This window comes from Idiomarina ramblicola, from assembly GCF_003987255.1.
GTDB classification, from domain to species: Bacteria; Pseudomonadota; Gammaproteobacteria; order Enterobacterales; family Alteromonadaceae; genus Idiomarina; species Idiomarina ramblicola.
The window spans coordinates 1-55,144 of sequence record NZ_PIQC01000009.1; the positions used below are offsets into that span (position 1 = coordinate 1).

At 46.2% G+C, this 55,144-nt stretch carries 70 protein-coding genes and 1 tRNA gene (1 of these 71 cut by a window edge); 19 read left to right on the forward strand and 52 right to left on the reverse strand.

All coding sequences use genetic code 11. The annotated features are described in order from the left end of the window. The first annotated feature begins 195 nt into the window (after nt 1-195). Nucleotides 196-984, forward strand: a complete 789-nt coding sequence (locus CWI78_RS11420) for a hypothetical protein (protein WP_126782938.1) — start codon at nt 196-198, stop codon at nt 982-984. A gap of 75 nt (nt 985-1,059) precedes the next feature. On the opposite strand, the gene rplQ is transcribed toward CWI78_RS11420, so the two are convergent. The 17 genes from rplQ to rplN form a co-directional block, all read right to left on the reverse strand. Next, complete coding sequence (rplQ, locus tag CWI78_RS11425; RefSeq protein WP_126782939.1) at nt 1,060-1,461, reverse strand: 50S ribosomal protein L17; 402 nt, start codon at nt 1,459-1,461, stop codon at nt 1,060-1,062. A 39-nt stretch (nt 1,462-1,500) separates the two neighbouring features. Continuing rightward, the gene (locus CWI78_RS11430; RefSeq protein ID WP_011235123.1) at nt 1,501-2,490 is read right to left on the reverse strand and encodes a DNA-directed RNA polymerase subunit alpha; all 990 of its coding nucleotides are present in this window, start codon (nt 2,488-2,490) and stop codon (nt 1,501-1,503) included. Nucleotides 2,491-2,515: 25 nt separating this feature from the next. Then, nucleotides 2,516-3,136, reverse strand: coding sequence for a 30S ribosomal protein S4 (gene rpsD / locus CWI78_RS11435; protein ID WP_011235124.1), 621 nt, complete (start codon nt 3,134-3,136; stop codon nt 2,516-2,518). A gap of 28 nt (nt 3,137-3,164) precedes the next feature. Then, nucleotides 3,165-3,554, reverse strand: a complete 390-nt coding sequence (gene rpsK / locus CWI78_RS11440) for a 30S ribosomal protein S11 (RefSeq protein ID WP_011235125.1) — start codon at nt 3,552-3,554, stop codon at nt 3,165-3,167. 12 nt (nt 3,555-3,566) lie between these two features. Continuing rightward, complete coding sequence (gene rpsM, locus CWI78_RS11445; protein WP_011235126.1) at nt 3,567-3,923, reverse strand: 30S ribosomal protein S13; 357 nt, start codon at nt 3,921-3,923, stop codon at nt 3,567-3,569. Nucleotides 3,924-4,043: 120 nt separating this feature from the next. Beyond that, nucleotides 4,044-4,157, reverse strand: a complete 114-nt coding sequence (rpmJ, locus tag CWI78_RS11450; RefSeq protein ID WP_006956433.1) for a 50S ribosomal protein L36 — start codon at nt 4,155-4,157, stop codon at nt 4,044-4,046. Between the two features lie 24 nt (nt 4,158-4,181). Next, nucleotides 4,182-5,510 carry a preprotein translocase subunit SecY gene (gene secY / locus CWI78_RS11455; RefSeq protein ID WP_126782940.1) on the reverse strand — a complete coding sequence of 443 codons (1,329 nt, stop codon included), beginning with the start codon at nt 5,508-5,510 and terminating at the stop codon, nt 4,182-4,184. Between the two features lie 5 nt (nt 5,511-5,515). After that, nucleotides 5,516-5,950, reverse strand: coding sequence for a 50S ribosomal protein L15 (gene rplO / locus CWI78_RS11460; RefSeq protein ID WP_126782941.1), 435 nt, complete (start codon nt 5,948-5,950; stop codon nt 5,516-5,518). Between the two features lie 3 nt (nt 5,951-5,953). Beyond that, nucleotides 5,954-6,136, reverse strand: a complete 183-nt coding sequence (rpmD, locus tag CWI78_RS11465) for a 50S ribosomal protein L30 (protein WP_126782942.1) — start codon at nt 6,134-6,136, stop codon at nt 5,954-5,956. A gap of 6 nt (nt 6,137-6,142) precedes the next feature. Beyond that, a complete protein-coding gene (rpsE, locus tag CWI78_RS11470; RefSeq protein ID WP_126782943.1) occupies nt 6,143-6,643 on the reverse strand; it encodes a 30S ribosomal protein S5 in 501 nt (166 codons plus the stop codon). A gap of 9 nt (nt 6,644-6,652) precedes the next feature. After that, a complete protein-coding gene (rplR, locus tag CWI78_RS11475) occupies nt 6,653-7,006 on the reverse strand; it encodes a 50S ribosomal protein L18 (RefSeq protein WP_054489093.1) in 354 nt (117 codons plus the stop codon). Between the two features lie 9 nt (nt 7,007-7,015). Then, nucleotides 7,016-7,549, reverse strand: coding sequence for a 50S ribosomal protein L6 (gene rplF / locus CWI78_RS11480; protein ID WP_126782944.1), 534 nt, complete (start codon nt 7,547-7,549; stop codon nt 7,016-7,018). 14 nt (nt 7,550-7,563) lie between these two features. Next, entirely contained in the window at nt 7,564-7,956 is a 393-nt protein-coding gene (gene rpsH / locus CWI78_RS11485) for a 30S ribosomal protein S8 (protein WP_126782945.1), read from the reverse strand. A 26-nt stretch (nt 7,957-7,982) separates the two neighbouring features. Then, nucleotides 7,983-8,288 (reverse strand): 30S ribosomal protein S14, encoded by a 306-nt coding sequence (gene rpsN / locus CWI78_RS11490; protein ID WP_011235134.1) that lies wholly within the window; start codon nt 8,286-8,288, stop codon nt 7,983-7,985. A gap of 11 nt (nt 8,289-8,299) precedes the next feature. Beyond that, nucleotides 8,300-8,839, reverse strand: coding sequence for a 50S ribosomal protein L5 (rplE, locus tag CWI78_RS11495; RefSeq protein ID WP_126782946.1), 540 nt, complete (start codon nt 8,837-8,839; stop codon nt 8,300-8,302). A 20-nt stretch (nt 8,840-8,859) separates the two neighbouring features. Next, nucleotides 8,860-9,174: a 50S ribosomal protein L24 gene (gene rplX, locus CWI78_RS11500; RefSeq protein ID WP_034822544.1), complete on the reverse strand. Its 315-nt coding sequence runs from the start codon at nt 9,172-9,174 to the stop codon at nt 8,860-8,862. A 10-nt stretch (nt 9,175-9,184) separates the two neighbouring features. Continuing rightward, nucleotides 9,185-9,553 (reverse strand): 50S ribosomal protein L14, encoded by a 369-nt coding sequence (gene rplN, locus CWI78_RS11505; RefSeq protein ID WP_006956444.1) that lies wholly within the window; start codon nt 9,551-9,553, stop codon nt 9,185-9,187. Nucleotides 9,554-9,824: 271 nt separating this feature from the next. Here rplN and CWI78_RS11510 point away from each other — a divergent pair, with 271 nt between their 5' ends. The 6 genes from CWI78_RS11510 to CWI78_RS11535 are packed head-to-tail and all read left to right on the forward strand — an operon-like array spanning nt 9,825 to nt 15,632. Continuing rightward, nucleotides 9,825-12,614, forward strand: a complete 2,790-nt coding sequence (locus CWI78_RS11510) for a monovalent cation/H+ antiporter subunit A (protein ID WP_126782947.1) — start codon at nt 9,825-9,827, stop codon at nt 12,612-12,614. Beyond that, a complete protein-coding gene (locus tag CWI78_RS11515) occupies nt 12,614-12,955 on the forward strand; it encodes a Na+/H+ antiporter subunit C (protein ID WP_126782948.1) in 342 nt (113 codons plus the stop codon). Before CWI78_RS11510 ends, CWI78_RS11515 begins: the two co-directional genes overlap by 1 nt. Continuing rightward, entirely contained in the window at nt 12,955-14,469 is a 1,515-nt protein-coding gene (locus CWI78_RS11520; protein ID WP_126782949.1) for a monovalent cation/H+ antiporter subunit D, read from the forward strand. Before CWI78_RS11515 ends, CWI78_RS11520 begins: the two co-directional genes overlap by 1 nt. A 5-nt stretch (nt 14,470-14,474) precedes the next feature. Next, the gene (locus CWI78_RS11525; RefSeq protein ID WP_126782950.1) at nt 14,475-14,963 is read left to right on the forward strand and encodes a Na+/H+ antiporter subunit E; all 489 of its coding nucleotides are present in this window, start codon (nt 14,475-14,477) and stop codon (nt 14,961-14,963) included. Beyond that, nucleotides 14,957-15,226, forward strand: a complete 270-nt coding sequence (locus CWI78_RS11530; RefSeq protein WP_126782951.1) for a K+/H+ antiporter subunit F — start codon at nt 14,957-14,959, stop codon at nt 15,224-15,226. Before CWI78_RS11525 ends, CWI78_RS11530 begins: the two co-directional genes overlap by 7 nt. Nucleotides 15,227-15,239: 13 nt before the next feature. Then, the gene (locus CWI78_RS11535; RefSeq protein ID WP_126782952.1) at nt 15,240-15,632 is read left to right on the forward strand and encodes a Na+/H+ antiporter subunit G; all 393 of its coding nucleotides are present in this window, start codon (nt 15,240-15,242) and stop codon (nt 15,630-15,632) included. Nucleotides 15,633-15,670: 38 nt separating this feature from the next. Here CWI78_RS11535 and CWI78_RS11540 read toward each other — a convergent pair whose 3' ends face one another. The 15 genes from CWI78_RS11540 to dusA form a co-directional block, all read right to left on the reverse strand. Beyond that, nucleotides 15,671-17,074, reverse strand: a complete 1,404-nt coding sequence (locus tag CWI78_RS11540; protein ID WP_126782953.1) for a carbohydrate porin — start codon at nt 17,072-17,074, stop codon at nt 15,671-15,673. A gap of 168 nt (nt 17,075-17,242) precedes the next feature. Beyond that, nucleotides 17,243-17,506, reverse strand: coding sequence for a 30S ribosomal protein S17 (gene rpsQ / locus CWI78_RS11545; protein ID WP_126782954.1), 264 nt, complete (start codon nt 17,504-17,506; stop codon nt 17,243-17,245). Then, nucleotides 17,506-17,697, reverse strand: a complete 192-nt coding sequence (rpmC, locus tag CWI78_RS11550; protein ID WP_011235145.1) for a 50S ribosomal protein L29 — start codon at nt 17,695-17,697, stop codon at nt 17,506-17,508. The genes rpsQ and rpmC overlap by 1 nt, the downstream gene beginning before the upstream one ends. Continuing rightward, nucleotides 17,697-18,110 carry a 50S ribosomal protein L16 gene (rplP, locus tag CWI78_RS11555; RefSeq protein WP_011235146.1) on the reverse strand — a complete coding sequence of 138 codons (414 nt, stop codon included), beginning with the start codon at nt 18,108-18,110 and terminating at the stop codon, nt 17,697-17,699. The genes rpmC and rplP overlap by 1 nt, the downstream gene beginning before the upstream one ends. A gap of 11 nt (nt 18,111-18,121) precedes the next feature. After that, a complete protein-coding gene (gene rpsC, locus CWI78_RS11560; RefSeq protein ID WP_126782955.1) occupies nt 18,122-18,802 on the reverse strand; it encodes a 30S ribosomal protein S3 in 681 nt (226 codons plus the stop codon). A gap of 10 nt (nt 18,803-18,812) precedes the next feature. After that, entirely contained in the window at nt 18,813-19,145 is a 333-nt protein-coding gene (gene rplV / locus CWI78_RS11565; RefSeq protein ID WP_126783060.1) for a 50S ribosomal protein L22, read from the reverse strand. 13 nt (nt 19,146-19,158) lie between these two features. Next, the gene (rpsS, locus tag CWI78_RS11570) at nt 19,159-19,437 is read right to left on the reverse strand and encodes a 30S ribosomal protein S19 (protein WP_011235149.1); all 279 of its coding nucleotides are present in this window, start codon (nt 19,435-19,437) and stop codon (nt 19,159-19,161) included. Nucleotides 19,438-19,453: 16 nt separating this feature from the next. Then, on the reverse strand, nt 19,454-20,278 hold the full coding sequence (gene rplB, locus CWI78_RS11575; protein ID WP_011235150.1) for a 50S ribosomal protein L2: 825 nt from the start codon (nt 20,276-20,278) through the stop codon (nt 19,454-19,456). A gap of 14 nt (nt 20,279-20,292) precedes the next feature. Further along, nucleotides 20,293-20,595 carry a 50S ribosomal protein L23 gene (rplW, locus tag CWI78_RS11580; protein ID WP_126782956.1) on the reverse strand — a complete coding sequence of 101 codons (303 nt, stop codon included), beginning with the start codon at nt 20,593-20,595 and terminating at the stop codon, nt 20,293-20,295. After that, nucleotides 20,592-21,197, reverse strand: a complete 606-nt coding sequence (gene rplD / locus CWI78_RS11585) for a 50S ribosomal protein L4 (RefSeq protein WP_011235152.1) — start codon at nt 21,195-21,197, stop codon at nt 20,592-20,594. The genes rplW and rplD overlap by 4 nt, the downstream gene beginning before the upstream one ends. Before the next feature lie 18 nt (nt 21,198-21,215). Next, nucleotides 21,216-21,854, reverse strand: coding sequence for a 50S ribosomal protein L3 (gene rplC, locus CWI78_RS11590; protein WP_126782957.1), 639 nt, complete (start codon nt 21,852-21,854; stop codon nt 21,216-21,218). Between the two features lie 38 nt (nt 21,855-21,892). After that, a complete protein-coding gene (gene rpsJ, locus CWI78_RS11595; protein ID WP_053954198.1) occupies nt 21,893-22,204 on the reverse strand; it encodes a 30S ribosomal protein S10 in 312 nt (103 codons plus the stop codon). A gap of 209 nt (nt 22,205-22,413) precedes the next feature. Beyond that, entirely contained in the window at nt 22,414-23,637 is a 1,224-nt protein-coding gene (locus CWI78_RS11600) for a dipeptidase (protein ID WP_126782958.1), read from the reverse strand. A gap of 171 nt (nt 23,638-23,808) precedes the next feature. Further along, nucleotides 23,809-24,066 (reverse strand): hypothetical protein, encoded by a 258-nt coding sequence (locus CWI78_RS11605; protein WP_126782959.1) that lies wholly within the window; start codon nt 24,064-24,066, stop codon nt 23,809-23,811. Between the two features lie 172 nt (nt 24,067-24,238). Continuing rightward, entirely contained in the window at nt 24,239-25,237 is a 999-nt protein-coding gene (gene dusA / locus CWI78_RS11610) for a tRNA dihydrouridine(20/20a) synthase DusA (RefSeq protein ID WP_126782960.1), read from the reverse strand. A 152-nt stretch (nt 25,238-25,389) separates the two neighbouring features. Between dusA and zur the strand changes: the two genes are divergently transcribed. From zur to CWI78_RS11630, 4 genes are read left to right on the forward strand one after another with little or no spacing between them, the layout of a single operon-like run. Continuing rightward, nucleotides 25,390-25,833: a zinc uptake transcriptional repressor Zur gene (gene zur, locus CWI78_RS11615; RefSeq protein WP_126782961.1), complete on the forward strand. Its 444-nt coding sequence runs from the start codon at nt 25,390-25,392 to the stop codon at nt 25,831-25,833. A 33-nt stretch (nt 25,834-25,866) separates the two neighbouring features. Next, the gene (locus tag CWI78_RS11620; RefSeq protein ID WP_126782962.1) at nt 25,867-28,197 is read left to right on the forward strand and encodes a M1 family metallopeptidase; all 2,331 of its coding nucleotides are present in this window, start codon (nt 25,867-25,869) and stop codon (nt 28,195-28,197) included. Continuing rightward, nucleotides 28,190-28,696, forward strand: coding sequence for a DUF6702 family protein (locus CWI78_RS11625; protein WP_126782963.1), 507 nt, complete (start codon nt 28,190-28,192; stop codon nt 28,694-28,696). The genes CWI78_RS11620 and CWI78_RS11625 overlap by 8 nt, the downstream gene beginning before the upstream one ends. A 3-nt stretch (nt 28,697-28,699) precedes the next feature. Next, a complete protein-coding gene (locus tag CWI78_RS11630; protein ID WP_126782964.1) occupies nt 28,700-29,170 on the forward strand; it encodes a chemotaxis protein CheX in 471 nt (156 codons plus the stop codon). Between the two features lie 6 nt (nt 29,171-29,176). Here CWI78_RS11630 and dnaB read toward each other — a convergent pair whose 3' ends face one another. The 11 genes from dnaB to rnr form a co-directional block, all read right to left on the reverse strand. Beyond that, nucleotides 29,177-30,571, reverse strand: coding sequence for a replicative DNA helicase (dnaB, locus tag CWI78_RS11635; protein ID WP_126782965.1), 1,395 nt, complete (start codon nt 30,569-30,571; stop codon nt 29,177-29,179). 95 nt (nt 30,572-30,666) lie between these two features. Continuing rightward, a complete protein-coding gene (locus tag CWI78_RS11640) occupies nt 30,667-31,629 on the reverse strand; it encodes a DUF4097 family beta strand repeat-containing protein (protein ID WP_126782966.1) in 963 nt (320 codons plus the stop codon). A gap of 13 nt (nt 31,630-31,642) precedes the next feature. After that, a complete protein-coding gene (locus CWI78_RS11645) occupies nt 31,643-32,158 on the reverse strand; it encodes a hypothetical protein (protein WP_126782967.1) in 516 nt (171 codons plus the stop codon). Next, the gene (locus CWI78_RS11650; protein ID WP_126782968.1) at nt 32,151-32,675 is read right to left on the reverse strand and encodes an RNA polymerase sigma factor; all 525 of its coding nucleotides are present in this window, start codon (nt 32,673-32,675) and stop codon (nt 32,151-32,153) included. Before CWI78_RS11650 ends, CWI78_RS11645 begins: the two co-directional genes overlap by 8 nt. 136 nt (nt 32,676-32,811) lie before the next feature. Next, a complete protein-coding gene (gene rplI, locus CWI78_RS11655; RefSeq protein WP_126782969.1) occupies nt 32,812-33,264 on the reverse strand; it encodes a 50S ribosomal protein L9 in 453 nt (150 codons plus the stop codon). Between the two features lie 41 nt (nt 33,265-33,305). Beyond that, a complete protein-coding gene (gene rpsR / locus CWI78_RS11660; protein WP_011235166.1) occupies nt 33,306-33,533 on the reverse strand; it encodes a 30S ribosomal protein S18 in 228 nt (75 codons plus the stop codon). Between the two features lie 10 nt (nt 33,534-33,543). Beyond that, nucleotides 33,544-33,843, reverse strand: a complete 300-nt coding sequence (priB, locus tag CWI78_RS11665) for a primosomal replication protein N (protein WP_126782970.1) — start codon at nt 33,841-33,843, stop codon at nt 33,544-33,546. Between the two features lie 24 nt (nt 33,844-33,867). Continuing rightward, the gene (gene rpsF / locus CWI78_RS11670) at nt 33,868-34,218 is read right to left on the reverse strand and encodes a 30S ribosomal protein S6 (RefSeq protein WP_126782971.1); all 351 of its coding nucleotides are present in this window, start codon (nt 34,216-34,218) and stop codon (nt 33,868-33,870) included. Between the two features lie 137 nt (nt 34,219-34,355). Next, entirely contained in the window at nt 34,356-34,787 is a 432-nt protein-coding gene (locus tag CWI78_RS11675; protein ID WP_126782972.1) for a signaling protein, read from the reverse strand. After that, on the reverse strand, nt 34,777-35,523 hold the full coding sequence (gene rlmB / locus CWI78_RS11680; RefSeq protein WP_126782973.1) for a 23S rRNA (guanosine(2251)-2'-O)-methyltransferase RlmB: 747 nt from the start codon (nt 35,521-35,523) through the stop codon (nt 34,777-34,779). The genes CWI78_RS11675 and rlmB overlap by 11 nt, the downstream gene beginning before the upstream one ends. Next, nucleotides 35,520-37,826 (reverse strand): ribonuclease R, encoded by a 2,307-nt coding sequence (gene rnr / locus CWI78_RS11685; protein ID WP_126782974.1) that lies wholly within the window; start codon nt 37,824-37,826, stop codon nt 35,520-35,522. Before rnr ends, rlmB begins: the two co-directional genes overlap by 4 nt. A 196-nt stretch (nt 37,827-38,022) precedes the next feature. Between rnr and CWI78_RS11690 the strand changes: the two genes are divergently transcribed. Further along, nucleotides 38,023-38,379 carry a hypothetical protein gene (locus CWI78_RS11690; protein ID WP_126782975.1) on the forward strand — a complete coding sequence of 119 codons (357 nt, stop codon included), beginning with the start codon at nt 38,023-38,025 and terminating at the stop codon, nt 38,377-38,379. A 37-nt stretch (nt 38,380-38,416) separates the two neighbouring features. Next, nucleotides 38,417-39,004: a CBS domain-containing protein gene (locus tag CWI78_RS11695; RefSeq protein WP_126782976.1), complete on the forward strand. Its 588-nt coding sequence runs from the start codon at nt 38,417-38,419 to the stop codon at nt 39,002-39,004. Nucleotides 39,005-39,067: 63 nt separating this feature from the next. On the opposite strand, the gene CWI78_RS11700 is transcribed toward CWI78_RS11695, so the two are convergent. Then, nucleotides 39,068-39,153 (reverse strand) — tRNA-Leu (locus CWI78_RS11700). Between the two features lie 197 nt (nt 39,154-39,350). On the opposite strand from CWI78_RS11700, the gene CWI78_RS11705 reads away from it, so the two are divergent. Continuing rightward, the gene (locus tag CWI78_RS11705) at nt 39,351-39,860 is read left to right on the forward strand and encodes an RDD family protein (protein WP_126782977.1); all 510 of its coding nucleotides are present in this window, start codon (nt 39,351-39,353) and stop codon (nt 39,858-39,860) included. Nucleotides 39,861-39,879: 19 nt separating this feature from the next. Here the strand turns inward: CWI78_RS11705 and lptG are convergent, their stop codons facing one another. Together lptG and lptF are read right to left on the reverse strand one after the other, a co-directional pair. Further along, a complete protein-coding gene (lptG, locus tag CWI78_RS11710; protein ID WP_126782978.1) occupies nt 39,880-40,950 on the reverse strand; it encodes an LPS export ABC transporter permease LptG in 1,071 nt (356 codons plus the stop codon). After that, on the reverse strand, nt 40,950-42,059 hold the full coding sequence (gene lptF / locus CWI78_RS11715) for an LPS export ABC transporter permease LptF (protein WP_208642053.1): 1,110 nt from the start codon (nt 42,057-42,059) through the stop codon (nt 40,950-40,952). Before lptF ends, lptG begins: the two co-directional genes overlap by 1 nt. A 133-nt stretch (nt 42,060-42,192) precedes the next feature. Here lptF and pepA point away from each other — a divergent pair, with 133 nt between their 5' ends. The 4 genes from pepA to CWI78_RS11735 all read left to right on the forward strand — a co-directional run bounded on the left by pepA (nt 42,193) and on the right by CWI78_RS11735 (nt 47,580). After that, a complete protein-coding gene (gene pepA, locus CWI78_RS11720; protein ID WP_126782979.1) occupies nt 42,193-43,698 on the forward strand; it encodes a leucyl aminopeptidase in 1,506 nt (501 codons plus the stop codon). A 1-nt stretch (nt 43,699) separates the two neighbouring features. Next, nucleotides 43,700-44,149, forward strand: a complete 450-nt coding sequence (locus CWI78_RS11725; protein ID WP_126782980.1) for a DNA polymerase III subunit chi — start codon at nt 43,700-43,702, stop codon at nt 44,147-44,149. A gap of 7 nt (nt 44,150-44,156) precedes the next feature. After that, on the forward strand, nt 44,157-47,006 hold the full coding sequence (locus CWI78_RS11730) for a valine--tRNA ligase (RefSeq protein ID WP_126782981.1): 2,850 nt from the start codon (nt 44,157-44,159) through the stop codon (nt 47,004-47,006). Nucleotides 47,007-47,142: 136 nt separating this feature from the next. After that, a complete protein-coding gene (locus CWI78_RS11735) occupies nt 47,143-47,580 on the forward strand; it encodes a hemerythrin domain-containing protein (protein ID WP_126782982.1) in 438 nt (145 codons plus the stop codon). Nucleotides 47,581-47,599: 19 nt separating this feature from the next. On the opposite strand, the gene rraB is transcribed toward CWI78_RS11735, so the two are convergent. From rraB to CWI78_RS11765, 6 genes are all read right to left on the reverse strand, one after another. Continuing rightward, a complete protein-coding gene (rraB, locus tag CWI78_RS11740) occupies nt 47,600-47,986 on the reverse strand; it encodes a ribonuclease E inhibitor RraB (protein WP_126782983.1) in 387 nt (128 codons plus the stop codon). Then, nucleotides 47,983-48,714: a 1-acylglycerol-3-phosphate O-acyltransferase gene (locus tag CWI78_RS11745; RefSeq protein WP_126782984.1), complete on the reverse strand. Its 732-nt coding sequence runs from the start codon at nt 48,712-48,714 to the stop codon at nt 47,983-47,985. Before CWI78_RS11745 ends, rraB begins: the two co-directional genes overlap by 4 nt. Nucleotides 48,715-48,727: 13 nt before the next feature. Continuing rightward, the gene (gene parC / locus CWI78_RS11750) at nt 48,728-50,971 is read right to left on the reverse strand and encodes a DNA topoisomerase IV subunit A (protein ID WP_126782985.1); all 2,244 of its coding nucleotides are present in this window, start codon (nt 50,969-50,971) and stop codon (nt 48,728-48,730) included. Nucleotides 50,972-50,997: 26 nt separating this feature from the next. Next, entirely contained in the window at nt 50,998-52,890 is a 1,893-nt protein-coding gene (gene parE / locus CWI78_RS11755) for a DNA topoisomerase IV subunit B (protein ID WP_126782986.1), read from the reverse strand. A gap of 66 nt (nt 52,891-52,956) precedes the next feature. Then, nucleotides 52,957-53,418 (reverse strand): DUF1249 domain-containing protein, encoded by a 462-nt coding sequence (locus CWI78_RS11760; protein WP_126782987.1) that lies wholly within the window; start codon nt 53,416-53,418, stop codon nt 52,957-52,959. Between the two features lie 9 nt (nt 53,419-53,427). Then, on the reverse strand, nt 53,428-54,048 hold the full coding sequence (locus CWI78_RS11765) for an NUDIX domain-containing protein (protein WP_126782988.1): 621 nt from the start codon (nt 54,046-54,048) through the stop codon (nt 53,428-53,430). Nucleotides 54,049-54,233: 185 nt separating this feature from the next. Between CWI78_RS11765 and tolC the strand changes: the two genes are divergently transcribed. Beyond that, on the forward strand, nt 54,234-55,144 hold the 5' portion of the coding sequence (tolC, locus tag CWI78_RS11770) for an outer membrane channel protein TolC (RefSeq protein ID WP_126782989.1). 472 nt of this gene lie beyond the right edge of the window; 911 of the gene's 1,383 nt are visible here — the first part of the coding sequence; the start codon lies at nt 54,234-54,236; its stop codon lies beyond the right edge, outside the window.

Sequence of the window (55,144 nt, forward strand, 5' to 3'; positions counted from 1 at the left end):
GTGATCTCGGTGAGCCTTTCAAGATCTTTTTTCGATCAAACGTTTCAACCGATTAAAAAACAATCTAGAGGGGATGAAAAGGCAATTAAAAGAACGTTTTTAGAGCTATTTTGTTATTTTTTTGTGCTTTATTTGAACTGTTGTTATATTTGGACACTCTGATAGCAAGTGGACTCATTAAGGAGCTTCAACTTTATGCGCTGGAAATTAATAACGATTACTTGTTTGCTAGCTGCAACTTTAAACCCTGGCGCAATACGAACGATTAATGCTGCGACTTATGATAACAGCACACCAAGCCCAACCTCCGATTTAAAACAGACTTACCGTAATATTATCGACAATCACTTACATAAAAACTTTTCAATCATGCGAACTGTTCGCATTTTAATTAATCATTATCCCGAACATGCAACCTATATTGTCAACGCCGCGTTTGATGTTCGAGAAAGCCGAATTAAAGCTATTGTAGTAGCAGCTATGCAGGCAGAGCCCGCAGTGACCTATAACGTCATTGACGTTGCGTTAGCAAGATTCCCTCATCTAACCGAAACCCTAGTTGAAGCAGCTATTCAGACCGAACCAGCTTATATTGATGATATTATTACGGTGGCATTAAAGCATCAGCCTGATACAGCAAACGCAATTATTCGCCAAGCTGTCGTTTCGCACCCCGACTTTACGGAGTCAGTGCTCCGCACGACAGCTAAAGAAGCTCCTAATTTTATGCTCTCGTCTATAATCGAGTCCATCAAAGCTTTACCAGACGCCGCAACCTCTTTGGTTGCAGTGCTTAAAGATTTTTTTGTCGGCGCTGAAGACAAAAAAACGCCTTATAAAATAACCAAAGAAGATTGGAATTTACTAATACTAGAAGCTAAACAATCTGGCGTTAGCCGGGAAGAGCTCGAATGGTTAGTCAAAGAAGGCTACGTAGAGCAAGAGGCATTCGCTCAAGCATTTGATAATAAAGCAGTCTATTAAAGCTGCTCCAATTTAGATTACTTCCAACAAAAAAGCCGACTGCAAGCAGTCGGCTTTTTAACTTTTTGAAGCTGTTTATTCCGTAACTTCTTCAGCTACTTCTTCAACTTCTTCTACTTCTGGGCGACCAACTAATTCAATGTAAGCCATTGGAGCGTTATCACCTGTACGGAAGCCACACTTAATGATGCGAGTGTAACCACCTGGGCGTTCTTCATAACGCGGGCCTAATTCATTAAACAGCTTGCCAACAACCTCTTTATCACGTGTGCGTGAGAACGCCAGACGACGATTTGCGACGCTGTCTTGTTTTGCCATTGTGATCAACGGCTCAACAACGCGACGTAATTCTTTTGCCTTAGGCAAAGTCGTCTTGATGATCTCATGGCGCACCAAAGAGCTTGCCATGTTGCGGAACATTGCCTGACGATGGCTGCTGTTTCGATTTAGTTGACGACCACTCTTACGATGGCGCATACCTATACCCTTCTCAGTAAATCTATTACTAAGGTGACCTTAGTCGTTATCAATTAAGCTGGCTGGTGGCCAGTTCTCAAGGCGCATGCCAAGAGACAAACCACGTGAAGCCAACACGTCTTTGATTTCAGTCAACGACTTCTTACCCAAGTTCGGAGTTTTTAATAACTCGACCTCAGTGCGTTGAACTAAGTCACCAATGTACTGAATCGCTTCTGCTTTCAAGCAGTTCGCAGATCGAACAGTCAATTCCAAGTCGTCTACCGGACGCAGAAGGATCGGATCGAACTCCGGCTTCTCTTCTTTTTCCTCCGGTTCGCTGATATCTCGAAGTTCAACAAAGGCATCCAGTTGTTCAGCTAAAATTGTAGCCGCGCGACGGATGGCTTCTTCTGGATCCAATGTACCATTGGTTTCCATTTCGATAACCAGCTTATCTAAGTCAGTGCGTTGTTCAACACGTGCCGCATCTACAGAATATGCAATGCGTTCTACCGGACTGAACGACGCGTCAACAAGTAGACGACCGATTGGACGTTCATCATCATCAGCTGACTGACGTGATGCCGCAGGCACGTAACCACGACCACGCTCAACTTTTACTCGCATAACGAGTTCATAGTCGCCTGTCAGATGACAGATAACGTGCTCAGGATTAACGATTTCCACATCACCATCGTGAGTGAAATCGCCTGCTGTTACAGGACCTGCTCCGGATTTATTCAAAGTCAAAGTCGCTTCGTCTTTACCTTCAACGCTGACTGCCAGCCCTTTCAGGTTCAACAAAACTTCAATGACATCTTCCTGAACGCCCTCTTTGCTGCTGTATTCGTGCAGCACGCCATCGATTTCAACCTCAGTCACTGCACAGCCTGGCATTGACGACAGTAAAATGCGACGTAACGCATTACCTAGTGTATAACCAAAGCCGCGTTCCAGAGGCTCCAGTGTCACCTTGGCATGAGTCGGGCTGATTTGCTCGATGTCGACTAACCTCGGCTTTAGGAATTCGGTAACAGAACCCTGCATTGTGTCCTCTCTCTATGCTTAAGCTTTACTTAGAGTAAAGCTCTACGATCAACTGTTCGTTAATTTCAGCAGACAAATCACTACGTTCTGGAAGACGTTTAAATGCACCTTCCAATTTGTTGTTGTCTACTTCTATCCAGACTGGCTTCTCACGCTGTTCTGCAAGTTCCAGTGCTGCTCCGATACGTGCCTGTTTCTTCGCTTTTTCACGAACAGAAACGACATCTTCAGGACGAACCTTGAACGATGGAATGTTCACTACCTGACCATTCACAACAACTGCTTTGTGACTGACCAGCTGACGAGCTTCTGCGCGTGTTGACGCAAAACCCATGCGATACACTACGTTATCCAAGCGCTGTTCCAGCAACTGCAACAGGTTCTCACCGGTATTGCCTTTCAGTCGTGCAGCTTCTTTGTAGTAGTTACGAAATTGCTTTTCCAGTACGCCGTACATACGACGAACTTTCTGTTTCTCACGCAACTGAACACCGTAATCTGACAAACGACCGCGACGCGCGCCGTGTTGTCCTGGTGCAGTTTCGATCTTACATTTAGAATCGATTGCGCGAACGCCGCTTTTCAGGAACAAATCTGTTCCTTCGCGACGGCTCAGCTTGAGCTTTGGACCCAAATATCTAGCCATGATCTTTCTCCAACTATCGATTCACGCCTTAAACGCGACGTTTCTTAGGCGGACGACAACCGTTGTGAGGAATCGGTGTCACATCGGTAATATTTGTGATTTTGTAACCAACGGCGTTCAGGGCACGAATCGATGATTCACGACCTGGGCCTGGACCATTCACAAATACTTCCAGGTTTTTCAGTCCGTATTCCTTCGCCATTTCACCTGCTCGTTCTGCTGCAACCTGTGCTGCGAACGGCGTTGATTTCCGTGAACCACGGAACCCTGATCCACCTGCGGTAGCCCACGCTAGTGCGTTACCCTGGCGATCAGTAATGGTAATAATGGTGTTGTTGAAAGATGCATGCACGTGAGCCATGCCATCGGCGACTTGCTTTTTAACGCGCTTTCGAGAGCGAGTTGGTGTTTTAGCCATTACTCAATCCCCCTATTTCTTAATTGGTTTGCGCGGACCTTTACGAGTGCGCGCATTTGTTTTAGTGCGCTGCCCACGTAGAGGTAAGCTACGACGATGACGAAGTCCACGGAAACACCCGAGGTCCATCAAACGTTTAATGTTCATAGAAACTTCACGACGCAGATCACCTTCTACTGCGAATTTTGATACTGCGTCACGAAGCGCGTCCAGTTTGTCTTCTGACAATGAACCAATCTTAGTGTCTTCAGCGATACCCGTCGCAGCAAGAATCTGCTGTGAACGAGTACGGCCAACACCGTAGATTGCAGTCAAAGCTATGACTGCATGCTTATTGTCAGGAACGTTAATGCCAGCGATACGGGCCACTAACACGTCTCCTTAAGTTTGTAGGCTTCAGTTGAAAAGCCCGTTAGGATACTCAACCGATTGCCGAATTGCAAATACTTCAAAGGCTGCGGCCGTTAAGCCGCTAGCCTTTCCTTCGAATCAACCTTGTCGTTGTTTATGCTTAGCATCAGTGCAAATAACGCGAACTACACCGTTACGCTTGATGATCTTGCAGTTACGACAGATTTTCTTCACGGAAGCACGAACTTTCATTGCTACTCTCCGTTCTACCCAATCTTACCGGCCGTAGCCTTTCAGATTGGCTTTTTTCAGGACAGAGTCATATTGATGCGACATCATATGAGTCTGAACCTGTGCCATAAAGTCCATGATAACAACAACGATAATCAATAGTGATGTACCGCCAAAGTAGAATTGCACATTCCATGCAATCATCATGAACTCCGGAACCAAACAGACAAAGGTAATGTACAGTGCGCCTGCTAATGTTAAACGCGTCATTACTTTATCGATGTATCTTGAGGTTTGTTCACCTGGGCGAATCCCCGGAATAAACGCACCCGACTTCTTCAAGTTGTCAGCTGTTTCGCGAGGGTTAAATACCAACGCAGTATAGAAGAAACAGAAGAAGATTATCGCAGCCGCGTACAATAACACATATAACGGCTGACCGGGAGACAATGTCATCGATACCTGTTGCAAAAAGTCTGCAACCGCACCTTCACCAGAGCCAAACCAAGTGGCTATGGTACCCGGAAATAAAATAATGCTCGACGCAAAAATTGGTGGAATAACACCGGCCATATTAACTTTCAATGGCAAGTGCGTGCTTTGAGCAGCAAATACTTTACGACCTTGTTGACGTTTCGCATAGTTAACAACGATACGACGCTGACCACGCTCTACGAAAACAACGAAATAAGTTACCGCTAAAACGACAACACCAATTAATAACAACAATAACAAGTGCAAGTCACCCTGACGCGCTTGTTCGGCCGTTTGACCGATAGCGGAAGGTAACCCTGCAACAATACCCACAAAGATCAGGATAGAGATACCGTTGCCTATACCACGCTCTGTTATTTGTTCACCTAACCACATAAGGAACATGGTTCCTGTGACTAAGCTCACGATAGCAGTGAAATAGAAGCCGAAACCAGGGTCTATTACGAGCCCCGGCATTAAATTTGGTAAGCCTGTGGCTATACCAATCGACTGGAACGTTGCCAGTATTAAAGTACCCCACCGTGTATACTGGTTGATCTTGCGACGACCAGATTCACCTTCTTTCTTAAGCTCAGCCAAGCGCGGATGTACCACACTAGCCAACTGCATAATAATCGAAGCCGAAATATACGGCATAATACCTAACGCAAATACTGACGCACGTTCTAAGGCACCACCGCTGAACATGTTAAACATGGCAACGATGGTATCTTTCTGCTGCTCGAATAACTGAGCTAATACAGCGGCATCAATACCAGGAATAGGCACAAAGGAGCCCGCTCGGAAAACGATAATCGCTCCTAACACAAACAGCAGGCGACGCTTAAGTTCCGACAAGCCACCTTGCGCTCGATTTGATTCCAATCCTGGTTTAGCCATTTGCTCTATCCTTCGATTTTGCCGCCAGCAGCTTCAATAGCTTCGCGAGCGCCTTTGGTGACTTTAAGACCTTTTACAGTCACAGCACGACTTAATTCACCTGATTTGATGACTTTAGCGTGTAGTACGTTCTTGCGAACGAGACCTGCTGCTTTCAAAGTCGCCAGTTCAACGGTATCACCGCTAACTTTCGCGATTTCTGCCAAGTTTACTTCTGCAGTGACCATAGCCTTGCGAGAAGTAAAACCAAATTTTGGCAGACGACGCTGAATTGGCATTTGTCCACCTTCGAAACCTGGCTTAACGGTACCACCAGAGCGAGATTTCTGCCCTTTGTGACCACGTCCGCCAGTCTTTCCAAGACCAGAACCAATACCACGTCCAACGCGCTTTTTGCTGCTTTTTGCACCAGGTGCGGGAGCAAGTGTATTAAGATCCATGCGTTATCCCTCCACCTTTATCATGTAATTAACTCGGTTCACCATACCGCGGACTGCAGCAGTGTCTTCCAACTCTACTGTGTGACCAATGCGGCGGAGACCCAAGCCACGTAGTGTAGCTTTATGCTTCGGCAAACGACCGATAGAGCTACGCGTCTGTGTTACTTTGATTGTCTTATTCGCCATTGTTCACTACCCCAGTATTTCGTCAACGCGCAATCCACGCTTCGCCGCAACTTGCTCCGGCGATTTCATGCCGTTCAACGCTTTGATAGTCGCGCGAACAACGTTGATTGGGTTGGTTGAACCATATGCTTTTGACAGCACGTTATGAACACCTGAAACTTCCAGAACCGCACGCATTGCACCACCAGCGATGATACCCGTACCTTCTGAAGCAGGTTGCATGTATACCTGTGAACCTGAATGACGTCCTTTAACAGGATGCTGTAAAGTTTCGCCTTTCAGTTGAACGGTAACCATATTGCGACGTGCTTTTTCCATTGCTTTTTGAATAGCAGCGGGTACTTCACGCGCTTTACCATAACCAAAACCGACTTTACCTTTACCGTCGCCAACCACAGTCAGTGCAGTGAAGCTAAAGATACGACCACCTTTAACAACTTTTGCTACACGATTAACTGTGATCAACTTCTCTATCAGTTCACCGGTTTGAGCTTCTACATTTGCCATGTTCGTCTCCTAGAACTGAAGTCCGGCTTCACGAGCTGCGTCCGCTAATGCGGCTACGCGACCGTGGTATTTAAAACCACTACGATCGAAAGATACGCTTTTAACGCCTTTTTCAATCGCACGTTCAGCGATAGTTTTGCCCACGACTTTGGCTGCGTCTACATTACCTGTAGATTTAAGCCCTTCGCGAACACTTTTCTCTGCAGTCGATGCGGCTGCCAGCACTTCAGAACCGTTAGGTGCGATCAACTGTGCGTAAATATGCCGTGGTGTACGGTGAACGACCAGGCGATTTGCACCCAACTCTTTAATTTGTTTACGTGCGCGAGTAGCACGACGTAAGCGAGCTGCTTTATTGTCCATCGTATTACCCTACTTTTTCTTGGCTTCTTTACGGCGCACTTGCTCGTCAGCATAACGAACACCTTTGCCTTTATAAGGCTCAGGTTTACGATATGCACGAATGTTAGCGGCAACTTGACCGACTAACTGCTTATCTGCACCTTTAACGACGACTTCAGTCTGAGTCGGAGTATCGATTGTGATTCCTTCTGGAATCTCGAACTCCACAGGATGCGAGAAGCCTAGCGTCAGGTTCAGTTTTTTACCTTGTGCTTGCGCACGGTAACCAACACCCATCAACTGTAACTTACGTTCGAATCCTTTAGTGACTCCGACCACCATGTTTTGCAACAATGCGCGAGCCGTACCAGCTTGAGCAGTTGAGTTAGCAACACCTTCGCGGGCGTTAGTGCGTAACTCACTCTCTTCTTTTACCAGTTCAACTGCATTATTAACAACACGACTCAGCGAGCCTTGGGCACCTTTAATCGTGACTTCCTGGCCATTTAGCGTAACTTCAACGCCAGCAGGAATTTCAATGGGTGCTTTAGCAACACGTGACATTTCCTACCTCCTAATTACGCTACGTAACCGATGATTTCGCCACCAAGACCAGCTTGGCGAGCGGCACGATCAGTCATCAGGCCTTTAGACGTCGAAACTACTGCGATGCCAAGGCCACCCATTACGTTAGGCAACTCGTTGCGTTTCTTATAGATACGCAAACCAGGGCGACTAACGCGCTCGATTGATTCGATTACTGGCTTGCCTTCGAAATATTTCAATTCGACTTCAAGCTCAGGTTTAACAGTACTCTCGGCACTGTAACCAGTAATAAAACCCTCTTCTTTCAGAACTTGAGCAATCGCCACTTTCTGCTTAGAAGACGGCATTTTAACCGTTACTTTATTAGCACCTTGAGCGTTGCGAATGCGTGTGAACATATCCGCAATTGGATCTTGCATGCTCATATTTGCTTTCTCCCGTGATTCGTGGCTTACCAGCTAGCTTTTTTCAAGCCAGGAATTTCACCGCGCATCGCCATCTCACGGACCTTGATTCGGCTCATACCGAATTTACGAAGGAAACCATGAGGACGACCAGTTATACGACAACGGTTACGTTGACGCGTCGGACTGGCATCACGTGGGAGCTGTTGCAACTTAAGTACGGCTTCCCAACGCTCTTCGTCTGATGCTTTAGGGTCATTAATGACCGTTTTCAGTGCGTTGCGTTTTTCTGCGTATTTTGAAGCGATTTTAGCTCGCTTCACGTCACGCGCTTTCATTGACTGTTTTGCCATAACTCTACACCTTACTTTCTGAACGGGAAGTTAAAGGCAGCTAGCAAAGCACGAGCTTCGTCATCTGTGCCAGCATTTGTGGTAATGGTGATATCCAGACCACGTACCTTGTCGACTTTGTCATAGTCGACTTCCGGAAAGATGATCTGCTCACGAACACCCATGCTGTAATTACCACGGCCATCGAACGATTTAGCGTTCAAGCCACGGAAGTCACGGATACGTGGGATTGCAATCGAAATTAAGCGTTGCAAAAAGTCCCACATGCGCTCGCCGCGCAGAGTTACTTTACAGCCAATCGGGAAGCCTTCACGGACTTTGAAACCGGCGACAGACTTGCGTGCCACAGTACGAATAGGCTTTTGACCAGAGATAGCCTCTAGGTCAGCCACTGCGTTATCAAGTACTTTTTTGTCAGCCAGAGCTTCACCAACACCCATGTTAAGGGTGATCTTTTCAATCCGAGGGACTTGCATGACGCTGTTGTAGCTGAACTCTTTCATCAGTCCAGGAACTACCGATTCTCTATAAAAATCATGCAGTTTCGCCATCGTAAAACTCCAAGTTTGAATTAAATGATTGCGTTGTTCGATTTGAAGAAGCGAACTTTCTTGCCATCTTCAATACGAAATCCAACACGATCTGCTTTACCTGTCTCTGGGTTAAGGATCGCTACGTTCGAAATGTGGATTGCTGCTTCTTGTTCAACGATGCCACCAGATTCACCTAGAGCCGGATTTGGCTTTTGATGTTTCTTGACTACGTTGACGCCTTCCACGATCACGCGATCTTTATCGGTAAGAACTTTAAGGACTTTGCCTTGCTTGCCCTTGTCCTTACCTGCCAGGACGACTACTTCGTCATCACGTTTAATTTTTGCCGCCATAATTGACTCCTTATAGTACTTCTGGTGCCAGCGAGATAATCTTCATAAACTGCTCTGAACGCAGTTCACGAGTTACCGGCCCGAAAATACGTGTGCCAATGGGCTGTTGGTTGTTATTCAACAACACAGCCGCGTTGCGGTCAAAACGGATGACCGACCCGTCTTGTCGACGGACGCCTTTTCTGGTGCGAACGACCACCGCATTCACTACATCGCCTTTCTTCACCTTACCGCGCGGAATTGCTTCCTTGACAGTAACTTTGATGATATCGCCGATGTTTGCGTAGCGACGGTGCGAACCACCTAGAACCTTAATACATTGTACGCTGCGCGCGCCGGAGTTATCGGCAACGTCCAGGGTAGTTTGCATTTGGATCATTTCAGTGCCCCGCTTAGTTAAAAAAACAGACCCTCTCGGGTCGTGCTGCCTTTGGTTTTTCCCTTATAAAAAGGGCCGCGAATTGTAACAGATAAAATTTAGGAGTGGTAGGGTAATCTCAGAATTTTTCGTAGGCGTACGGTGAACACACTATGATAACGGTTTAGTTTAGTTGGATTGCGGCAGAACCAATGGTAAATTCAATACTTTACGTTGCTCTGCTAAGTATACCTAATTATAAGAGCACAGGCTGACTTGGGACTTCTATGGTATGAATTTGTTGTTCATTATTTTTGCCCCATTCTTTGGTGCGCTCTTACCGCTTCTGGTAAAACGAGCATCGCGACCAATAAAGACCGGGGTGACACTACTTATTCCGGTTTTGTGTTTAATCGTTTTATTTCAGTATGCACCCGCAACTTTAGCGGGTGATGTGCCCAAACAAATGGTTGAGTGGCTACCAGGCATCGGACTGGACTTCGCCGTGCGTCTCGACGGACTGTCATTACTGTTTGCCGGACTCATTCTGGGTATTGGTGTCTTAATCATCGGTTATGCCCACTATTATCTAAGCGATAACGACGATGAATCCCGTTTTTATGCGAGCTTACTTTTATTTATGTCATCAATGCTTGGCATTGTTATGGCAGACAATATTTTGCTGCTGTGGGTTTTCTGGGAACTGACCAGTATTTCTTCGTTTTTACTCATTGGTTACTGGTTCCACAGTAGTGACGCGAGACGTGGCGCACGTATGGCTCTTGCTACAACCGGCGCTGGTGGACTGGCGTTATTGGCCGGGCTTCTTATTATTGGCAATATTGCCGGCAGTTACCAACTGGACGATATATTTGCAGCAGCTGACCAAATAAAAGCACACGCCTATTATGTGCCCGCATTAATACTAGTCCTCTTGGGAGCTTTTACTAAATCAGCACAATTCCCCTTTCAATTTTGGTTGCCTCACGCGATGGCAGCCCCGACTCCGGTCAGTGCGTACTTACACTCCGCAACTATGGTAAAGGCCGGTATCTTTTTGTTGGCTCGGTTCCACCCGGTACTAGCCGACACTGAACTGTGGTTTACTCTGGTGACTTTGACCGGTTTAATCACCATGTTAGTAGGCGCTTACTTTGCTCTACTTAAGCATGATTTGAAAGGGTTATTGGCATTCTCCACAGTGAGTCATCTCGGACTCATCTGTATGCTTTTAGGGATTGGTACACAAGGTGCCGTTATAGCAGCGCTGTTTCACATTATTAATCATGCGTGTTTTAAAGCCGGTCTGTTTATGACCGCAGGAATCATTGACCATGAATCCGGAACCCGCGATATGAGGAAGCTGCAAGGCCTCATGAGCCTGATGCCAATTACTGCAACCCTGGCAATGATCGTGGCGGCCTCAATGGCGGGTATGCCGCCCTTTAATGGGTTTATGTCCAAGGAACTGTTCCTGGACCAGGCCCTGCAGCAGCATTTGTTTGGTGGGTTATCCTGGTTCATCCCAGTCTTAGCAACCGTGGGCGCTATGCTCTCTGTCGCATACTCTATCCGCTTTATTCATGATGTTTTCTTTAATGGCGAATATAAAGAGCTGCCGAAAAAACCTCATGATCCGCCACGCATGATGTCTGCGCCTGTGTTCATACTTGCATTCCTGTGTATTGCTATAGGGTTAGCACCTATGACAATGGTGTCAGGTATACTTGATCAGGCAGCCGCAGCCGTTACCGCCAGTCCCGTTGATGTTAAGCTATCGCTTTGGCATGGATTCAACTTACCTCTACTTATGAGTGCAGTCGCTGTGATTGGAGGTATAGTGATATACTTGGCTCGAGATCAACTGTTTACGTTCAATCGACAATTTGACGGTCAGGATGCTAAACATAATTTTGAGCGCATCGTTCAAAAAGCCTCGGATGCAGCCGCAAGTTTCTATGATCGCTTAGACACAGGTTCACTGCAACGCTACATTGCCTTTGTGCTTATCAGCGTTATCGTTGTATTGCTGCCTTCATTAAGTGATTTAAGCGCAGTCACCGGCGGCAAACCTCAATTGCCCGTCGATATGGTCAGCATGGTAGGAGCCTTAGTTCTTATCGGAGCTGCGTTTGCCACTGCAACCATGCATCGCAACCGCTTCGTTATGTTAACCATGCTGTCTGTCGTAGGCCTTGTTGTCTCGTTAGCCTTTGCTCATTTTTCGGCGCCTGACCTAGCTATGACGCAGCTTGTTGTCGAAGTGGTTAGCATCATTTTAATGATACTGGCTTTGTTCTTTATGCCACAAAAGACCAGCAGGGCATCTTCTGGGCACAGGGTCTTTCGAGACATTATTATCGCCAGCTTTATAGGCGGCATTGTCGCTACATTAAATTTCGCAATACTCACTTCGCCATTTGAAAGTATTTCAGACTTCTTCCTTGCTAATGCCAAGTCTGGCGGTGGCGGAACCAATGTTGTAAACGTCATTTTGGTCGACTTCCGTGGCTTTGATACCTTAGGAGAAATTACCGTGTTGGCAATCGCCGCTGCGGGAATTCATAAGCTACTAAACAAGCTTAAACCCTTTATGCCATCCAGCGACATTGACGGCCGTCCCTGGCATCGAATCAGGCATCCACTGATGTTAACAACAGTTGCAAACATCATTCTACCAATGGCAATGATCGTAGCAGCCTATATTTTCCTGCGAGGCCACAATTTGCCTGGTGGTGGCTTCATAGCCGGACTGATAGTCGCATCAGCAATGATCCTGCAATACATTGCGAATGGGGTTGACTGGGTGAAGGAGCGATTCAATGTCAACTACCAGTCATTAATGTCGTTTGGCGTTATGACTGCAGCACTGACAGGTATTGGTAGCTGGGTATTTAACAAACCCTTCCTGACATCCTGGTTCACTTATTTAGATTGGCCAGTAGTAGGAAAATTTGAGTTTGCCACGGCACTATTATTCGATCTTGGGGTTTTCCTGACCGTTGTCGGTGCGACCATGATGATTTTAAGTAATTTTGGCAAAATGACCACTCGTCATCGCCCAACGCATGAGGGACATTAATGGAAACTTTATACTCTGTGACCGTTGGAATTTTGACCGCATGCAGTGTTTTTCTCATCCTGCGTGGCCGCTCATTTCCCGTGGTCGTGGGCATCACTATGCTGTCTTACGCTGTTAATTTGTTTCTTTTTTCAACCGGACGCCTGACGATAGACGGTGCGCCAATTTATGGCACGCAGGAAACCTATGCTGACCCGCTACCTCAGGCTTTGGTTCTTACCGCAATTGTCATTGGTTTTGCAATGACCGCCTACTCAATCATTTTAGCGGTTCGTACCCGAGGCGAACTAGGAACAGATGAAGTCAACCAACAAGATAACAGCACGGAGGGCAACCGCTAATGTGGCAACAACATTTGGCGATACTTCCAATTTTAGTACCGCTGCTAGCGGCTTTACTGCAATTGATGCCCTGGGGCGACAGACCGCAACCAAAGCGAAGAGCAATAGGGTTGCTGGCCAGTCTGTTAACCTTGGTACTGAGTATTGCCCTAATGGTCCAAGTGAATCAGGATCAAATGCTCGTTTACGCTTTAGGTAATTGGTCGGCCCCATTTGGCATCGTGCTGATGGTGGATAAGCTAAGTGCACTGATGATGCTAGTGACGGCAGTTCTGGCTTTGCCTGTGCTTATCTATGGTTGCTACGCCGAAGACAATCTTGGCTCCCACTTCCAGGCGTTATTTCAGTTTCAAGTGATGGGAATAATGGGGGCATTTGCGACCGGCGACATTTTCAACCTATTTGTCTTTTTCGAAGTGCTCCTCATTTCCTCTTATGCATTACTAATGCATGGTGGAGGAAAATTCCGCCTACGCACGACATTGCACTACGTATTGCTTAACTTATTAGGCTCAGCGCTTTTTCTAATAGGGATAGGTACATTATATGGTGTTACCGGTACGCTGAATATGGCTGATCTTGCAACCCAAGTTCAGCAACTTAGCGGTGATCAGGCCGCCTTAGCTAAGGCCGGCGGCATGATGTTACTCATTGTTTTCGGTATAAAAGCCGCGATCTTACCGCTACATTTCTGGTTACCTCAGGCTTATTCAACAACAACGGGAGTTGTCGCAGCCCTCTTTGCCATAATGACCAAGGTTGGTGTTTACGCCATAGTTCGTGTGTATACATTGATTTTCGGCCCCGAGGCAAACGAGCTTGCACTCATTGCTCATGACTGGCTGTGGGTAATGGGACTCATCACTATGCTTGCTGGTGCTATCGGTATTCTCGCGGCACGCGACCTCCGCTTGCTTGTCGCATATTTAGTTGTGATATCAATTGGCACGCTCATAGCAACATACAGTTTAAACGGCACAGAAACCACTGGCGCCATGCTCTATTACTTAATTCATTCCACCTTTATTACTGGCGCTTTATTTCTACTGGCCGACCTTATCGCGTTTGAACGAGGTAAAACAGCGTCTCGCATAGTCTCGGGTAAAAAAATGGCGCATCACTCAACCTATTCAGTCATGTTTTTAATTGCAGCAATAGCCATTATTGGGTTACCGCCGTTGTCGGGCTTTGTTGGAAAACTCATGATAATGGAAGCCGCCACTCCCAATGGAGCAACTTTCTGGCTTTGGGGGGCTATGTTAGGTGCAACCCTTATTATGATTATTTCGGTTACTCGTGCCGGCAGTAAAATGCTATGGCATACCTTATCAGGAAAGGCAAACGAACAGTCAGCTCCATTAGGGAAACTATCAGCTGTCGCAATATTGCTCTCTCTGTCAGTCGCTATGACGATCTTCGCTAATCCCATACGCAATTACACAGATGGCGTCGCCGAACAGCTTTATGATATAGAGCAATACCCCTCACGTGTTCTGACAAAAGGAGTGGAATAACGACTATGAAAAGAATCTTTCCGACACCTTTATTGTCTTTATTCTTACTTGTTGTATGGGTGCTACTGTTTAGCTCCCTCGCCCCAGGCGTTGTCATACTGGGCGCGCTATTTGCATGGTTTATTCCATTTTTATTTCGTTCGGCATGGCCTAGTTTTGCGAAAATTAAACGCCCGGATCTTGCCGTTGTTTATTTTTTTATTCTGTTACACGACATCGTTGTAGCAAATTTTAAAATAGCTTTTATGATTATCGGAAAACCGCGCTCAATCAAGCCTGCTCTTTTTGTTTTCCCACTAGACATGAAAGAAGAACTCCCGGTGACCATTCTTGCAAGTACCATTACATTAACTCCGGGCACCGTTTCTTGTGAGATAACTCGGGGTCGTAAAGGTATTCTTATCCATGCGTTTTCTGAAGAGAATCCAGAAGACGTCATCAAGACTATAAGAAACCGTTATGAACGCCGCCTGAAGGAGATTTTCCAATGTTAACGACGGTACTCCAGATTGCTTTTTTATTATTTAGTTTATCCGTATTAATGAATTTTTGGCGGCTTGTTAAGGGTCCCGACTTACCAGACAGAATATTAGCGCTGGATACTATTTATATTAATTCACTGGCTTTATTGCTATTGCTGGGTATGTACCAAAACACCCAAACGTATTTTGAAGCAGCTTTACTCATTGCGATGTTTGGCTTTGTTGGCACGATTGCAGCGGGTAAATTTTTACTCCGTGGCGACTTAATAGAGTAGAGGGTATAAAGTTATGGACACATTAAATCAGTTACCAGAGTGGTCTCAATGGCTCGCTGCGTTCTTTATTTTATTAGGCGCAACTTTTGCGTTTATAGGCTCTTTGGGCTTAGCTATACTCCCCGATTTTTTCACTCGGTTACATGCTCCCACTAAGAATACGACGATTGGAATCGGCGGAATTGTCATTGCCACAATTATTATTACTTCGGTTCAGGGCGCAATTAATTTAAATGAGTTATTGATTGCCATTTTCCTATTCTTAACAGCTCCTATTAGCGCTCATATTATGGCTAAAGCAGCACTGCATACAGAACTGAAAATGTTTAATAGGACAAAAGACTTTCGGCAGGAAGGTGATTCGTACGAACATATACTACCTAATGAAAAAGACATGGAACCCTAACGGGAACCATGTCTTTGATACTCTAACGAACAAAAAAGTTAGAAGTAATAACCGAAGTTTATGTTGAAACGATCGTTAACTTCACCGCCATCTGTGGCCGTGTTACCACCAATAAACGGTTGGTTTTTAGCTCTAACGTAATCTACGTAAGTATAAAAACCACCGCCTGCTGCAACCGCTACCCCTAAAACGTTCATCCAGGTATCATCTTGATACCCCATCTTATCGGTCATCAGACTGTGGTCATTATAGAACGTAAAACTAGTAATTGGACCGATGTCTACAGGCATTGTATAAGCAACGTTAGCCGTATATAACTTAGCTTCTGTTGGAATAGCGTCATAATAGGCATAAGCCGCCATATAGACGCCCCTGTTCTCTAGCTTTAAATCATAGTCATAGTCTGAATATTGCAGCTGAACATTCCATGGGCCGTTATTATAAACACCATGAGCGGCCCAAGCTAAACGGTTACCAACATTTTGGTTCTCATAATTTTGTGCTTCAGTAAAACCTTCGGCAGCTGTTCCTGAGTACAAGTTACCGCCTTGAACAGAGACCCCAAGCTCCAGATTTTCGTCATCACTAAAGTTAAACTTGCGCGCGGTACGAACAGCATAACTGTTACTTTCTCCGACGGGTAATCCAGGGGCATCGTAAGCACCTTGACCAGGCAGCCTGATACCGACCGTATCGTAGTTATAGCGCGCTGTGCGATCCGAAGTTGATCCATCAATACCGCCTTGTTCATCAGACTTTAAATAAGCCAGATCGAAATCCCATTCGTCTCCACGATATTTGAAGCGCACCCCATTATCGTGCTCATCTTCTAAGCCAACGTAAAAAGTACTGTTAAAGAAGTAACTGTGGGAGTTATAAGGCATGTTACCAAAAGGTATCTTCACTACCCCTACTTGGCCCTGGAGTTTGTCAGTAAAGTCATAGCCAAACCATGCATGTTTTACGACGTCTTGGTAATTAAACCAACGATACTCGGCTGATAAGATAACTCCGCCCATTTCACCATCAAAGTTCAGGCGGAAGATGTCAAAGTCGAGATCCCCTGTGCGGTTTTCATTATCTGAGTCGTAGTTGTTGTATTCATATTGAAAACGAACGGCACCGTGGATTTTTATTGGCCAGTTTTCATTTTCTTGAGTTTTCTGTTCGAGTTCATCTAAACGCGCGTGTACACCTGAGTCATAGACAACTCTTTGCTTCTTCGCCTTTTCACCTGTCGATTTATCTTCTTCTATTTCTCGCTTTTCAACAACAACCACTTCTTCTTTACGTTCTTCTCTTTCCGCAAGGCGTTTTTCAAGTTCGGCCAAGCGTTCCTTTAATGCCTGGATTTCTTGTTCAACCGAGTTAGCGTCCTGAGGAGCAGCAACTACCGGACTTGCCGCAAGTACCGTAGCTGCAAAAAATAAGCTCTTTGACATAGGTTGACTCCCTCTGAGTATTACGCACTGACGTGCGCTTTTTATTATTAATTATTAAAGAAAATAAATTATTTAATTTCAGATATTTGTACTCAACCTATTAAGTTTTAGATCAAAAAAAAGGCCTCCGCAAGGGAGGCCTTCTAATTTCTTTATCGTTATCTGCGTTTAGACAACAGTAGCACGCTCTACGATTTCTTCCAGAGTCCAAGATTTATTCTTAGACAGCGGACGACATTCGCGAACAATCACGGTATCGCCTGCTTTACACTGGTTGTCTTCGTCATGCGCATGTACTTTAGTTGTACGCGTGATGTACTTCCCGTATACCGGGTGCTTTACACGACGTTCAACAGCTACAGTGATGGTTTTATCCATCTTATCGCTGACAACTTTGCCTTGCAGAGTACGAACACGTTTTTCATCAGTCATTACGCACCTGCCTTCTCATTTAAGATGGTTTTAACACGTGCGATATCACGACGCACTTGTTTCATCATGTGAGTCTGATTCAGCTGACCAGTTGCCGCTTGCATACGCAGATTGAACTGCTCACGACGCAAGCCTAGCAATTCTTCCTGCAGCTGCTCAACGGTTTTATCTTTCAGTTCACTTGCTTTCATCACATTACCGTCCGAGTCACAAAAGTGGTTTTGAAAGGCAGTTTACGTGCCGCTAGGCGGAACGCTTCACGTGCCAACTCTTCAGGAACACCGTCCATTTCATACAGAACGCGACCTGGTTGAATCTGAGCAACCCAGTATTCGACGTTACCTTTACCTTTACCCATACGAACTTCTAGAGGTTTTTTGGTAATAGGCTTATCAGGAAATACACGGATCCAGATTTTACCTTGACGCTTAACGTGACGAGTCATTGCACGACGGCCTGCTTCGATTTGACGCGCAGTCATACGACCACGGTCAGTAGCTTTTAAACCAAAAGTACCGAAGCTGACTTTGTTACCAGACTGCGCCAGACCACGGTTGCGGCCTGTGTGAACCTTACGGAATTTTGTACGCTTAGGTTGTAACATATCGTCTCTCCTTACTTACGGTTCTTGCCGCGCTTAGGAGCTGGCTTTTCTTCAGTTGGAAGTCCACCAAGAACTTCACCACGGAAAATCCAGACCTTAACACCGATGATACCGTAAGTGGTGTTCGCTTCTGAGGTCGAGTAGTCGATGTCTGCACGTAATGTGTGCAGCGGTACACGGCCTTCACGATACCACTCAGTACGTGCAATCTCTGCGCCGCCTAAACGACCACTCACTTCAACTTTGATACCTTTGGCACCTAAGCGAATGGCGTTCTGTACAGCACGCTTCATAGCACGACGGAACATGACACGACGTTCCAACTGACCAGCAATATTGTCAGCTACTAGCTGCGAATCCAACTCAGGCTTACGAACTTCTGAGATATTGATTTGCGCAGGAGAACCTGTCAATTTCGATACTTGTTTACGCAGTTTTTCTACGTCTTCGCCTTTTTTACCGATGACCACACCAGGGCGCGCTGTGTGAATAGTCACACGAACACTCTTAGCAGGACGATCGATAACGATACGAGAGACTGATGCGTTGCGCAGTTCTTTAGTCAGGAACTTACGTACCTGATGATCACTGTGCAGGTTATCAGCGAACTCATTTGTATTCGCATACCAGGTTGCATTCCATGGTCTGGAGATACCTAGGCGAATACCATTAGGATGTACTTTCTGACCCATAATTTATCTCCTAGCTATCTGACACGACCACAGTAATGTGGCTGGTGCGCTTAAAGATACGATCGGCACGGCCTTTCGCCCGTGGTTTGATGCGTTTCATAGTAGGACCCTCGTCTAAAAAGACTCGAGTTACTTTCAACTCATCAATATCCGCACCTTCGTTATGTTCCGCGTTCGCGATTGCTGACTCAAGAACTTTCTTGATTAAGCCAGCAGCTGCTTTAGGGCTGTATGCCAGGATATCCAGTGCTTTTTCTACTGGAAGTCCACGGATTTGGTCTGCGACCAAACGGCCCTTCTGCGCTGAAACGCGGGCAAATTGGTGTTTAGCAATTGCTTCCATCACTCTCTACCTCTTACCGTTTCTTCGCTTTCTTATCAGCAGCATGGCCGCGATAAGTACGGGTTGGCGCGAATTCGCCTAATTTATGACCGATCATTTCATCTGTCACGTAGACAGGAACGTGCTGACGACCGTTGTGAACAGCGATTGTCAGGCCGATCATATCTGGGATGATCATTGAACGACGGGACCAAGTTTTAATTGGCTTCTTTTCCCCGGCTTCCAACGCTTTCTCCACCTTATTTAGCAGGTGAAGGTCAATAAATGGACCTTTTTTAAGAGAACGTGGCATGTTTTATCCTCAACTCTTATTTGTTGCGACGGCGTACGATGAACTTATCAGTACGCTTGTTTTTACGGGTTTTGTAGCCCTTGGTCGGCGTGCCCCATGGCGTCACAGGATGACGTCCACCAGAGGTACGGCCTTCACCACCACCGTGAGGGTGATCAACTGGGTTCATCGCCACACCACGAACGGTCGGACGAATACCACGCCAGCGGTTTGCACCGGCTTTACCCAATTGACGCAGCATGTGTTCTGCGTTGCCTACTTCACCGATAGTTGCACGACCTTCAGACTGAACGCGACGCATCTCACCTGAACGTAAGCGAACAGTAACATAAGCACCGTCACGCGCAAGAATCTGGCAATAAGCACCCGCTGAACGAGCCATTTGTGCGCCTTTACCTGGCTGTAACTCTACCGCGTGAACAACACTACCCACAGGGATGTTGCGCATTGGCAGACTGTTACCAGGCTTGATTGGTGCATCAACACCAGACTGGATACGATCGCCTACTGATAGGTTCTTCGGAGCCAGAATGTAACGGCGTTCACCGTCAGCATACAAAACTAAAGCGATATTCGCTGAACGGTTAGGATCGTATTCAATACGCTCAACCTTTGCAGGGATACCATCTTTATTACGTTTAAAGTCGATTACACGGTAGTGGTGTTTATGACCACCGCCAATGTGACGAACCGTGATACGACCGTTATTGTTACGACCACCAGACTTGCTGTTTTTTTCCAGCAACGGTGCGTAAGGCTTGCCTTTGTACAGGTCCTGACCGACGACTTTAACGACGTGGCGTTGACCCGGAGACGTAGGCTTACTCTTAACTACAGCCATGTTTATTCCTCCTGTTACTCAGCGCCGCCAGAGAAGTCAATGTCAGCACCTTCTTGCAAGGCAACATACGCTTTTTTCCAGTCACTGCGTTTCCCGAAACGAGAACCAGTGCGCTTGGTTTTACCCTTCACGTTAACTGTACGTACGTTTTTGACTTCAACTTCAAATAATTTTTCGACAGCCGCTTTGATTTCGGTTTTAGTCGCATCAACGGCTACTTTAAAAACAACCGTGTTGTTATTTTCAGCAGTGTTGGTCGATTTTTCCGAAACGTGAGGTGCTAAAATCACTTTAAGCAAACGTTCTTCGCGCATCATGATAACACCTCCTCAAGCTGCTTGACGGCGTCAGCAGTCATCAGCACTTTCTCGAAAGCAATCAGACTGACAGGGTCAATACCCTGAACATCACGCACGTCGACTTTATGCAAGTTGCGAGAAGCTAAGAACAGGTTCTCATCAACTTCTTTTGTTACGATCAAAACGTCGTTCAGATCCATTTCTTTCAGTTTCGCTGCCAGTTGCTTTGTTTTTGGCTCATCAACACCAAACTTCTCAACAACAATCAAACGTTCCTGACGAATCAGTTCCGACAAAATGCTTTTAATCGCACCGCGATACATTTTCTTGTTGACTTTCTGGCTGTGATTTTGCGGTTTTGCTGCAAAAGTCGCACCACCAGAACGCCAGATAGGACTACGGATTGTACCTGCACGGGCACGACCTGTACCTTTTTGACGCCAAGGCTTCTTACCACCACCGGCTACTTCAGAACGAGTTTTCTGAGCTTTAGTGCCCTGACGAGCACCTGCAGCGTAAGCTACAACTACTTGATGGACAAGGGCTTCATTAAACTCACGTCCAAAGGTAGCTTCGGAAACCTCAAGAGCGCCTTTTGCGTCTTTCAATGTTAATTCCATCACTATTCTCCTCAGACGTTATGCCTTGACCGCTGGTTTAACGATCACATCACTACCGGTTGCACCGGGGACCGCACCTTTGATCAACAACAAGTTGCGTTCTGCATCAACTCGAACTAATTCAAGTGATTGCGTAGTGACTTGCTCATTACCCATCTGACCAGCCATTTTCTTGCCTTTGAATACTTTACCAGGCGACTGGTTTTGACCGATTGAACCCGGTGCGCGGTGAGACAATGAGTTACCATGAGTAGCGTCCTGCATGCTGAAGTTCCAGCGTTTCACAGTACCGGCAAAGCCTTTACCTTTTGAAATACCAGTAACGTCTACTTTGTTAACTTCTGCAAAAATATCAACAGTCAGTTCAGAACCTACTGCATAATCTTCGCCTTCGCCGTTTTTCAGGCGGAATTCCCAAAGACCACGACCTGCCTCTGTACCAGCTTTAGCAAAATGACCTGCTAAAGGCTTGGTTACACGGCTCGCTTTCTTCTCGCCTGTGGTCACTTGAAGGGCACGGTAACCGTCAGTGTCATCAGATTTAACCTGAGTCACACGGTTCGCCAGCACTTCGATCACAGTAACAGGAACAGAAGCGCCGTCTTCCTGGAAGACACGCGTCATTCCTACTTTACGACCGACTAGACCTATAGCCATTGTTAAAACCTCTCGTGTGTAATCCTATTACTGCCCACTTAACCCAAGCTGATCTGTACATCAACACCAGCTGCCAAATCTAAACGCATAAGCGCGTCAACGGTTTTGTCAGTAGGGTCCATGATATCAATCAGACGCTTGTGGGTGCGGATTTCGTACTGGTCACGCGCGTCTTTATTTACGTGTGGTGAAGTCAGCACGGTGAAACGTTCTTTCCGTGTTGGCAGTGGGATAGGACCACGTACCTGAGCACCAGTGCGTTTTGCAGTTTCAACAATCTCTGCAGTCGACTGGTCGATCAGACGGTGATCGAACGCTTTCAAACGAATCCGAATTCTTTGATTAGCCATAAATAAATCAAAGCCTCAATAAAAGAGCATTTAAAAAAGAGCACAGAAAATCACAACCTCCCTGGCACATACCGGGGGTGTGATGTTCTACGTCAAGCATTCAGTCCCCAATCGGGACTGTTGTCGAACGCCTTTTACACGGCAACTTGCCGATAAACTCAAAAGACGTGGCCGCGAATTATACCGATTCACGGCCTGCTGTCAAGACCTTAATGTATTTTAGCGTAGTCTTCGACCTGCTGCCAAACTCGCATTAAGTTACCGCCCAGAATCATTTCAACTTCTTTGTCTGAGTAGCCTCTATCCATAAGTCCCTGAACCAGGTTTGGATAAGTGGATACGTCTTTTAACCCGACGGGTAATGAATCACCGACGCCATCATAGTCGGAGCCAACACCTATATGTTCAACCCCAATCAAATCGCGCACATGGTCAATATGGTCTAAAACGGTATCTAAAGTCGCAAAGGGATACGGATTATTGGCTTCAATATCCTTAATGCGACGTTTTGCTTCGTCGCTATCTTCGCCATACTGCTCTTTTACTGCACTAATCCGCTTTTTCATCATATCGCGATAACGATTCGCCTGTTCCGCCAAAAATGATGAACCGAAGTTAATTTGGATAACCCCTTCATTTTCCGCCAAGGCTTTTAGCATGTCATCGCTCATATTACGCTCGAATCCCGGAGTATACGAACGCAGCGATGAATGCGACGCTATTACTGGCGCTTCACTAATATCAACGGCTTGGTAAAACGCATCATCAGAAATATGAGAAACATCGACCATAACGCCAACTTTGTTCATTTCTTTGACCAGTTCTTTACCGAAGGGGCTTAACCCATCCCACTGTCGGCGAATGTCATAAGAAGAATCTGAAATGTGATTAGATAACGAATGTGCCAGAGTAATGTAACGGATACCGCGCTCATAAAACATGTGTAAGTTATCAAGATCGCCTTCAATTGGGGTACCGTTTTCCATACCCAGAGCAATAGACATTAAACCTTGTTCCTTATTACGACGGATATCGTCAGTGCTATAAGCCATCGCGAACTTATCTGGCGCACGTCCGACAAGCGCTTCCATACCATCGATAAGTTCATGAGCCAGTTGAATACTGCCACCGCTTTCTTCATAAGAAGCAGGGATATAAATTGACATGAACGGAGCATCAAGGCCGCCTTCTACAGCACGGGGATAATCGAAATCCCCTTCTTCGGTGGCTTCAGTTACATTTTCCCACTTATCGTGGATTCGGTATGGCACGTCAATGTGCGTATCGATAAGAAGATACTGCTTGGCTAACCTTTCAGCTTTATCACTAGCGGTATACTTTGCCTGTTCCGGGCTACCTTCTGCAGGCTGGGCAGCTGTTGCACAACCAGTTATTACAGCCAGCACTGAAGCGGCTATCAGAGACTTAAACATACGTATTCCTCTTTTATTGTTATAACGGGATATACGCAGAGTACCAAAAGTCTAGCTATGCCGCATCAGTGATGCGCTGAAACTTATGACAGCGCCGACGACTAACGTTCCTAAAACCGGCGCGGTCAACCAAATGAGCCACCATTGATCCAATAAAATCATGGGGACTCCTTATTGAGCTTTCTTACTTTCTTGTTCTGATGCTTTATTTTGAACTTCAACTAATTGTAAGCTCGAAAATAACTCCAAAGCCCATTCCTGAATCGAGTCAGCAGCCGACTGCTTAATACTTTGCATACTTTCTTCAGACATTTCAGCAATCTGAGCTTGTAGCTCAGCAGCGATAGAATCTCTATTTTCATCGGCAGCTGATACCGAAGCACTGAACAACATAACACCACTGATGACACTTACGATTAACGCTTTCATGATTTTCTCCTTTGAATAAATGACAGTGCGTTAGTTAAGTCGCACTAAGTAATTCAAAGGTTGTGCCATCTTTTTAATTTTTATTAACCATTTGTTTTTATTGGTATTATTCTTAAAACAAGAAAAGCTATCGATTTCTAGAGTTAGTGTTTTTCACCAGTTTTTAGTGTATTTATGACGTTAATGATGAAACATGCTGGCTATGGTCATCACGAAACGCCAGTGCACCATAAAGGAGTTGTTCCGCACTCGAGGCTCGAGGACCTTTGACACTGAGGTACTGACGCCACCGTTTGCCTCCCGTCATTCCCTGAAACAACCCCAGCATATGCCGGGCAACGTGCCATGCACGGCCTCCCTGGCGGATGTGATTATCAATGTAAGGTATCATGGCAGTAACAACCGCTTCCCTGGTTAGGGTTGATTGCTCTAAGCTATTCAACTGATCCAACTGAGTTAACAACCAGGGGTTTTGATACGCCGCCCGTCCTATCATCACACCATGAACTTCAGCCAGGTGCCCTTTGACGTCATCAATAGTTAAAACTCCACCATTAATCGAGACTGGAACATCGGGGTATCTTTTTTGTGCCCGGTAAACGCGTTCATATTGCAGTTCCGGGATATCTCTGTTTTCTTTAGGACTCAGTCCTTGCAACCAGGCTTTACGTGCGTGCAAGGTCAATTGATCGGTACCGGCAGCGACAACCGCATCGGTTAATTCATACAGAAAATCATCGGAATCTTGGTGGTCAATCCCAAGCCGGGTTTTTACCGTTATTGGAATGTCGGTAACCGCTTTCATCGCTTTGACACAATCAGCCACTTTTACGGGTTCGGCCATTAAGCAGGCGCCAAAACTTCCATTCTGAACTCTATCTGATGGACAGCCAACATTGATATTAACTTCGTCATAACCACGCTCTTGTGCCAAAGCAGCGCAGCGGGCCATCGCGTCCGGTTCGGAGCCACCTAACTGGAGGGCAACGGGATGTTCTTCCGGGTTAAATGCGAGAAAGTCCTGCTGACCATAAGTAATGGCTCCTGTCGTCACCATTTCGGTATAAAGCAGGGCAGTCTGCGTTAGCAAACGATGAAAATATCGACAGTGACGATCAGTCCAGTCCAGCATAGGAGCCACAGAGAGCTTGTAAGAATATGGTAAAGCCAAAACATCCACCCAAAAGTTAATCAGTAAAGCCTGCAAACGCGTTACTTATTTTAACTCAGAATACAACGCTAAGCAGCCTCTTCCGTAAAACCCTTTTCCTTGCCTCTAAAACTCTCTACAATGGCAAAACTGATCTTAAACTGTAGTAACTAATGACAGCTCAAGAAGCGCAAAGACTCATACGTAAAGCAGAAACACTCTGCCAGCAACGCGGAGCCCGGCTAACCAATGCTCGCCGCGAAGTATTCGCTATACTCGCAGAACATTCAGGTGCTGTTGGGGCATACGATTTGCTGGATGAATTGCGTGAAGTTATGCCAAATGCAAAGCCACCAACCATTTACCGCGCTTTAGACTTTTTACAAGAGCAGGGCTTTGTCCATAAGATTACCTCATCAAACAGTTTTGTGCTCTGTTCACACTTTGATCATCAACACCCAGTACAAATGCTTATCTGTGACTCCTGTGGCGATGTTCAGGAGATCCAGTCCGAGGGGGTCTACGACGAGCTAAAGCACCAAGCAGAAGATCAAGGCTTTAAAGTTCAAAACCAAACTATAGAGGCTCATGGTTTGTGTACCAAGTGCCATTCATAGTAGCGCCATTAAATAATAACAATAGGTAAAAGAATGAAACTCAGTCATCTTATTGCTACAGCAGCGGTTTCCTTTGCCGTTAGCCAGGCAGCAACAGCTCAAGCGTTTGAAGATAAATTCCGTCAACTTAACGACGATAAGTTTCGCAGCCCAAATATCTACCGAACAGCTTCTGGAGCCCCCGGCCATGCCTACTGGCAACAAGAAGCGGACTACAAAATTCAGGTTGCGCTAGATGACGAGAATCAAAGCATTACCGCAGAAAGTACTATTACCTATACTAATAACTCACCTGATACCTTGCGCTATTTATGGGTACAGCTTGATCAAAACCGTTTTAAGAAAGACTCGATAGGGCCAAAAAGTAATGCTTCCGGGGATTTAGAGCGCGTTAGTTTTTCCCGCATGGAAAGTATGCTGACTCAGGAAAGCTTTCCAGCCGGTTATGAGCTTACCGAAATCAGTAAAGAAAATGGTGAACCGCTTGATCATTACGTTAATGACACGATGCTAAGACTTGATCTTAGCGAACCGTTGAAAAGTGGTGAAAGCGTTACCTTTAATATTAATTGGCAATTCAACATTATCGAAGCTGAAGTGCTTGGCGGCCGTGGCGGCTACGAATACTTTGAAGACGACGGTAATTATCTTTACGAAATGGCACAATGGTTCCCTCGTATGGCAGCATACTATGATGCTGAGGGCTGGCAGAATAAGCAATTCATCGGCAATGGTGAGTTCGCTCTTGAGTTTGGCGACTACCGTGTTGAGATAACGGTTCCGGCCGATCACATTGTTGCTTCTACCGGTGTTTTGCAAAATCCCAACCAGGTGCTCACGTCGACTCAACGTCAACGTCTGGAAGTTGCACGTAACGCGGACGAACCAATAAAAATTGTTACCGAAGAGGAAGCACTGGAGAACCAAAAGGAAGGAACCAGCGAAACCAAAACCTGGATTTTTGAAGCTGAGAAAGTTCGTGACTTTGCCTGGGCTTCATCGCGTAAATTTATCTGGGATGCTCAGGGCTACAAGAAAAACGACACCGATGTATTGGCTATGTCGTTCTACCCTGAGGAAGGCAATCCTTTATGGGAACGATACTCAACTGCTTCTATTATCCACACCATTGAGCATTACAACGACTACAGCTTTGACTACCCTTACCCGGTAGCAATTTCAGTCAATGGGCCTGTCGGTGGCATGGAATATCCGATGATCACCTTTAATGGTCCTCGCCCATACGTTGACGAAGACTCGGGTGAGAAGTACTACTCCAAACGTACGAAATACGGTCTAATTTCAGTTATTATTCACGAAATTGGCCATATTTACTTCCCTATGATAGTCAATACGGATGAGCGCCAGTGGACCTGGATGGATGAGGGAATAAACACCTATTTGCAATTTCTGGCTGAACAGAAATGGGAAAAAGACTACCCTTCCTGGCGCGGTGAGCCGCGTAACATTACCCGTTACATGGCCAGCAGTAACCAAATGCCCATTATGACCAACTCAGAATCTATCCTGCAGTTTGGTAATAACGCTTACGGGAAGCCGGCGACCGCTCTCAATATATTGCGTGAAACCATCGTCGGTCGTGACTTATTCGATTTCGCATTCCGCGAATACGCACAGCGCTGGAAGTTTAAACGTCCGACGCCGGAAGATCTCTTCAGAACGTTAGAGGATGCTTCAGGCGTTGATTTAGATTGGTTCTGGCGCGGCTGGTTCTACTCGACTGACCATGTCGACATATCGTTAGAACAAGTTCACCAATTAACTATTAACACGCAGGATCCGGAAGTTGAAAAAGCCTGGGCTGAAAAACAACATGATGCAGAGCCTGAATCTTTAACCACCAAGCGCAACGCCGATGTTAATTACAAAATTCATCAGCAACCGCACCTTGCTGACTTCTATAATGAAAACGACGAGTTTACGGTGACTAATGCAGACCGTAACGAATACAGAAAACTCATTGAAGGACTCAATGACGAGCAGAAAAAAATGCTGGAAAATGGCAGTAACTTCTACGTGCTCGACTTTGCTAACAAAGGCGGTTTAGTTATGCCTATTTTACTCGACCTTCATTACCAAGATGGTAGTAAGGAGCATGTCCGTATTCCTGCGGAAGTTTGGCGACGTTCGCCAGAGAGCGTCAGCAAATTGCTCATTCGAGATAAAACCCTGACTCAAGTCGTTGTTGACCCAAACTGGGAAACAGCTGACGTTGATACGGATAATAATTATTGGCCAGCTCGGGCTGTTCCATCAAGGATTGAGCTTTTTAAACGGAAAGACCGTAATAAAAGCATGATGGAAGACTACAATCAGGAGCTGGAGTCCGGAAACGATGACTAAAGTTGTTGCCGCTCTTGCTCTGTTATTAGCGCTGATACCCTCTGTGTCAGCGCACCGTTACTTTTTTGGGTTGACCGAAATCAGCTTTAACAAAAACACGCATGCTATGGAAATTGTCCATCAGTATACGTTGCATGACGTTCAGCAAGCACTGAAAAAGCGTTTGGGAAAAGAATTCAGGCTTGAGCAAAATGATGCGGAGAAGCAAATTCGTAACTGGGTAAATGAAAAGTTTCAACTCACTAATTCCCAGGGGGAAGCCGTTACACCAAGTTGGGTTGGTTTCGAAGCTGACTATCAAAAAATTTGGATTTATCAGGAAGTCCCTAAGCGTGATAACCTGTGCCAATGGAAGCTAGCCAACACACTTTTAATGAACAGCTTTTCAGCACAAGTAAATACTATCAATGTTGTTGATGACTATGGTAACCGTAGTCTAATTTTAACCATTGAAAACACATCTGACACAATTAAGTGCCAGCAAGCTATAAAGGAATAAACAATGAATGCCGAGTTCGTAAACCCATTTCTTCAAGCACTGCAAAATGTCTTGTCGATGATGGCACAAATGGAATTGAAACCCGGTAAGGCGCAGCTTAAAAAAGATGAATACGCTCGTGGAGATGTATCGGGCATCATCGGAATGGTCGGCCCACAAATTAAAGGGTCATTTTCCATATCTTTTGAAGAAAACCTGGCCTGCGAAATAATGAATAAAATGCTGGGTGAGCTGCCGGATTCAATCAACGAAGACGTATGTGACATGGTCGGTGAAATTACTAATATGGTCACCGGTGGAGCTAAAAAGAGCCTGGGTGAAAAAGGCTACGACTTCGATATGGCGACACCGATAGTCGTATCTGGAAAAGATCATACCATTTCGCACAAATCTGAAGGCTCAAAATTGATTATGCCGTTTAATCATGTCGCTGGGAAAGCCTATATCGAAATTTGTTTCGATAAGATCAAATAGCGACGATTAGTAACGGTCGTCGCTAATATTACGGGCATAGTTATCAAACCTTGATAGTTGCCCGTGGAACTTAAGTTCCACTTTACCAATAGGCCCGTTACGCTGCTTACCGATAATAATTTCCGCTAAACCTTGTTCCGCAGAGTCGGGATGATAAACCTCATCTCGATAGATAAACATAATGACATCGGCGTCCTGCTCAATTGAACCGGATTCACGTAAGTCTGAGTTAACCGGACGTTTGTCCGAGCGCTGCTCAAGTGAACGGTTAAGCTGTGAAAGTGCGACAACCGGTACTTCCAGTTCCTTCGCCAAAGATTTTAACGAACGCGAGATTTCAGCAATTTCCAGAGTTCGGTTTTCCGACATACCCGGCACTGTCATCAATTGAAGGTAATCCACCATAATCATAGAGATACCTTTGTGTTCTCTATGGATACGACGAGCACGAGAGCGAACTTCTGTAGGCGTTAAGCCTGAGGAGTCGTCGATATAAATGTTGTTCTTGTCATTTAGCATATTCATGACCGAGGCAATGCGCGCCCAATCATCATCTTCAAGTTTACCCGTACGTACTTTGTTCTGGTCAACTCGGCTCAGTGATGCCAGCATACGCATCATTAACTGTTCTGCTGGCATCTCTAAGCTAAATACTAACACCGGCCGATCATCGTTCAGTGCAATATTCTCCGCAAGGTTCATCGCGAATGTAGTTTTACCCATTGAAGGTCGGGCAGCTACTATGACTAAATCTGAAGGCTGAAGACCTGCAGTCATCTGGTCTAGATCAGTAAAGCCTGTAGAAACGCCTGTTACACCATTATTGTTTTTCAGTTTACTCAACTGCTCAATACGGCTTACCGTGCGTTGCAGAATAAGATTTATTCCTTGCGGGCCTTCACTTGAGCTGACTCGTTTTTCCGCTATTTGAAAGACTTTTGATTCCGCTAAATCTAGCAATTCTGCGCTACTTCGGCCTTGGGTATCATAACCGGATTCAGCAATGTCATTTGCTGCCCCAATCATTTCTCTTAATACCGCCCGCTCTCTGACGATGTTGGCATAAGCCAATATATTCGCCGCGCTGGGCGTATTTTTAGCTATTTCTCCAAGGTAAGCAAACCCACCAATTTGATCGAGCTCTCCGGATGTCTCCAGGTTTTCAGATACCGTGACCAAATCCATCGGCTGGCTGCGTTGAGCAAGCTCATGCATCGCTTTGAAAATAAGTCTATGGGAGCGATGGTAAAAGTCTTCTGCGATGACGCTGCCAGCCACATTATCCCACGCATCATTGTCCAGCATTAAACCGCCAAGGACGGACTGTTCTGCTTCAATTGAGTGTGGAGCTGAGCGCAGGGCTTCTATTGAAGCGTCGCGTTTTTTTGACTTTTCTGCCATGAGGAAAGTTGTCTCGCCAAGGGAAATAATAAGAGGGGATTACTATACAAAATCCCCTCTTATTTAGAAAGCGAAGCAAGACCTAACTGCAGTATTTAATTATTATCGAGCGTAATTTCACCGCTAACCGTTGTTGCGGAAACATCGGCACTGCCCTCACCGACTGAGAATTCAAGTCTTGACGATGGCCCCCATTCAGCTTCATTGGCTTTATCATCGGTTAACCGGTTGGTAATTTCACCGCCAGCATTAGACTTGATATCGAAACTCGAGTGGATATCGCCCATCCATTTAAACGTTAAATCACCACTCACTGAGCTGGATTCTAATCGAGCACTACCGTGTAAGCCAGCAGTCAATATGGCATCGCCACTGACGGTAGTCACTTTGCCTTTGCGTAACACTCCCGCTTTTACATCAATATCGCCAGATACCGACTGAACTGTCAATTCAGCAATAGAGTCGGACTGACTTGTAATATCACCGCTTACCGACTGATAGGTCGCTGACTCTGAACCATTATTCACATCCATTATGTCACCACTGACCGTCTCAAAGCGGACAGAACCAGAGAGATCTTCTGCATCAATATCGCCACTGACCGTCTTAAGCAGCACTCGATTTTTAATACTTTTAACCTCTATGTCCCCGCTAACCAGGCGAACTTCCAAACCGCCCTCAAATTCTTTAGCAGTGACGTCCATGGACACACCATTTACGCTAATATCCATAGATGACGGCAGGTAAATTTTTAGATCTGAGCCTTCAGAGTCGTCCGAAGACAAGTTGAAACCTCGTTGCTCAGGAACTTTTACGTTAATATGAACCCCTGTACCCCGCTGTTCAAAAACGAACGCCTCGGCTTTCTCATCAAGCTTTCCGACCACCCTAATTTCATCTTTATCGTTTACGATGAGTTCAACCTTTCCTCTCATATTATCAATGGACACCCTGGCTGCGGGGGAGACCGCTAGTGTTTCATCGACCTTTTCCTGGGCTGCAATAGCAGAACCGAACATAAGTAGTGATAAACCGACTATGGCTAATATCTTTTTCATTTTTAACTCCTGATTAGATTTCCTGTACGGACTGAGTCAACGTATAAGACTGATTCAGTAACTTTAATTCCTGCTCATTTACCCAACGCAGTAACTCTAATAAATTTGGATCGCCTGATGTTTCGCGCAAGGACTCAGTAATTTCTTGTCTGGCAAGTGCCAACTGAGTTAATTGCTCTTCTGTATTACCATTAATTTGACTGTAACCTGCTGTTTCATAGCCTACTCGCATACCATGCAATTGCACTTGTTGTTCTGCGTTCATTCTTTCGGCCAGTAAATAATAGCCCGTTACAGGGTTCTCCGGAGCCTGCAACACACTCAACTGCCACCCTGCCATAAAAGTGGTAATAGCAATACTTGCAGCTATAGCGCCATACCAAAAAGATTTTCCGGTTCTCTGATATCGCTTTGACCGATTAACGCGACTTTCTATCGCTGACCAAAACTCCCTTTTAGGGTCAATGCCTTGTTGCTTAATCAGTTCGAGTTGGCGGTCTAACTTTTGAGCTTTTTCGTTATCACTCATCTTGTAGCCACTCCTCTAAACGTTTACGAGCCCGATGAAACTGCGCTTTACTGGTACCGATAGCTATTCCCAGCCAATCAGCAATTTGTTGGTGAGATTCGCCTTGCAAGGCATGTAAAACAAAAACCTGACGTGTTTGTTCAGGTAACTTTAAAATCAGTTTATCCAATTGGCTCATATCAAGCCCGCCCTCACTCACCTGTTCTGAAACGTCATGACTGTCGGATGTTAACTTGGCAAACCATCGTTTCTGTTTACGCATTTCAGTTAAGCAGATATTCGTGGTTACGCGGTAAAGCCAAGTACTAAACTTAGAATCCCCACGAAAAGAGCCTAATTTTTGCCAGAGTTGCACAAAGACTTCCTGAACGAGATCATCAGCTAATGACTTATCAGCACACAGGCGCAACACTAATCCATACACTTGCTTTATATGTAAATAATACAGGCGCTGAAAAGCATCCACGTCACCTCGCGTCGCTAATAGCACATCCTCACTGGCTGGTTCACTTTGCAACGCTCTCTCTCCCTGGGTACGTTTTATTATTGGTATATTAGTTTAGACGACACGGATATAAGAAAGGTTTACGTGGGGAGAAACTTTCCCAAAAAAAAAGCTGCCAAAAGGCAGCTTTTTCAGAAAATAGAGAGGCTTATTCAGCCGCTACAACTTTCAATTTGATGTTAGCAAATACATCAGCGTGCAGGTGTAATTCGATATCAAACTCACCAACTTCACGTAATGTACCGTGAGGCATTAACACTTCGCTCTTCTTCACTTCAACGCCAGCAGCTGTTACTGCATCAGCGATATCGCGAGTACCGATAGAGCCAAATAGTTTACCTTCATCACCTGCTTTAGAAGCAATAGTTACTGTCTCTAAAGCATTAACTTTCTCAGCACGAGCTTCAGCAGCAGCTAATTGATCAGACAATTTAGCTTCATACTCAGCGCGACGTTGTTCAAACAAATCAACGTTGCTTTTCGTTGCTGGTACTGCTTTTCCTTGTGGGAAAAGAAAGTTACGTGCGTAACCTGACTTTACACTGACTTGATCGCCAAGGCTTCCCAAGTTAGCAATTTTATCTAACAAAATGACATTCATTTCTCGCTACCTCTACTTTTGGTAATCGAACCGGTGCTAGCTTACTGATGTGAATCAGTATAAGGCAGCAGTGACAAATAACGAGCACGCTTGATAGCGCGCGCTAACTGACGCTGATACTTAGCGGAGGTTCCAGTAATACGGCTAGGAACGATTTTACCAGTTTCAGTAATGTAGTTCTTAAGCGTAGCGATATCTTTATAATCAATTTCTTTTACGCCATCTGCTTTAAAGCGGCAGAATTTGCGGCGACGAAAAAAACGAGCCATGATGGTCTCCTTAAATCAATTCGAGATGCTGAGCATGAAGTACCAAACGAGGTGAGCCATTGCTATCCTCGTGACGGTGCAGAAAACCTTCTGCCAGAACTTCACAACCCACCGTCAATTTTTCTAACCAGTGTTGTAAACCTTCACCACTTAAAACGACTTGAATGCGCACATAAGATTGGCGACTCATACCGGCTTCCGGTTGCATAGACCGATGTTCAAGCACTAATTGTAAATGCTCAATACCTGAAGGACTGGTTTCCAGCTTAGGTACTTTGCCAAGTGTTCCGGTTAAATGCAGTCGATTCATAAGGGTTATAGAAAGTCAGCCAGCTTACGCGGCTTCACTGTCACCTTTACGATCTTCCTTCGGCTTAGTCAGCGGCGAAGGCTCTGTAATAGCTTCTTTCTTACGCATGATCATGTTGCGTAAGACTGCATCGTTAAAACGGAATGCAGTTTCCAGCTCTTCCACAACTTCTGCAGTCGCTTCAATGTTCAACAACACATAGTGCGCTTTATGCAGTTTGTTGATTGGGTAAGCCAATTGACGACGGCCCCAGTCTTCTAAACGATGGATTTCACCACCACCTTGCTTGATCGTTTCGCTGTAGCGCTCGATCATGCCAGGTACTTGCTCGCTTTGGTCCGGGTGGACCATAAATACGATTTCGTAATGACGCATTACAGTTTCCTTTTGGTTCGTATAGCCTCAGTTTAGCTCAGCCGCACTAACATAGAAGCAAGGAACACATTCAGTAAAATGAGAATATGGCTGATTTAAGCCGCGCGATACTAACGAAAATGAACGCCAATTGCAAATTAATCGGCGTTTTTGTGGGCCTTTTCAATGCGGGAACTGAGTAACGCGACGACTCGGTCGGCTAATTCGTTAGCTACAGCCTTTTCTCCGCGCACAACGATGTGGTCTACAACCTGTTTCTGGCGTTTCACGGTGGTGTCAATTTGCACCGCATCCTGCTGTTCCCGAAACACCAAAGTAACCTGCCATTCAGCGGCACCATCGTCGACCCGGTGCCATTCGTGCCTCACATCCAATCGGTTACTGATATCAAACGCCAAATTTTCTACCGACTTTGTAGCATCACCTTCCAATTCAAATTGAAAAGCGACATAAGGCTTTTCAGAACGAAGCCAAGTTGGTGACTCCCAGTTCGGCGTCCAACTAACAAATAAAACAGCGACCATTGCCAAAGCAATAGCAATGGGTAAAAGCCGACGTTTAAGATCCATTTCGTTGTCTGACAACCTCGAATAAACAGACGCCACTGGCTACAGACACATTCAAACTGCTGACACTGCCGGCTAAAGGGATGGATACTAAATCATCACAAGTTTCGCGAGTAAGACGTCTCATGCCTTTACCTTCCGCTCCCATAACCAGAGCTATAGGCCCTCTGTAATCAACATCATAAACGGACTGAGTTGCCTCTCCCGCCGTACCGTACACCCAAACCCCTAACTCCTGTAAATCCCTCAGAGCCCGGGCTAAGTTAGTAACAACTATCAAAGGCACATTTTCAGCTGCGCCCGATGCGACCTTCCGCACTGTCGGCGTGATCTGTGCAGACTTATCTTTCGGAACGATAACGCCTGTAACGCCAGCCGCATCTGCAGTACGCAGGCAGGCTCCTAAATTATGCGGATCGGTCACGCCGTCAAGTATTAAAAACAACCCGGCTTGTTGACTTTGCTCCAGCAGCTTAGGTAAATCATGCTCAGTTAAGGTAGGTGGTGAATGCACTGTCGCTACCACACCTTGGTGATTACCACCCTCAGCTCGTTTTTCTAACGCTTGCTTTGGTACCCACTGAGGCCTGACTCCCGCTGAATGACATTGATTGACAATATCTCGAACCGAGTCATCCTGACGCTCTTTAGAAACATACAACTCAACCAAGCGATCTGGGTGATTTTTTAGTATTGCCCGCACTGCGTGCAGGCCGAACACCGTCACTTTCTGGCTCATGACTTACTACGTCCTTTACCACCGCGGTTGGCATTTTTTCTTTGACCGCCTTTACCCCGAGGCTGTCCTTTCCTTTTCCCTTTACCTGAGCCTTTGGCTGGCATATTACGTTTCTTGCCACCTGGACTTGTCGCCTCAAGTAAAGTTAAATCAATTTTTCGATCATCAAGGTTGACGTCTTTCACTTTGACTTTGACATTGTCGCCCAGACGGAAAACGCTGTTGCTGTTTTCGCCTACCAACATCCCCTTTTGTTGATCGAAGTGGTAATAATCGTTATCGAGGTTACTGATGTGAACCAGTCCGTCGATTTGATAGTCACTCAAGCGCACAAACAGACCAAAGTTAGTGACTGAGGAAATAATACCCTCAAACTCCATGCCGACATGATCAAGCATAAACTCACACTTCAGCCACTCGTCAACCTGACGGGTCGCATCGTCGGCACGGCGTTCAGTCATTGAGGTATGAACGCCCAGTTCATCTAACTGCTTCTCTGAGTACGCCCATGCGCCAACTAGCCCTTTTTCTTCACCTTTTTTCTTACGTAAAATTGCTTTTATCGCACGATGTAGAATCAGATCAGGGTAACGTCGGATAGGTGAAGTGAAATGTGCATAAGATTTTAATGCTAACCCAAAGTGGCCTTTATTCTCCGGCTGATAAACCGCTTGCTGCATAGAACGCAGAAGCATCGTTTCAATTAATTCATGATCCTGGCGATCTTTAACTTGCTCAAGCAGCGCGGCATAGTCCTTTGGAGATGGCTCATCACCGCCTTCGAGGTTCAGGCCTAGTTCACCGAGGAAGCTGCGGAAGTTGTTCAGTCGTTCATCCGCCGGCGTCTCATGCACACGGAATAACGCGCCAATTTCTTTGTCGGATTCGATAAGCTGAGCAGAGGCCACGTTCGCCATAATCATGCACTCTTCGATGATTTTATGAGCAACATGGCGTTTAACCGGCTCGATACTTTCAATTTTACGCTCGGCGTTAAAAATAAAGCGGGTTTCCTGAGTATCAAACTCAATAGCAGAGCGACGCTTACGCGCTGCGCTTAACGCGTTATAAAGTCGCTCCAGCTCTTGTACATTATCCATGACATGCTGATATTGCTGTTGCAATTCTTCATCACCATCAAGCAGTTTCTTAACTTTATTGTAAGTCAGTCGCGCGTGGCTTTTCATCACTGCCGGATAAAACCGCGTCGATTTCAGCTTACCCCGAGGTCCTAACTCCATTTCTGCAACCATACAAAGACGGTCAACATCAGGATTCAATGAACATAAGCCATTAGAAAGCTTTTCCGGCAGCATCGGAATGACATTGCTAGGGAAATAAACCGAATTACCACGCTCAGTTGCTGCTTTATCCAGAACCGTTTCGGGTCGCACGTAATAAGACACATCAGCAATAGCCACCCACAGGCGCCAGCCTTTCTCTTCCTGCACACAACAAACGGCGTCGTCAAAGTCGCGGGAATCTTCACCATCGATAGTGATAAGAGGCAGATCACGCAAGTCTTTACGGCCTTCATAGGCTTCTGCCGGTACTTCTTCGCTATACTTTTTCAGCTCTTCATCAACTTCAGTTGGCCATTCGGTGGGGATATCGTGTTCACGTATCGCTACCTGAATTTCCATACCCGGAGCCATGTGCTCACCCAGCACCTCGCTTACTCGGCCAATTGGGCTGGTACGGCGACTTGGTCTACGGGTAATTTCAACAACCACGAGCTGGCCATGACGCGCACCATTCTTATCGGCATCCGGAATCAAAATATCCTGGCTAATTCGACCATCATCGGGAACCACAATACCTAAACCGTGTTCTACAAAGTAACGCCCGACAATATTGCTGTCTCGAGGTTCGGTTACTCGTACGATACGCCCTTCAGTGCGCCCACGGCTATCTTTGCCGCTTGTCTTAACCAGCACTTTATCGCCATGTAACACTGAGTACATTTGATGATGTGGAATAAAAAGATCTTTACCGCCGTCTTCCGTCTGACAAAAACCAAAACCGTCTTTATGACCAATAACACGACCTTTAATCAAGTCCATACGCTCAGGCAAACCATAAGCATTCGCTTTACTGTATATTAGCTGCCCGTCTCGCTCCATCGCACGCAAGCGTCTTTTTAAGCCAACAGCCTGGCGTTCATCGTCTAAGCCAAAGTGACGAATAAACTCATCAAAGTGAACGGGCTTATTATTTGACGTAACAAGCTCCAGCAATTGCTCACGGCCAGGAATTTCAACTTCATATTCTGGCGTATTGTTGTTCTGTTGATTATCTGACATAGAATCCTATTGTAGTTGCACGGTTAAGAAAGACCGATGGGGGACAGTATACGTGTTGAAGTTAATAATGTCAGTGCTTTGCTTGTATTTTGAGCAAAAGGTACCCATATCTTATTTAATTGATAAAAAATGAGTTGTCCGACTCTTTCATATACACTAATTTACAGACTTAAGTGGGTACAAACTAAGAGCTAAAATGCAGACACAAACAAATAACCTCAGTCAACGTCAATGGCACCCAAGCTGGTGGCATCAGGCGTTGCTGTGCTTATTATTTGTTACTTTTAGCGCATCAGCATACCCAGCCTCAACCGGCAATAATGATAAACAGCTATCGGCTCAGCAAAAGCCCGAGGCCGTCTTCGTTGTCACTCTTTCATCATCCGTTTCTGAATCTCAGGCTGATGAACCAGAACTCGATAAAACGATTGATATTTCATCGTACTCTGTTCAGAGAGCTCTAGCTTTATCCCTACGATTTTTAAGCAAAACCAATCCGTTCACTGCTAAATGGAACTGGCATCTCGTTCGCGGCCCCCCGACGCACCTTTAAAAATTTTCTATTTCTTATATTTTTAAAGGAGTTTGTCATGAGTGAGTTTAAAGAAATTCAATGGTCTTCTGCAGCCGATAAAGTAGCCATTCATCACGCAAGTCAGTCCAGCGACACATTAAGTTGGCACGATAATGCCCTTCATGTGATGGATGACTTCAAAACATTGTCTGCCGTTGAACTGCCGGAAAGTACGTTAGTCAGCGATGCCGAATCGGCCATGTCGAAAACGGCCAGACGGTATGCCTGCGTGAAAGATAGTAGCGATAAAATGATAGGGTTAGTTGCTCTTAGAGAACTTCACGGTAGAAAAGCAACTCAAGTCGCTACACGCACTCAAACCAACTGGAAAGAGCTGACAGTTAAAGAACTTATGATGCCGTTGTCAGCTTTGCCTCAAGTTGAATTGAGCAACCTCCGGAAATCCCGAATCGGAGACGTTGCGGCAACACTTAAAGCTAGCGGACGAGACTTCCTTATTGTTATCAATCAGGAAGAAGTGTTTGGCGTCATATCATCGCTAAGGATTGCCCAGCTTACCGGTGAATCGGTCAATGTGTTTCATTTACCGTCATCGTTTGCCGAAATCCTCTCAGCGGTCAACCATAAAGAGGTTATTGACTAAAAAAGACTCTGTCAGAAGTACATTTGTGCTTCTGGCATTTCAATGTTGAAGGGGGGCATTACTTGGTGGCGCTGGACGGACTTGAACCGTCACTCCCAGAAGGAACCTGATTTTGAATCAGGCGTGTCTACCAATTCCACCACAGCGCCATGCCAGATAAGGTGAATGCGTTACGCAATAAGGTAACGGAACGGGATTATACCCGTGAACTTTCGCTAATCAAGCGATAATTCAAGAAAATTGAATCGAAACGGCCTAACTGCTGATTCCTTGTACAACTGAGATTGCTGCCAGACTGGTTAGCCCATGGTATGATCACATTACGATTGATTGAAATGAGTTTCGCATGAGTTCTGAAGCACAAAAACTTCACGCCAGCTTCCCCAGCGCAAGTTTCCCAAGACGTTTTGTTTCCTGGGTTTACGACTTTCTGGTTGCCGTTGCTATTATTATGTTGGCTTCTGCGTTGGCGTTACTTTTCGCCGCACTGCTAACAACTTTCAGCTGGCTTGTCTTACCGGAAGGGATGGATCACGCGGCTTGGCTAGCTCAAGGCCCTTGGTACAGCCTCTATCTTATAACCGTTGTTGCGGCATTTTTTGGTTGGTTCTGGAAACGGTCAGGACAAACGTTGGGCATGCGTGCGTGGCGCTTAAAACTTCAGAACTATGACGGCTCTCGCTTAACCAGCCGTCAAGTTTTTATCAGGTTACTCACCTGTTGTGCAGGTTTAGGAAACCTTTGGGTTTTGGTGGACGTCAAAAACAGGCGCGCCTGGCAGGATTACGCTGCACAAACCGAAGTCGTTACTTTATCAAAAGAAGCGAACCAGCTATTTTACTGGAATGAGCTGTAACTTTATTGACGGCCTGATATCAGGCCGTACGCCCCCGCATAAAATAAACCGCGATACCGGCAAAAAGAATGCTCGGTAACAAGGCACCTAAAATTGCTGGAATTTGATAAACCTGCGCCAGCGGTCCGAAGATTTCATTACTGACATGGAAACCAAAGCCGGTAATGACCCCCAGTAACACTCTTGCACCCATCGTGGTGGAACGCAGCGGTCCAAAAATAAATGACAACGCCACTAACAGCATGACGGCGACGGTTATTGGCGCGAACAACTTGCGCCATAAAGCCAGCTCATAGCGCTCTGCTGATTGCTGATTACTCTCCAGATAGGTCAGGTAATCTAACAGTCCAGTAATAGAAAGGGACTCTGGTTTTATCGTTACAACACCCAGTTTATCGGGCGTCAGACTCGACTGCCAAACCATCCCCTGCTTTTCGTCACGCAGCATACGGTTATCGGTCAGCTTAGTTACCGTAACCTGTTGCATGCGCCATTTATCACCACTAAAGCTCGCCGTACGAGCATAAGTTACCTGCTGCAATTCACGATTGTCGTTAAAATCATAAATCAGCACATCATTCAGACGTCCCGTGTCTTCAACCTCACCAATATTAATAAAGTCAGAGCCATCTTTTGCCCAAACACCTTGTTGAGCGGAAATTAAACTACCGCCTGAAATTGCCTGGGAGCGAATAGCCCGGCCCTGGGTTTCCATTGGCGGAGCAATCCACTCACCAATGGCCATAACCGCTATCATCATAATTATCGCCGATTTCATTACAGCACCAATGATATTCAGCCGAGATCGCCCGGCTGCCATCATAACCACCAACTCGGAGTTACTGGCCAACATACCGACACCAATCAACCCTCCAAGTAAAGCCGCCATAGGGAAAAAAGTTTCCACATCTCGTGGCAGGCTGTAAAACACGAATAACGCCGCATCCATGACGTCGTAATCACCCCGGCCGACAGATTTTAATTGTTCCACAAAACGAATTAACGACGACAGACCGGTCAGCACAGCCAAACTTAAGAGCGATGTTCGTAAAACGGCCAGACCAATGTATTTATCTAATATACTAAACATTAATGCCCCCGGGCCGACCCAAAGCGTAAATTCGCCAGTAGCCTCAAGCCAACCGGACGTCCTTTACCTATTAATACCAATCCGAAAACCAGCAAAATAAAATGTATCCACCATAAGCCAATAATTGGCGGGATTACGCCGTCACGTATGGCCGATTTAGCAGCCATTAACAGCAGAAAGTATCCCAGATAAATCAGCAAGGCCGGTGCCATTCGACCAAACTTTCCCTGTCGAGGGTTAACTCGGCTTAACGGCACGGCAATGAGAGTCAAAAGAGGCATTGCCAGAGGAATCGCTATACGCCACTGTAATTCAGCAACGGCAGCTGGCTCGCTTTGCGACATTAATTCAATCGTAGGGTAGGCTTCTAACTTCCGTAATTGCTCGCTGGCCTGTTGCTCCTTAATTTGCAGTTGATAACTGTCAAACGACATCATCTGATAACTGTCGTCATCGCCCGCGTAACGTTTTCCCTGCCCTAGTTCCAACCGTTGGGAACCGGTCGTTTCACTAATCACTTGGCCGGTTTTTGCCATGACCACGCTACCAGATTGTAATTCCCCCTGATTATGAGTGTGCTGTGCAACGAAAACTTCTTCCAGATCACCATCATCGCCGACACTCTGCACAAAGATAACCGCTTTCTGGTTACTGGCTTGTTGGAATCGGCCTGGCATAAGCGCGGTTAATCCGCTTTCTGAACGCGCCTTATCTTCAAGTTTTTGCTCTTGGTCGAGCGACCAGGGTACCAACCATAAAGTAAAAGATGCGGTTACCAATGCCAGAACCAGTGACAATACCAACGTCACTCGAGTCACATACCACTCACTGACCCCACAGGCATGCAATACCGTCATCTCGTTATCAGCGTAAATACGCCCATGTGCCAGCAAAATCCCCAAAAACAGGCTAAGCGGTAAGATCAAAGACAGGAGTGCGGGAAGATTCAACGATAGCAGCTGAAAAATGATAGCACCGGGAATGTCACCTTCTGACGCATCCGACAACACACGGACAAATTTCTGACTGACAAAAATGGTCATCAGAATAAAAAGCACAGCAAGCTGCGACTTCAAGGTTTCACTGATCAAATATCGGAATATGCGCACTGGTGTTCACTCATAACTTAGGTTTTTACTGGAATAGCTGTGATTTTTAAGTAAACTTGTTATTTTAACAACAAAGTGTCTTTATAGCGAAACTATAGCAGGCATTGAAGCCACCTGAAACAGGAGCACTGTCATGGAGTTCAGCGTCAAAAGTGGTAATCCGGAAAAACAACGTTCTGCTTGTATCGTTGTTGGCGTGTTTGAACCTCGTCGTCTGTCTGGCGTTGCCGAACAATTAGACAAAGTCAGTGATGGTTATTTAAGCAACTTATTGCGCCGCGGAGACCTTGAAGGCAAATCAGGCCAGGTTCTGCTGTTACATCATGTCCCCAATATTCTTGCCGAACGCGTTTTGCTGGTCGGCTGTGGTAAAGAGCGCGAGCTTGATGAACGCCAGTACCGCCAAATTATTGCTCGTACTATGAACACATTAAACGAAACCGGTTCAATGGAAGCCGTCTGTTTTCTCAGTGAACTGCATGTTAAAGGTCGCGATACTTACTGGAAAGTTCGTCAGGCAGTAGAAGCTGCCCGCGCAACATTGTATAACTTTAACGAGCTTAAGAGTAAAAAAGAAGAACCTCGACGCCCGTTGCGTAAACTGGTCTTTAATGTTCCAAGCCGAAAAGAGCTGGCTTTAGGCGAACAAGCGGTGCAGCACGCGTTAGCGGTAGCAACCGGAATGGATATTTGCCGCAATGTAGCGAATATGCCGCCTAACATTTGCACACCTCGCTATCTGGCCGACCAAGCCAAATTAATGGCCGACAATTACGACAACTTAACGGTCACCACGGTTGAAGAAGCCGAAATGGAAAAGCTGGGTATGAATGCGTACTTAGCCGTTGGTCGTGGTTCAGAGCATGAGTCAGTGCTTACTTTAATGCATTATAAAGGCGCCCCCGATGATCAAGCACCAATTGTTCTGGTTGGTAAAGGCCTGACATTTGATTCTGGCGGCATTTCCATTAAGCCGTCCGCCAATATGGATGAAATGAAATACGATATGGGCGGCGCAGCCGGTGTTTTAGGAGCAATGCAGGCCCTGGCCGAATTGCAATTACCTATTAACGTTATTGGTGCGGTCGCCGGTTGTGAGAACATGCCAGATGGCAACGCATACCGTCCTGGAGATATCCTGACGACGATGAGCGGTCAAACAGTTGAAGTGCTTAATACCGACGCAGAAGGTCGATTGGTACTGTGCGATACTCTGACTTATATCGAGCGCTTCGAGCCAGAATCCGTGATTGATTTAGCCACGCTGACAGGCGCCTGTGTTATTGCGTTAGGCAGCCATGCTTCAGCCGTACTCAGTCAACATAATCCGTTAGCGCACGAAATTCTAAATGCGGCCCAACAAAGTGGCGACAAAGCCTGGCGTATGCCGCTATGGGATGAGTACCAGTCAATGCTGGACAGCCCTTTTGCAGATATGGCTAACATTGGTGGTCGCGAAGCAGGTACCATTACCGCCGCTTGTTTCTTATCCCGTTATACAAAGAAATACAATTGGGCGCACATGGATATCGCAGGTACGGCCTGGCAAGGTGGTAAAGACAAAGGCTCAACAGGCCGCCCGGTTCCACTATTAACGCAGTTTTTAATTAACCGGTGCAGCGCCGAGGTAGCAGAGTAAGATGCCCTCAGCCACTTTTTTCTTAATGCCGGACGAAGCTGAAGGTGAGCAAAACCGTCTTATCTGCGATAAGATAGCGGAGTTATACCGAAAGCATAAAAAGTTGCGGGTCTGGGCCCGCAATCAGCAACAGGCTGAAGCGCTCGACGAATTGCTATGGCAGCAACCAAGTGATGCGTTTATTCCGCATAACTTACATGGTGAAGGTCCCGCTACCGGTGCTCCAGTAGAATTTTGCTGGCCCGATGCAACGGCAGTAAAAAACCGTCCCGGCTATGCACTCTTCAACCTAGCAGAGGACATTCCGGTTCAAGCTCAGCAAAGCCAACAGCTATACGATATCGTTCCTGCTGATGACAGTGGCAAGACGATAGCTCGCGAGCGTTACAAACATTACAGAGCGCGCGGTTGCCAAATGCGCACCGAGCCCCTGACATCCGAACAGAAGTAAGGTTACTATGGATAAAACATACTCCCCTGCAGCGATAGAACAAGATCTCTACCAACAATGGGAAGATAAGGGCTATTTCAAGCCTTCAGGTAAGGGCGACTCCTACTCTATTATGATTCCGCCTCCCAATGTTACCGGCAGTCTGCATATGGGTCATGCGTTCCAGCACACTATTATGGATACGCTCACCCGGTACCAGCGCATGGATGGCCTTAATACGCTTTGGCAAGTAGGTTCTGACCACGCTGGCATCGCGACACAAATGGTTGTGGAACGCCAATTGGCAGCTCAGGGACAAACTCGTCAGGAGCTTGGTCGCGACGCGTTCATCGATAAAATCTGGGAGTGGAAAGAACAATCTGGCGGCACGATTACTCAGCAAATGCGCCGTCTGGGCGATTCCGTTGACTGGGACCGCGAACGCTTCACGATGGACGAAGGTCTTTCAGATGCAGTGCGCGAAGTCTTTGTTAAGCTCCATGAAGACAACCTGATTTACCGTGGTAAACGTCTGGTCAACTGGGACCCTGCGCTGCAAACTGCCATTTCTGACTTAGAAGTTGAAAATAAAGAACAACAGGGCTTTATCTGGTACCTCCGTTATCCTCTGGCTGACGGTAAGAAAACCGAAGATGGTAAAGATCACTTAGTGGTCGCTACTACCCGCCCCGAAACCATGTTAGGTGACGTTTGTGTCGCCGTGCATCCGGACGACGAGCGCTTTGCGCATTTGGTTGGCAAACACATTGAACTACCGATTGTTAATCGCCGCATTCCAATTGTCGCCGACCATCACGTTGACAGTGAATTCGGTACCGGTTGCGTAAAGGTAACCCCGGCACACGACTTCAACGACTACGAAATTGGCAAGCGCCATCAAACCGGCATGATTTCAATTTTTGATGACACAGCTCATGTTATGGCAACAGCAGGCCTTTACACCAGCACGGGTGAAGCGCTTGACGAGCTGAACGAGTTTAACGGTGTACTGCCCGAACAGTATGCCGGTAAAGAGCGTTTCGAGGCTCGTAAACAACTTATTGCCGAATTCGACCAACTGGGTCTACTGGAAAAAACTGAAAAACACACCAACAAAATACCTTATGGCGACCGCGGTGGCGTTCCTATTGAACCGCATTTAACCGACCAGTGGTATGTCCGCGTAGAGCCGATGGCAAAGCAGGCAACTGAAGCGGTTGAAGACGGTCGCATTGAATTCGTGCCGAAGCAATACGAAAACATGTACTTTAGCTGGATGCGTGATATTCAGGACTGGTGTATTTCTCGTCAGCTTTGGTGGGGACACCGTATTCCGGCGTGGTACGACGAACAAGGCAATGTTTATGTTGGTCGCACAGAAGAAGAAGTAAGGGAAAAACACAACCTAGGCGATACAACGCTGCAGCAAGATGAAGACGTATTGGATACTTGGTTCTCTTCCGCGCTGTGGACCTTTTCTACTCTCGGTTGGCCAAAGAATACCGAAGACCTGAAAACTTTCCACCCGACCGATGTTCTGGTCACAGGTTTTGACATTATTTTCTTCTGGGTTGCCCGCATGATCATGATGACCATGCACTTTATGAAAGACGAAAAAGGCCAGCCGCAAGTGCCGTTTAAGAAGGTCTACGTGACCGGTCTTATTCGCGACGAGGAAGGCCAGAAAATGTCTAAGTCTAAAGGTAACGTGCTAGACCCGCTGGACATGATTGACGGTATTAGTGCTGACGAACTGGTTGCTAAACGAACAGCCAATATGATGCAGCCTAAAATGCGCGAGAAAATTGAAAAACGCACCCGCAAAGAGTTCCCTGAAGGTATTACCGCTCATGGAACCGATGCACTGCGCTTTACATTAACAGCGCTGGCTTCAACGGGTCGTGATATTAACTGGGACATGAAACGCCTGGAAGGCTATCGTAATTTCTGTAATAAACTGTGGAACGCCAGCCGCTATGTGTTGATGAACACCGAAGACCATGACTGTGGTCTTGAAAACGACGACATGACCCTGTCGTTGGCTGATGAATGGATTATTGCCCGCTTTAACAGCACAGTTAAAGATTTCCGCCAGGCTCTGGACACCTATCGTTTTGACCAGGCAGCGGCTATTGCTTACGAATTTACCTGGAACCAATTCTGTGACTGGTATCTGGAGCTCACTAAGCCGGTGCTACAAAATGGTACTGAAGTAAAACAACGTGGTACCCGCCACACGCTGGTTAATATTCTGGAGCAGCTACTGCGCCTGCTACACCCGGTTATGCCGTACATTACCGAAACCATCTGGCAACGCGTGAAACCTTTGGTTGGTAATACGGGTGATACCATTATGCTGCAGCCGTTCCCGCAGGTTCAGGACAATGTCAGTCATCAGGCAATGCAGGACATGGAATGGTTGAAGCGCGTTATTCTGGCCATTCGTAATATTCGCGGTGAGATGGACTTATCGCCGAATAAACCTCTTCCTCTCTTGCTCTCAAATGCCGATGCAATGGCCCGGGCTCGTATTGAAAATAACCAAAGCTTTCTAAGTAGCCTGGCGAAACTGGAATCTATCGAGTTCATTGATAACGACGATGACGCACCAGCCAGCATGACAGCCTTAGTCGATACACTGAAGCTGCATATTCCCATGGCCGGTTTGATTGATAAAGATGCGGAACTCCAGCGTTTGCAAAAAGCAATTGAGAAAGCAGACAAAGAATGGCAACGGCTCAACGGCAAACTCAGTAACGATAACTTCGTGAGTAAAGCACCTGAAGCCGTTATCGCAAAAGAGCGTGAAAAGCTGGCAGAAGCTCAGGCAACGCTCAAACAGCTACAGCAGCAGCAGGAGAAAATTAAAGCGCTGTAATACCATTTAACGCAGTATCAACCAAAGCTGATTGATAAAAGCGTCTGAGTATTTGACTCAGGCGCTTTTTTTTTAACTAATCTATTTCTATCTGGCTCTCGTATTAGCAAAGAGTCGCTAAGATTAAGGAGAGCGCATGACTATTTTTGAAGAGCTACGAGTAGACCATGACAAGCAGCGTCAACTTCTCGATATTTTATTGGAAACGGAAGGTGACGCACCAGAGAGGGAAAAGCACTACCAACAGTTAAAAGTGCAACTCGAACAGCATGCTGCTGCGGAAGAACGTTACTTCTACAATCCCCTTATAAAAGACGACGACACGATAGCGATGTCTCGTCATGGCATTGCTGAGCACCATGAAATTGATGAGCTAATTGAAACACTTGAGCAAACTGAAATGTCATCTCCTGCGTGGCTTCAACACTTCAAGAACTTGAAGCATAAGGTTCTGCATCATCTGGAAGAGGAAGAACAGGGATTTTTCCAGCGTGCGGGAAAAGTATTAGACGAAACGGAAAAAGCGTCTTTAGGTAGTGAGTATCGCAGTATGATGAAAGAAAAAGGTCTATAACATACGGAGTCGGAGAGGATTATTCCTCTCCGTCATCAAATTCTTCGCCTTCAAGTTCATCATCTTCAATCAATGTTCCCCAACCGTCATACTCGACTTCACACTCATCAGCAATAGCCGCTATTTCACGAACCTGGCGGTTTAAAATATCGTTGTCGAGCTCAGCATCAGTGACCGCCATAAACGCGAACCAACGCTTACCACGGTCGTCTTCGAACTCATCCGCGTCATCAACATGATAACCTTGCTTTACCAGTTCAACCGCTGCTTTCTCCAGCTTGGTAAAATCCTGACTGGCTAAGTGGTGTTCAATTTCATACAAGAGCTCTGTTTCAGCGCCGTCAGCCATCAAAGCTTGCACCGTTTCTTCACTCTGTTTAAGTAGATCATTAAGATCTCGACTCATGACTTATCCTTTTCTTGTTCGATACTTGCGTTTAACTGTTTAATTTTGTCATTCATTAATTGATGACAGTGACCGCTCAATTCACGCAAATTCTCACGCTGGTAATTCGCAATTCTCACCGGCTCCAGAAACGCAACTTTCAACACGCCATTATTCCAGCGGTTCATTTTGACTTTTCCGTGTAGCTCCGACACACACACCGGAACTACATCAACCTGAGCCCGAAATGCTGTATGAAAGGCACCATTTTTAAATGGCAACAAACCTCGTCCATAGCTTCGGGTCCCCTCCGGGAACATCCACACAGAGATATCACGTTGCTTTATAGCGTCTGCCGTTTGTCCTATCGTTCCGTGCGCTTTCCCAGCATTTTTTCTGTCAATCAGGATATTTCCTGCCAGCCAATAAAGCCAACCGAAAAACGGTATCCAGCGCAGGCTCTTTTTGCCTACCGTCACCGTATTCTTCGGCAGCATTGCCGCTATAGTAAAAATTTCCCAACTGTTCTGGTGGTTACAAATAAAAACATACGGACCACCTTTTTCTATATCTGGATGACGACTGACTTCTATGCGCATTCCCAAAACCCGAATTGCCCAACCAAAAATATGGGCAAACCGGTAAGTGTTATTGCGATGGAACGGCCGGATTATGCAAAAAAAACAGCCAACCACACCAAACACAACAACAAAAATACCCAGAAACAACCATCGCAACAAGGCTAACATCTAAACTCCTCAATTAATCCTTGTTCTCTTCAACCACTATCTGGTCGACACGCTGAAGTCCCCGTGGCAACTTATTACCTCTGCGACCTCGCTCTCCGTAATAATGCTCTAAGTCGGCTGGTTTTAGTGTCAGTTTGCGCTTACCCGCAATCAAGGTAATCGCTGTGTCCGCAGCTGCCGTTGCCAGTGCAACCACATATTCCTCGCGAGACTGAGCCCTTAATGCCGGAATACTAATCAGCTTATTGCCTTTACCTTTACTCAGTTGAGGCAAATCAGCAACCGGGAAGACCAACATACGCCCTTCGTTAGAAATAACGATGACCTTGTCCTGTTGTAGGTTATTCACAGTATTTGGAGGAAGTATTTTCGCACCAGTTGGCAAGGAAATAATCGATTTACCGTTTTTATTACGGCTCACTAAATCACTAAATTGACAAACGAAGCCGTAGCCTGCATCGGATGCCAACAACAAGTGGCTTTCATCTTTGGCCATTAAAACATGTTCAACATTTTCACCAGCAACTAAGCTGAAGCGTCCGGTCAGAGGCTCTCCCTGGCTGCGTGCCGATGGAAGCAGATGCGCCTCGCAGGAGAAACTTTTCCCGGAGGTATCAAGGAACACCACAGGCTGGTTACTCTTACCTTCGGCTGAAGCAAGGTAGCTGTCCCCTGACTTATAACTGAGTTTATCCCCTTCAATATCATGACCTTTGGCAGAGCGCACCCAGCCTTTTTTCGATAGCACAACCGTGACGGCTTCGGCAGGTGTTAAGTCGCGTTCGCTTAAGGCTTTAGCTTCAGAGCGCTCAACAATAGGTGAACGACGCTCATCGCCATAGTTTTCAGCATCGGCTAACAACTCTTTCTTAATCAAGGTCTTCAGACGACGATCCGAGCCCAGCAGAGTCTGCAGCTTTTCTCGTTCTTTATTCAGCTCATCCTGCTCGCCGGTTAACTTCATCTCTTCCAATTTGGCTAAATGGCGTAATTTCAACTCAAGAATAGCTTCGGCTTGCTTATCCGTTAACCCAAAGCGACTCATCAACTCTTCTTTGGGTTTATCTTCTGTACGGATAATCTCAATCACTTCATCGATATTAAGATAAGCAATGAGTAAACCTTCCAGAATGTGCAAACGCGCCAGCACTTTATCTAAGCGATGCTGCAGCCGGCGAGTTACCGTAGTCTGACGAAACTCCAGCCACTCTTTAAGAATACCGACTAGCGGCTTCACTTTGGGGCGGCCATCTAAGCCCAGAATGTTCAGGTTAACCCGGTACTGCTTTTCCAAATCTGTTGTGGCGAACAAATGATTCATTAACTGCTCTGTATCAACTCGATTTGAGCGAGGAACAACAACCAACCGAGTCGGATTTTCATGGTCAGACTCATCACGCAAGTCAGAAACCAGAGGAAGCTTTTTCGCCTGCATTTGGTGCGCTATTTGTTCTAATATGCGTGCACCTGAAGCCTGGTGTGGCAATGCCGTAATCACAATCTCGCCATCTTCAATACTGTAACAGGCACGCATCTTAATGCTGCCGCGGCCTGTTTCGTAAAGTCGAGTGATGTCTTCCGCAGGAGTAATAATTTCGGCGTCAGTCGGATAATCCGGCCCCTTTAAAACCGCCATAATATCGTCAAGCTGACTACCCGGCTTTTCAAGTAACATGGCGCAAGCATTAGCCACTTCACGGGCATTATGCGGAGGAATATCGGTCGCCATACCAACCGCAATGCCGGTAACGCCATTCAATAAAATATGGGGTAACCTTGCCGGTAAAACCTGAGGCTCTTTCATGGTGCCGTCAAAGTTCGGTATCCAATCGACAGTGCCCTGACCCAGTTCACTGAGAAGCACTTCACTGAACTTAGATAACTTAGCTTCGGTATAACGCATCGCAGCAAAAGATTTGGGGTCATCCGGAGAGCCCCAGTTACCCTGACCGTCGACTAACGGGTGACGATAAGTGAAGGGTTGTGCCATTAGTACCATGGCTTCATAACAGGCGCTGTCGCCATGAGGGTGAAATTTACCCAGCACATCACCAACGGTACGGGCCGACTTTTTGTACTTCGCGAGCGCTGACAGACCCAACTCCGACATAGCGTACACAATACGACGCTGTACCGGTTTCAAGCCATCACCAATGTTTGGCAAGGCCCTGTCCATGATCACGTACATGGAGTAATTTAGGTAGGCCTCTTCGGTAAAGCGACTCAGTGGGCGGGTTTCTGTAACTTCCGTCGTCATTCTGACTTCTCCTTGCTCACAAGTGCTTACAGTTCAGCCAAATCGGCCATATTACCTTTGCTTTCCAGCCAGGTACGGCGGTCAGCAGCGCGTTTTTTCGCTAACAGCATATCCATTAGCTCTTCCATTACTTCACCGTCATCAATGGTTAATTGAACCAGTCGCCGGGTATTAGGATCCATAGTCGTCTCCCGAAGTGTTAACGGGTTCATTTCACCCAAACCTTTAAAGCGCTGAACATTCACTTTGCCTTTGCGCTTTTCTGCTTCAATTCTATCGAGAATACCTTGCTTTTCATCTTCATCTAATGCGTAAAATACTTCTTTACCCACATCAACGCGATACAGCGGTGGCATAGCAACAAAGATATGACCATTTTCAACCAAAGGTCTGAAGTGTTTTACAAACAGAGCGCACAATAAGGTGGCGATGTGTAAACCATCTGAATCCGCATCGGCCAAGATACAAATTTTTCCATAACGTAGTTTGTCTAAATCAACACTGTTTGGATCCACGCCAACCGCAACTGAAATATCATGAATCTCCTGAGACGCCAGAATCTGTTCTGGGTCCACCTCCCAGGTATTCAGGATTTTCCCTCGTAACGGCATCACCGCCTGAAAATCACGGTCCCGTGCTTGCTTAGCAGAACCACCAGCCGAGTCCCCTTCCACCAGGAACAATTCGCTTCGGGCTGTATCCTGACTTGCACAATCGGTGAGTTTACCGGGTAATGCAGGCCCCTGAGTAACTTTTTTGCGGACGACTTTCTTGCTGGCTTTTAATCGCCGTTGAGCGCTACTAATGCAAACATCAGCCAATAATTCGGCTTGATCAGTATGTTCATTCAGCCACAGACTAAATGCATCCTTAACCACTCCGGAAATAAAGCTGGCTGACTGACGAGATGACAACCTCTCCTTTGTCTGTCCGGCGAATTGAGGGTCCTGCATTTTTGTCGACAAAATATAACTGCAGCGTTCCCAAACATCTTCTGGTGTTAGTTTCACGCCTCTGGGTAATAAGTTACGGAATTCACAGAATTCGCGCATCGCCTCAAGCAGCCCTTGGCGTAAGCCATTAACATGCGTGCCACCAAGCGTTGTCGGAATCAGGTTAACGTAACTTTCAGACACCCCTTCACCACCTTCCGGTAGCCAGGTAACCGCCCAGTCCACACCTTCAGTCTGCGAGCTAAAGCTACCGTCAAATGGCTCTTCCGGTAAGGTCGGAGTATCTTTTACCGCCTCGACTAAATAATCTGTCAGGCCATCCTGATAAAACCAAGTATCTTCTGTGTCATCAATTTTATTGCGAAACGTTATTTTGAGCCCGGGGCAGAGAACCGCCTTAGCACGCAATATGTGTTTTAACTTTGTAACCGAGAATTTTGCAGAATCAAAATACTGCGGGTCTGGCCAAAAATGAACGCGGGTTCCGGTGTTTCTTTTGCCAACGGTGCCGGTGACTTCCAGTTCACTGACCTTATCGCCATTTTCGTAGGCCATTTCATAAACTTGACCATCACGCTTTATAGTCAATTCAACGCGTTTCGACAACGCATTAACAACCGAGATACCAACCCCATGCAAACCACCGGAAAACTGATAGTTTTTATTAGAAAACTTACCGCCGGCGTGCAGTTTACTCATAATCAGCTCGACACCAGGAACGCCTTCTTCCGGGTGAATATCCACCGGCATCCCGCGCCCGTCATCGGTCGTCTCTAACGACTGATCAGGATGCAGAATAACCAGTAGGGATTTAGCGTGCCCCGCCAGAGCTTCATCGACACTGTTATCTATAACCTCCTGACCCAAGTGGTTAGGTCGTGAGGTGTCAGTGTACATACCGGGGCGTCGCTGAACTGGTTCCAGCCCGTTCAGCACCTCAATGGAGTCGGATTTGTAGTCTGTCATGAGTCCCTGTTTTTATTATTGGCTTGGTCCACGAAAAGTGTGCTTCAATTTACCGTTAACTGTCGCCTATTTGAAGTAGTACGGCATAAATTTCTGAACAGCGTCGCTCAGCTTAGGTTGAATATGGCCCTGCTTCCGGCATAACGTCAGCCAGTCCGCCAAAAATTGATTCACCTGATGTTTCTCATCCTGGTGTCGCATATCACGGTTCGGTTGCTGATAACGAGCGGCTAATCGGGTGACTCCCTGACTGGATATAATCTCCGCCATACGTACGTCATGGTACAATCGTACCGTCATTTTGGCGTGCAAGTAATCCGCCCAGTTTGGCTTTAATTGTTCAATCTCAACATCTGAGGTATATCGCGCCTCGTTAACGCAACGCAAATTAAACGCTAAGTTCTCGCCTGCATAAAGCGTCATCTCAGCCTGAGACTCAAGCTGATTTAACAAGGGTAGTAACCCTGCGTAATTACGTTCAGTTAGCCGATGCAGTTCCGCAACGTCGACAACATAGCGCTGTTGCATAATTAAACCTCAGTTTTGCTCCTGCTGAATAGGGAACACCTTATCACGATGTAATAGCAACCATTGTAACCCAATTACACTCGCTGCGTTGTTGATTTCTTCACGTTCAAGCATGGTCATAACGTGTTCCCTTGGTATGGCATGAACCCGAATATCTTCGTCCTCTTCCGGTACACCACCATAAGCAGCGGCCGACTGGCTATCCACTTCAGCAATATAAATGGTCAGCTTTTCATCAGTACCACCCGGGCTAGAGTAATAACTGGTCGCGTAAATTAAACGCTTGGCTTTTAATCCGGCTTCTTCTTCCATTTCGCGTACAGCGACCTCTTCGGCGCTCTCATTTGCGTCAAACATACCGGCGACAAATTCAAACAACCAAGGCCCGTTTTTATCATTAAGAGCACCGACCCTAAACTGCTCTACAACAACAAACTCATCCCGTACTGGATCATAGGGAATAACAACCACCGCATTCCCGCGCTCCATCAATTCTCTTTCTATAACCGGACTCCACTCACCAGAGAATAAACGGTGTTGTAAAGAATAGCGGTAAACTGACAAAAAACCTTGATAAAGCGGTGCCTTTTCCTTTATTTTCACATCATCTCGGTGAAAACGAATTGCCATACTTACTTGTCCTTTCTTGAGGGTAACCTGAAACAAACATTCTGTTACACTTGAGCGAATTCTGAAACCATGTTTTTCTTAAAGTATTTGTGCAAATCATTTACACTGGTAATCATTCAACACTGTATGTAAACTATGCGCAATCATTGAACAATAGCATGTCAAGTAACAGGAAACTGACTACCATGAAAAAGCATCTTTTGTCGGCAGCTGTCGGTCTGGCATTGACCACAGTCACTTTTACGTCAAATGCTGAAGATTTGGCTCAAATTTATCGTTTGGCGGTTGATAACGACCCCACCTTATTACGCGCTGCGGCAGAGCGTAACGCGGCGCAAAAAGGCATCGATATTGCCAAGTCAGGATTCCTGCCGCAAATTTCGGGAGAAGCCGGATACACAGACTCTACCAGTGACTCTCCTGAGTTTGTTAACTCTGGCATTCAAGTTTTTGACAGTGAAAGTCAAGGCTGGCAAGCGGGCGTTACGCTTAATCAAAGCATTTTTGACTGGAGTGTCTGGAAAAATTCAGACATTGCAGAGAAACAGGCTTACCAGTCAGAAGTTGCCTACAGCAACGCTCAACAAGACTTAATGCTGCGTGTGGTTAATGCCTACTTCCAGGCATTACAAGCAAGAGATGACTTATCCTTCGCAGAAGCCGAAAAGAAAGCGATTGAGCGTCAGCTTGAGCAAACCAAACAGCGCTTCTCCGTCGGCTTAACCGCCATTACTGATGTCCATGAAGCACAAGCGCAATATGACAGTGCCGTTGCCCGTGAAATCCAGGCTCGCAATGCTGTTGAAATTGCGTTAGAAGATATTCGTGAAATCACTGGTCAATATCCACAAACATTAGCGGCTTTAGATACAGAGACTTTCTCGCCCAGTAGTCCGTCACCAGAAGACGTTCGTCTGTGGGTGAAAAAAGCAGAGAACAGTAACCTCAGCTTAATGGAAAGCAAAGTTCAGGTTGATATTGCGGAACAGCAAATCAAATTACAACAAGGCGGGCATTACCCTACCGTTTCGTTACAGGCGAGTTATTCCACTCAAGATACCGAACGTACTATTTCTGATCAAAACGGTCAGCAGAC

Bases quoted from the DNA above. Each gene is read 5' to 3' on its own strand.
- CWI78_RS11420 (WP_126782938.1), top strand. From the start codon at position 196: ATGCGCTGGAAATTAATAACGATTACTTGTTTGCTAGCTGCAACTTTA.
- rplQ (WP_126782939.1), bottom strand. From the start codon at position 1,461: ATGCGCCATCGTAAGAGTGGTCGTCAACTAAATCGAAACAGCAGCCAT.
- CWI78_RS11430 (WP_011235123.1), bottom strand. From the start codon at position 2,490: ATGCAGGGTTCTGTTACCGAATTCCTAAAGCCGAGGTTAGTCGACATC.
- rpsD (WP_011235124.1), bottom strand. From the start codon at position 3,136: ATGGCTAGATATTTGGGTCCAAAGCTCAAGCTGAGCCGTCGCGAAGGA.
- rpsK (WP_011235125.1), bottom strand. From the start codon at position 3,554: ATGGCTAAAACACCAACTCGCTCTCGAAAGCGCGTTAAAAAGCAAGTC.
- rpmJ (WP_006956433.1), bottom strand. From the start codon at position 4,157: ATGAAAGTTCGTGCTTCCGTGAAGAAAATCTGTCGTAACTGCAAGATC.
- secY (WP_126782940.1), bottom strand. From the start codon at position 5,510: ATGGCTAAACCAGGATTGGAATCAAATCGAGCGCAAGGTGGCTTGTCG.
- rplO (WP_126782941.1), bottom strand. From the start codon at position 5,950: ATGGATCTTAATACACTTGCTCCCGCACCTGGTGCAAAAAGCAGCAAA.
- rpmD (WP_126782942.1), bottom strand. From the start codon at position 6,136: ATGGCGAATAAGACAATCAAAGTAACACAGACGCGTAGCTCTATCGGT.
- rpsE (WP_126782943.1), bottom strand. From the start codon at position 6,643: ATGGCAAATGTAGAAGCTCAAACCGGTGAACTGATAGAGAAGTTGATC.
- rplR (WP_054489093.1), bottom strand. From the start codon at position 7,006: ATGGACAATAAAGCAGCTCGCTTACGTCGTGCTACTCGCGCACGTAAA.
- rplF (WP_126782944.1), bottom strand. From the start codon at position 7,549: ATGTCACGTGTTGCTAAAGCACCCATTGAAATTCCTGCTGGCGTTGAA.
- rpsH (WP_126782945.1), bottom strand. From the start codon at position 7,956: ATGAGCATGCAAGATCCAATTGCGGATATGTTCACACGCATTCGCAAC.
- rpsN (WP_011235134.1), bottom strand. From the start codon at position 8,288: ATGGCAAAACAGTCAATGAAAGCGCGTGACGTGAAGCGAGCTAAAATC.
- rplE (WP_126782946.1), bottom strand. From the start codon at position 8,839: ATGGCGAAACTGCATGATTTTTATAGAGAATCGGTAGTTCCTGGACTG.
- rplX (WP_034822544.1), bottom strand. From the start codon at position 9,174: ATGGCGGCAAAAATTAAACGTGATGACGAAGTAGTCGTCCTGGCAGGT.
- rplN (WP_006956444.1), bottom strand. From the start codon at position 9,553: ATGATCCAAATGCAAACTACCCTGGACGTTGCCGATAACTCCGGCGCG.
- CWI78_RS11510 (WP_126782947.1), top strand. From the start codon at position 9,825: ATGAATTTGTTGTTCATTATTTTTGCCCCATTCTTTGGTGCGCTCTTA.
- CWI78_RS11515 (WP_126782948.1), top strand. From the start codon at position 12,614: ATGGAAACTTTATACTCTGTGACCGTTGGAATTTTGACCGCATGCAGT.
- CWI78_RS11520 (WP_126782949.1), top strand. From the start codon at position 12,955: ATGTGGCAACAACATTTGGCGATACTTCCAATTTTAGTACCGCTGCTA.
- CWI78_RS11525 (WP_126782950.1), top strand. From the start codon at position 14,475: ATGAAAAGAATCTTTCCGACACCTTTATTGTCTTTATTCTTACTTGTT.
- CWI78_RS11530 (WP_126782951.1), top strand. From the start codon at position 14,957: ATGTTAACGACGGTACTCCAGATTGCTTTTTTATTATTTAGTTTATCC.
- CWI78_RS11535 (WP_126782952.1), top strand. From the start codon at position 15,240: ATGGACACATTAAATCAGTTACCAGAGTGGTCTCAATGGCTCGCTGCG.
- CWI78_RS11540 (WP_126782953.1), bottom strand. From the start codon at position 17,074: ATGTCAAAGAGCTTATTTTTTGCAGCTACGGTACTTGCGGCAAGTCCG.
- rpsQ (WP_126782954.1), bottom strand. From the start codon at position 17,506: ATGACTGATGAAAAACGTGTTCGTACTCTGCAAGGCAAAGTTGTCAGC.
- rpmC (WP_011235145.1), bottom strand. From the start codon at position 17,697: ATGAAAGCAAGTGAACTGAAAGATAAAACCGTTGAGCAGCTGCAGGAA.
- rplP (WP_011235146.1), bottom strand. From the start codon at position 18,110: ATGTTACAACCTAAGCGTACAAAATTCCGTAAGGTTCACACAGGCCGC.
- rpsC (WP_126782955.1), bottom strand. From the start codon at position 18,802: ATGGGTCAGAAAGTACATCCTAATGGTATTCGCCTAGGTATCTCCAGA.
- rplV (WP_126783060.1), bottom strand. From the start codon at position 19,145: ATGGAAGCAATTGCTAAACACCAATTTGCCCGCGTTTCAGCGCAGAAG.
- rpsS (WP_011235149.1), bottom strand. From the start codon at position 19,437: ATGCCACGTTCTCTTAAAAAAGGTCCATTTATTGACCTTCACCTGCTA.
- rplB (WP_011235150.1), bottom strand. From the start codon at position 20,278: ATGGCTGTAGTTAAGAGTAAGCCTACGTCTCCGGGTCAACGCCACGTC.
- rplW (WP_126782956.1), bottom strand. From the start codon at position 20,595: ATGATGCGCGAAGAACGTTTGCTTAAAGTGATTTTAGCACCTCACGTT.
- rplD (WP_011235152.1), bottom strand. From the start codon at position 21,197: ATGGAATTAACATTGAAAGACGCAAAAGGCGCTCTTGAGGTTTCCGAA.
- rplC (WP_126782957.1), bottom strand. From the start codon at position 21,854: ATGGCTATAGGTCTAGTCGGTCGTAAAGTAGGAATGACGCGTGTCTTC.
- rpsJ (WP_053954198.1), bottom strand. From the start codon at position 22,204: ATGGCTAATCAAAGAATTCGGATTCGTTTGAAAGCGTTCGATCACCGT.
- CWI78_RS11600 (WP_126782958.1), bottom strand. From the start codon at position 23,637: ATGTTTAAGTCTCTGATAGCCGCTTCAGTGCTGGCTGTAATAACTGGT.
- CWI78_RS11605 (WP_126782959.1), bottom strand. From the start codon at position 24,066: ATGAAAGCGTTAATCGTAAGTGTCATCAGTGGTGTTATGTTGTTCAGT.
- zur (WP_126782961.1), top strand. From the start codon at position 25,390: ATGACAGCTCAAGAAGCGCAAAGACTCATACGTAAAGCAGAAACACTC.
- CWI78_RS11620 (WP_126782962.1), top strand. From the start codon at position 25,867: ATGAAACTCAGTCATCTTATTGCTACAGCAGCGGTTTCCTTTGCCGTT.
- CWI78_RS11625 (WP_126782963.1), top strand. From the start codon at position 28,190: ATGACTAAAGTTGTTGCCGCTCTTGCTCTGTTATTAGCGCTGATACCC.
- CWI78_RS11630 (WP_126782964.1), top strand. From the start codon at position 28,700: ATGAATGCCGAGTTCGTAAACCCATTTCTTCAAGCACTGCAAAATGTC.
- dnaB (WP_126782965.1), bottom strand. From the start codon at position 30,571: ATGGCAGAAAAGTCAAAAAAACGCGACGCTTCAATAGAAGCCCTGCGC.
- CWI78_RS11640 (WP_126782966.1), bottom strand. From the start codon at position 31,629: ATGAAAAAGATATTAGCCATAGTCGGTTTATCACTACTTATGTTCGGT.
- CWI78_RS11645 (WP_126782967.1), bottom strand. From the start codon at position 32,158: ATGAGTGATAACGAAAAAGCTCAAAAGTTAGACCGCCAACTCGAACTG.
- rplI (WP_126782969.1), bottom strand. From the start codon at position 33,264: ATGAATGTCATTTTGTTAGATAAAATTGCTAACTTGGGAAGCCTTGGC.
- rpsR (WP_011235166.1), bottom strand. From the start codon at position 33,533: ATGGCTCGTTTTTTTCGTCGCCGCAAATTCTGCCGCTTTAAAGCAGAT.
- priB (WP_126782970.1), bottom strand. From the start codon at position 33,843: ATGAATCGACTGCATTTAACCGGAACACTTGGCAAAGTACCTAAGCTG.
- rpsF (WP_126782971.1), bottom strand. From the start codon at position 34,218: ATGCGTCATTACGAAATCGTATTTATGGTCCACCCGGACCAAAGCGAG.
- CWI78_RS11675 (WP_126782972.1), bottom strand. From the start codon at position 34,787: ATGGATCTTAAACGTCGGCTTTTACCCATTGCTATTGCTTTGGCAATG.
- rlmB (WP_126782973.1), bottom strand. From the start codon at position 35,523: ATGAGCCAGAAAGTGACGGTGTTCGGCCTGCACGCAGTGCGGGCAATA.
- rnr (WP_126782974.1), bottom strand. From the start codon at position 37,826: ATGTCAGATAATCAACAGAACAACAATACGCCAGAATATGAAGTTGAA.
- CWI78_RS11690 (WP_126782975.1), top strand. From the start codon at position 38,023: ATGCAGACACAAACAAATAACCTCAGTCAACGTCAATGGCACCCAAGC.
- CWI78_RS11695 (WP_126782976.1), top strand. From the start codon at position 38,417: ATGAGTGAGTTTAAAGAAATTCAATGGTCTTCTGCAGCCGATAAAGTA.
- CWI78_RS11705 (WP_126782977.1), top strand. From the start codon at position 39,351: ATGAGTTCTGAAGCACAAAAACTTCACGCCAGCTTCCCCAGCGCAAGT.
- lptG (WP_126782978.1), bottom strand. From the start codon at position 40,950: ATGTTTAGTATATTAGATAAATACATTGGTCTGGCCGTTTTACGAACA.
- pepA (WP_126782979.1), top strand. From the start codon at position 42,193: ATGGAGTTCAGCGTCAAAAGTGGTAATCCGGAAAAACAACGTTCTGCT.
- CWI78_RS11725 (WP_126782980.1), top strand. From the start codon at position 43,700: ATGCCCTCAGCCACTTTTTTCTTAATGCCGGACGAAGCTGAAGGTGAG.
- CWI78_RS11730 (WP_126782981.1), top strand. From the start codon at position 44,157: ATGGATAAAACATACTCCCCTGCAGCGATAGAACAAGATCTCTACCAA.
- CWI78_RS11735 (WP_126782982.1), top strand. From the start codon at position 47,143: ATGACTATTTTTGAAGAGCTACGAGTAGACCATGACAAGCAGCGTCAA.
- rraB (WP_126782983.1), bottom strand. From the start codon at position 47,986: ATGAGTCGAGATCTTAATGATCTACTTAAACAGAGTGAAGAAACGGTG.
- CWI78_RS11745 (WP_126782984.1), bottom strand. From the start codon at position 48,714: ATGTTAGCCTTGTTGCGATGGTTGTTTCTGGGTATTTTTGTTGTTGTG.
- parC (WP_126782985.1), bottom strand. From the start codon at position 50,971: ATGACGACGGAAGTTACAGAAACCCGCCCACTGAGTCGCTTTACCGAA.
- parE (WP_126782986.1), bottom strand. From the start codon at position 52,890: ATGACAGACTACAAATCCGACTCCATTGAGGTGCTGAACGGGCTGGAA.
- CWI78_RS11760 (WP_126782987.1), bottom strand. From the start codon at position 53,418: ATGCAACAGCGCTATGTTGTCGACGTTGCGGAACTGCATCGGCTAACT.
- CWI78_RS11765 (WP_126782988.1), bottom strand. From the start codon at position 54,048: ATGGCAATTCGTTTTCACCGAGATGATGTGAAAATAAAGGAAAAGGCA.